This is a genomic window from Mycolicibacillus koreensis (genome assembly GCF_002104795.1).
Lineage (GTDB): Bacteria > Actinomycetota > Actinomycetes > Mycobacteriales > Mycobacteriaceae > Mycobacterium > Mycobacterium koreense.
In genome coordinates this window covers 1-57,671 of record NZ_NCXO01000014.1, presented here as the reverse complement: position 1 = coordinate 57,671, position 57,671 = coordinate 1, and the positions used below count along the sequence as shown (strand labels likewise).

Genomic DNA, 57,671 nt, shown 5'->3' with positions numbered 1-57,671 from the left:
CCTTCGGTTGCTTGCGGGCAGTCGCCCAGTGCTCCACACGGATCCTGGTGCCCAAAAACGGGTTTCGTGCGGCAGCGATATCACCGACGGCGTAGACGTCACGATCGCTGGTCTGCATGCCGGCGTCGACGAGCACTCCCCCGCCGCCGACGGACAGCCCGGCGCTGCGGGCCAGCGAAATCTCGGGATCGGCGCCCACCGCCACCAACAGCGTGTCGGCGGCCACCGCAGTCCCGTCGGACAGGAGCAACCCGGTCGGGGTGATCTCGGTGACCGTGACTCCCATGCGCAGTTGCACGCCGTTGACCCGGTGGGTCTCGGCGAAGAACGCTCCGAGTTCCGGGCCGATGCTGCGCGCCAGCGGAAGTGGCGACCGGCCGATCACGGTGACGTCCAATCCGCGATGACGGGCCGCGGCGGCCACCTCCAACCCGATCCATCCCGCCCCGATGATCGCCACCGAACTGCCGGGGGTCAGCGCGGCATCAAGGCGCACCGCGTCACGGTAGCTGCGCAGCGAGTGCACCCGGCGGCCCGCCATATCGATGTTCGGGAGAGATCGGGAACGAGATCCGGTGGCCAACAAAAGTTTGTCGTAGCCGACGATGTCCCCACCGGCGGTCACGGTATGCGCGGCGGGATGGATCGCGGTGACGCGGGTCCCCGTCTGTAACTCAATATCGTTGTGCCGGTACCAATCAAGGTCGTGGAGAGTGAAATCCGCCAACCCCAGACGCTGATCGGCCTCGCCGTAGGCGTGGGCGATCCGCGACGTCTTGGGAGCGAGGAATTCCAACGACAGCGGGATCCGATCGTAGGGCAAGACGTCCTCGTCGCCGAACAGCACGACCCGTCCATCGAAATCGGCGTCGCGCAACGCCTCCGCAGCACGCACCCCCGCGATTCCCGCGCCGACGATGACGATGGTCTCCGGATTCACCATGGCCACCTCGCTACTCGCCGCACCCTTACCGTAACCGACCCCGATCCCCATGGGCGTGATCTTGCTCACGCAGCGGATAAAAAGCGTCTTCGCTGCGGTTTCACAGCGCGAATTAACCTTGGTAACAAAAGGATTCCCTAGCGTTGCGGTAATCGTCAAAACAACGGGAGAGTCCATGGCACACCGACCGCGTCTGACCGACTGGGATCCCGAGGATCCGGTTGCCTGGGAGGCCGGAAACAAGGCGATCGCACGCCGCAACCTGATCTGCACCGTCGCCGGCGACCACGCCGGGTTCTCGATCTGGACATTGTGGTCGGTGATGGCGCTGTTCATGCCCCCGGAGGTCTACGGTCTGTCCGCCGGCGACAAGCTGCTTCTGGGTGCGGTGGCCACCGTCGTCGGCGGATGCGCCCGGATCCCCTACACCCTGGGGCTGGCCCGCTTCGGGGGACGCACCTGGACGGTGTTCTCCGCGGTGGTGCTGCTGGTTCCGACCGTGGCCACGCTGGTGCTGCTCGCCCACCCCGGGCTGCCGTTGTGGCCGTATGTGCTCTGCGCGGCACTGACCGGTCTGGGCGGGGGCAACTACTCGGCGTCGCTGGCCAACGTCAACGCCTTCTACCCGCAGCGACTCAAGGGCGTGGCACTGGGGGTCAACGCCGGTTTAGGCAACCTGGGGGTGGCCGGTGTCCAGGTGGTGGCGCTGCTGGTGTTGGCGACCGCGGGCAACCGCCAGCCGTACTGGGTGTGCGGGTTCTACCTGGTGGTGTTGGCGGTGGTGGCGATCTCGGCGGCACTGTTCATGGACAACCTCGACCACACCATCGAACTCGGGCACATCCGTTCTGTGTTGGCCGTGCCCGACACCTGGGTGGTCACCGTGCTCTACAGCGCGGCGTTCGGCTCCTGGATCGGGTTGGTGTTCGCGTTCAGCCAGGTGCTGCACGTCAATTTCGTCGCCGCCGGTCAATCTCCGGCAGAGGCGTCGTTGCACACCGCTCAGATCGCGTTCGTGGGACCGCTGCTCGGGTCGCTTTCCCGGTTGGCCGGTGGACGCCTCGCCGACCGAATCGGCGGTGCGCGAGTGACGCTGCGGGCTTTTGTCGCCATGGGCGGCGCAGCGGCTGTCCTGGTGGCGCTCGGCACCCATGACGACCATCTGCGCGGGTCCGGCCATGCTCACGGCGACGCACACACCATGACGATGATCGGCTACATCGTGGGATTCGTCGCGCTGTTCATCCTCGCCGGGCTGGCCAACGGGTCGGTGTTCAAGATGATCCCGTCGGTGTTCGATGTCCGCAGCCGGGCCCTGCCGCTCGCCGATGCCGAGCGGCGTCGGTGGGCCAGCACCCACGCCGGCGCGCTGATCGGGTTCGCCTCGGCCATCGGGGCGATCGGCGGGGCGGGCATCGACCTGACGCTGCGGCAGTCCTATGCGGTGACGGGGTCCGAGACCGTCGCCTACTGGCTGTTTCTGCTCGCCTACGGGGTGGCCGCGCTGATCACCTGGCAGCGTTACGTGCGGCCGGGTCGTCCCGCACGGCCCCACGACGTTGCGCAGCCCACCGAGCCGGCTCCGGCGCTGGTGTGAGGAGTATCGCGGCGCCGCAACGCGGCGCAACCGGGCGGCAATGGTGCGGTAACGCCACCGCAACGGGCCCGGACTACACCGGGGGCATGGCTGGACGCAGCGTGCCGCGCACGACCGGGGTGAACCGGGTGCTGGTGGCTCACGGCACCCGTAAACCCGGCGGGGTCGCGATGATCGGCGAACTGGCCGAGCGTGTTTCCGCCCTGCTGGGCCAGCGGGTGCAGGTGGCGTTCGTCGACGTGGTCGGTCCCGGGCCGGCCGAGGTGCTGCGCGCCGATCCGGCACCGGCGGTGGTGGTACCGGCGTTCGTGGCGCGGGGATTCCACGTGCGCCGCGATCTGCCCACCCAACTGCTCGCCAGCGGCCACCCGGAGATCACCGTGACCCCCGCGCTGGGGCCGAGCCCCGCACTGGTGGGCCTGCTCGCCGCGCAGCTCCGCAGCGCGCGGCGCCGGCGCGGCGACGCGGTGATCCTCGCCGTCGCGGGCAGCGCGGATCCGCTGGCGCGCACCGACCTGGCCGATCTGGCCGGGCAGTTGGCCGCGACCACCGGGTGCGCCGTCACCCTGGCGTGTGCGGCGACCGGGTCGCCCACGGTGGCCGACGCGGTGGTGCGGGCCCGCCGCGACGGTGCCGAGCGGGTCGTGGTGGTCTCCGGACTGCTCGCCGACGGACTCTTCCAGGACAGGCTGCGTCGTTGCGGCGCCGATGTGGTGACCGCACCGCTGGGCGCCCAACCGATGCTCGCCCGCATCGTCGCCGAGCATTTCCGGCGGGCGTCGCCGGCGGTGGCCGCCTGACCGGTCCATCCCTACAGTGGAAGGCATGAGTGGCTCCGACTGCGCCGCGCTGTACCGGTTGACCGGCGCGGTGGCGGGCCTGCCGAACGCGGCCGACGACCTGCGGCGGCGCACGGTCTTCGGCGTCGGTCACGTTCGGCTGGGCACCGTGAGCGCGGCACTCGTCGACGAGCCGGAGCGTCGGCCACGGTTCGTGGTGGTCGGCTCCGGCGGGGTGGCCGGGATCGGCCGGCGCCACCGCGCGGTGCCCGTCGACCGGATCATCGGCACGACGGTCGCCGACGTCTTTCTCGACGTCACCGGTGACCAGCTCGCCGACGGCCCCGCCTACGCTCCGGACCGGATCACCGACCGGGACTACCTCGAGGGGATCTACCGCTACTACGACCGCACCCCGTGCTGGGCTTCGGGGTACGTGTTCCCCGACTTCAACCGCTGAGCACGGGCGGCCACGAGAACGGTCACGCCTGCTCGGCCAGCGCCCGCCAGCTTCGCACCACCGCCTCGGCCGCCTCGGCCGGCGCCACCGCGGTGTCGAGCACCTGCGCCTGCGGCCACCGGCGCGCGTCCATCTCGAGGTGCTGGGCGATCTCGCCGGTGGCGTCCGAGACGTGATCGGCGGGCCGCGCGGTCACCCGACGCACGGCGGTGTCGACGTCGGTGCGGCACATGATCTCCAGCATCGGTGCGTGCAGTGCGGCGGCGAGCTCACGGACGTGGGCACGCCGTTGGGGATCACGCCAGGTCCCGTCGAGGATCACCGACTCCCCCTCGGCGAGAAGGCGGCGAGCCCGGGCGAACACCTCCCGGTAGACGGCCTCCACGTGCTGCGGGGCGTAGAGACCGGAATCCGGGGCGCCGGGGTCGCCGGTGATGACGTTGCGCTCGCGCAATTCGTGGCGGACCCGGTCGGTGGAGATCACCTCGGCGCCAACCTGTTGGGCGACCCGGTGGGAGACGGTCGTCTTTCCGGTACCCGGACCGCCGCCGATCACCGCGAGGCGCACCGTCGCCGACCTCAGGTGATCGGTGGCGATCTGCAGATGTTCCTGCGCGCTGCCCTGTGATCCGCTGTGGCCCTGCCCGAACCGCACGCAGTCGGTTTTGGCCCGCACCAGGGCGCGATAGGCGATGTAGAAGTCGACCAGCGATGTTGGCGCGGAATCACCGCTGGCCCGGCGGTATTCGTCGATGAACAGCTCGCCGAGGTCGGTTCGTCCGAGGAATTCGAGGTCCATCGCCAGGAATGCGGCATCGTCGACGGTGTCGACGTGGCGCAGGGCGTCGTCGAATTCCAGGCAGTCGAGGATCTGCACACCGTCGGGCAGACAGAAGATGTCGTCGGCCAACAGATCACCGTGCCCGTCGACGATGCGCCCCTCGGCGATGCGCCGGTCGAACAGTGCTGCACGCCCCGCCAGATAGCGCAGCGCGAGCCGCTCGATGACCGCCACGGTGTCCGCGGGCACCACCCCGGCGGCCAGCGTGGCCATCTCGGTGATGTTGGCGCTCCACCGGCCGCGCACCGCCTCGAGGCGTCCCTGCTCATCGATGTGTCCACCACGCTCGGCGGTGTCGTGGAAGCGGGCCAACGTATCGGCGACCGTGCGCAGCGCGTCGGCACCGCGCTCGCTGTGGGCCTCACCGACCACGGTGGCCAGCCGGGCCGCGTCGGGGTAGCGCCGCATGACGATCACCGGTTCGGCCGCGCCGTGCGGGTCGGCGAAGTGACCGATGCCCAGGTAGGTGTCCGCGGCGAGCCGGCTGTTGAGCTCCACCTCGCGGGCACAGACCCGCTCACGGCGCTCGACGGTGGAGAAGTCCAGAAAATCGGTGACCACCGGCTTTTTGGCCTTGTAAGCCCGGTCACCGACGAGAACAACGATACCGGAATGGGTTTCATGAATCGCGACCGGAAGGATGGGCCGGCCCGGGTCGCCCGTTGCGCGCATCGGCTCCACCCCGGGTCAGTATCGCCGCGCCACGATCACCGGGACCTCGGCGGCGTGCATGACCGACCGGCTGACCGATCCGAGCAGCATCCCGGTGAAACCGCCGCGACCGTGGCTGCCGACGACCACCAGTTGCGCGGCCCCGGCGTGCTCGAGCAGATGGCGCGCGGGCTGACCCCACACCACCAAGCGCTGCACGGTCACGTCCGGATACTGCTCGCGGTAGCCGGCCAGCCGCTCGGCGAGCACCTCCTCGCCGCGGGTGACCAGGTCTGACCATTGCTGGCCCTGAACGCCCATCAGATCGCCGTCGTGCCAGGCATGCAACGCGATCAGGTCGACCTCGCGGGCCGCCGCCTCGGCGAAAGCGACTTCGGTGGCCAACTCCGATGCGCGGGAGCCGTCGATGCCGACCAGCACCGGGCGCCGGGCGGCCTCGGCGGCCTGTTCCGGCGACAACGGCATGCCGTGGATCACCGCCACCGGGCAACGCGCGTGCTGCACCAGTCCGGCGCTGACCGAGCCCATCACGGCGCGACGCAGCGATCCCTGGCCGCGGGAGCCGACCACCACCATCCCGCTGTCACGCGACATCGCGACCAGGGTCGGCACCGGCTGTGCCCAGATGATGTCGGTGTCGACATCGGGACGGCGCCGCGAACCCACCTCGTCGTCGACGATGTCGAGGGCCTCGCCGATGATGCGCCGGGCATGCTGCTCATAGGGGACCCGCAGCGAGGCCGGTCCGGCGTCGACCTCCCAGGCGACGGCCTGCGCTTCGATCTCGGGGACGGCCACGACGTAGACGACCGTCAGCGCCCGGTGGTGCAGCATGGCGGTGCGGATCGCCCAGCGCAGCGCCGCCTGCGCTGAACCGGAGCCGTCGAACCCGACGACGATATCCCGTGCCCTGGCCGCCATTCCGCTGTCCTTCCGCATTCGCCGCCGCTCGTCGGCGGCCTGCCCGCAGTCTAGGTGCTCGGCGGCGCCGGTTTCAGAATTCGCAGGCGCGGTGGATGCAGCCGCCGCTGTAGGCCACGTCGGCCTGCGGCAACACCGCAGGGTCGGCGAAGGTCAGCACCTGCCCGCGACGGCTGCCGTAGCGGTAGACGGTGATTCCTTTGACTTTCGCTTTCCATGCCGCCAGATAGATCTCCTGCACGTCGGCGACGGTCGCCTCCGCCGGCAGGTTGATCGTCTTGGACACCGCGGCGTCGACGTGGCGCTGCACCGCGGCCTGCATGCGCAGGTGCCATTGCGGGGCGATCTCGGCGGCGGTGGGGTAGGCGGTGCGCACCGCTTCGGGAACCGCGGTGCACCCACGGACCCCGCCGCGGCGGGCGATCTCGGTGATCAGCGCCTCGGTGTAGAAACCCCCGGCGCGGGCGAGCCGTTCGAACTGCGCGTTGAGCTCCACCAGGCGACGGCCCATGACGTTGCGCGCGTAGGCGATGGCGAACATCGGCTCGATGCCGGCGGTGGTGCCGGCGATCAGCGAGATGGTTCCGGTGGGGGCGACCGAGGTGACCTGGGCGTGCCGGCGCGGCGGACCGTCGGCGTAGCGGCTCTGCGCGAATTCCGGGAAGGCGCCGCGCTCTGCGGCCAGGCGCACGGACTCGGCGTGAGCGGCGGTGTCGATGTGGGCGGCGAGACGGCCGGCCAGGCGCACCGCCCGCTGGCTGTCGTAGGCGATGCCCAACCCGGCGAAGAGTTCGGCCAGCCCCATCATGCCCAGGCCGATCTTGCGGGTCGCCCGGGCGGCCGTGGCCAGTTCGGGCACCGGGTAGTCGCTGACGTCGATCACGTCGTCGAGGAACCGCACGCCGAGCGCCGCGGTGGCAGCCAGCCGCTCCCAGTCGATCCGGCCGCCATCGACCATGCGCGCCAGGTTGATCGACCCGAGGTTGCAGGACTCGTACGGCAACAGCGGCACCTCGCCGCACGGATTGGTCGCCGTGATGCGACCAAGGCCCGGAACCGGGTTGGCGCGGTTGATCGTGTCGAGGAACAGCAGCCCCGGATCCCCGCCGGCATGGGCGGCCTCGCAGATCGCGGTGAACAGGTCGGCGGCCGCCACGGTGGCCACGGTCCGCCCGGTGCGCGGGTTGATCAGGCGGTGGCGTCCACCACGGTGCACGGCTCGCAGGAACGCGTCACTGACCCCCACCGAGAGGTTGAACTGGGCCAGTTCGCCGTCGAGGGCGGTTTTGGCGCTGAGGAATTCGTAGATGTCGGGATGGGAGACATCGAGCACCGCCATGCAGGCCCCGCGGCGCCGACCGCCCATCCCGACCACCCCTGCGGCGGCATCGAACAGCCGCAGGAACGACACCGGACCGCTGGCGCGTCCCCCGGTGCCGGTGACCGGGTCCCCGGCCGGCCGCAGCGCGCTGAACGAGAATCCGGTGCCGCCTCCGGCGCGGTGCACCTCGGCGGTCTGACCGAGCGTTGTGAAGATCGCCCGCAACGAATCCGGCAGGGGCAGTACGACACAGCCCGACAACAACCCCACGGTGGTGCCGGCGTTCATCAACGTCGGTGAGTTCGGCAGGAACTCGCGGCTGCGCAACGTCGCGGCGAACCGCTCGGCCCACCGCGTCGACGCGCCGCGGCGATAACCGTCCTCCGCGGCGGCGACCACGGTGGCGACCCGGTCCATCATCTCCCCGGTGGATTCGGCCGGTCGGCCGGCCGCGTCGCGCAGGAGATAGCGTTCGGCGAGCACGGTGACCGCCGCCAGGCTCAGTTTCAGGTCGTCGCGCACCCCGACGAGCTCCTTGGCCGAGCGTTCCTCGGTGCGGCGCTGCCGGTAGACGATGTAGGCGCGCGCGACCGCGGGGGCGCCGAGGGCGGTCAACTGCCGCTCCACCCGGTCGCCGATCTCCTCGACGGTGGGTGGACGCCGCGACGCCCCGAGGTCGGCTACGACCTTCTCGGCCACCCGGGCGGGCAGCGTCGGATCCCGGTGGCCGGCCTCGGCGGCCGCGGCGGCCACCGCGGCCTCGATGCGCACCGGGTCGAAGGCGACCAATCGGCCGTCGCGGCGGCGCACCTGCGCCGGCCCCGGCATCCGCCTACTCCGTTTTTTTGGCGACCGTCAGCAGGATCGCCGAATCCTCCAGCGCTTCCAGGGCGTGCACGGCGTCGGGGATCACCAACAGGTCACCGACCCAGCCGATCCACTCGTCGCGGCCCGCGCTGAGCCGCACCCGGCCGGTGAGCACCTGCAAGGTCGCGTCGTCGAGGGTCTGGTGGTCATCGAGGGTGCGCCCCTTGACCAGGGCGATGACGGTCTGGCGCAGCGTGTGATCGTGGCCGCCGAACACCGTGGCGGCCCGGCGTCCACTGGCTTCGGTCCGTGCCCGTTCCAACTGGTCGCGGGCCATCGCGGTCAACGAAAACTTGTTCATCTGCGACTTCGATCCGTCGTCGGGAGAGGGCTATGCCGAGGTTACCGCTGCCGGCCCTGCCTCGTGGCCGGGTTGGGTGATTGGGCGACGGCCCCGTTCGCGGTGGGCGAACGCCCAGTGGAACTTAAGCGTGGTCGACTCAGGTTGAACGGGGTGACGGGCGGATTTCCCGGCCGAGCACCGATCGGACGAGAACAACGATCCGGATCAGATCAACAATGAGGAGACAGCGATGAGCACCCTGACCCTGTGGTCGCGTCCCGCCTGGGATGTGGACCGTTTCGTGACCGACTTCTTCGGGCCGACCTTCCCCGAAGGCTGGTTCAAGCCCCTGCCGCAGGCCGCGGCGTTCCACCCGGCCGCCGAGACCCGCCGCGACGGCGAGGACGCGGTGGTGCGCCTGGAGCTGCCCGGCGTCGACGTCGACAACGACGTCACCGTCGAGGTGGACCACGGCGAGCTGGTGATCCGCGGCGAGCGTCGCGACGAGCACACCGAGCACACTGGCGACACCGGGGACACCGGGGCCGGCAGCCTGCGCGAGGTGCGCTACGGGGCCTTCCGCCGGTCGTTCCGCCTGCCCGAGCACGTCACCGGCGACGCGATCTCGGCGTCCTATGACGCCGGGGTGCTGACCATCCGTGTGGCGGGGGCCTACACCGAAGCCGAGGCCGAGCGGATCGCGATCACCAAGTAAGAAACCCTTCCCCCAACGATCGCGACACCGGAATCCGGTGGGGCATCACGCCCCACCGGATTCTCTCGCATCGGTAACCTCGGTGCCGTACTGTGATCTGTGACACTCTCGGTCACCCGGCTGCAAGGAGCTTCCGTTGTCTCGCCCAACCGAATTCCTCGAACTGTACGACCTCGTCGGTGGGCTGCAGCGCTGCCTGGCGGCGATCCGGGGTCGCTACGCCGATGTTCCGGGCCTGCAGCGCATCATCGCCGACGTCGACCGGATCGTCGCCGACGTGGAGTTACTCGACGCCGACGCCGACGCGCTGGACCTGAGCCGCTGGTCCAATCCGGTCTCCGCGGAACAGAAGGTGATCATCCCCGACACCGAGTACGACTACGAGTTCTGGCGCGACGTCGACGACGAAGGGGTCGGCGGCTCCCGGTTCTGATCCCCGCGCAGTGATCCTCGCGCTGATCGGCGCTCAAACGCCACGGGGCGGATGTGATTTGAGTATCCTCCGAGAAGCCCACGTGAAGAGGATCACCATTTATGAGCGCACCCGCCGTAAACCGTCCCACCACCGGCGTCTTCTCCTCCCGCCGCGCCGACATCGACGCGCGCACCCTGCGGACCGACCGGTGGTGGCTGCAGCCGTTGATGGTCAACCTGGGCCTGGCCGCGTTCATCGTCTACGCCACCGTCCGGGCGTTCTGGGGCCGTGACTACTGGGTGGCCGACTACCACTACCTGACCCCGTTCTACTCGCCGTGCATCAGCTCGAAATGCGTCGAGGGGGCCAGCCACCTGGGGGTGTGGTTCGGCGCCTTCCCGCCGTGGATCCCGATGGGGATGCTGGTGTTGCCGATTCTGCTGCTGTTCCGGTTGACCTGCTACTACTACCGCAAGGCCTACTACCGGTCGGTGTGGCAGTCCCCGACCGGGTGCGCGGTGCCCGAACCGCGCGGCCGCTACACCGGGGAGACGCGGTTCCCGCTGATCGTGCAGAACGGCCATCGCTATTTCTTCTACCTGGCGTCGGCGATCCTGCTGCTCAACACCTACGACGCGATCGTGGCGTTCCACTCCCCGACCGGGTTCGGGTTCGGGTTGGGCAACGTGATCCTGGTCGCCAACGTGACGCTGCTGTGGGCCTACACCGGCGGCTGCCACTCCTGCCGGCACGTGATGGGCGGACGGCTGAAGCATTTCTCCAAACATCCGGTGCGCTACTGGCTGTGGACGAAGATCTCCTGGTTCAACGAGCGGCACATGACGTTCGCCTGGATCACCCTGGGAACCCTGGCGTTCACCGATTTCTACATCTGGATGGTGTCCAGCGGAACGATCAGCGATCTACGGTTCATCGGCTGAGCCGCCACGATCCGATCCCCTTTCCCTTCCGGTGACGACTAAACGACGAGCGAGGTTTCATGGTTGAGGTCGAACGGCACTCCTACGACGTGGTCGTGATCGGTGCCGGCGGCGCAGGGTTGCGCGCGGTCATCGAGGCACGTGAACGCGGCCTGAGGGTGGCGGTGGTCTGCAAATCGCTGTTCGGCAAGGCGCACACGGTGATGGCCGAGGGCGGCTGCGCGGCCTCGATGGGCAACGTCAACGACAAGGACAACTGGCAGGTCCACTTCGGCGACACCATGCGCGGCGGGAAGTTCCTCAACAACTGGCGGATGGCCGAGCTGCACGCCAAAGAGGCCCCCGACCGGGTGTGGGAGCTGGAGACCTACGGCGCGCTGTTCGACCGCACCCCCGATGGGCGGATCAGCCAGCGCAACTTCGGCGGGCACACCTACCCGCGGCTGGCCCACGTCGGTGACCGCACCGGCCTGGAGTTGATCCGCACGATGCAGCAGAAGATCGTTTCGCTGCAGCAGCAGGACAAAGCGGAGTTCGGCGACTACGAAGCCCGCATCAAGGTGTTCATGGAGTGCACCGTCACCGAGTTGCTCAAAGACGGCGACCGCATCGCCGGGGCGTTCGGTTACTGGCGCGAGACCGGCCGGTTCGTCGTGTTCGAAGCGCCCGCGGTGGTGTTGGCCACCGGCGGGATCGGCAAATCGTTCAAGGTCACCTCGAACTCCTGGGAGTACACCGGCGATGGCCACGCACTAGCGCTGCGCGCCGGGGCGTCGCTGATCAACATGGAGTTCATCCAGTTCCACCCGACCGGCATGGTGTGGCCGCCGAGCGTCAAGGGCATCCTGGTCACCGAGGGGGTGCGCGGCGACGGTGGGGTGCTCAAGAACTCCGAGGGCTCCCGGTTCATGTTCGACTACATCCCCCCGGTGTTCAAAGGCCAGTACGCCGAGAGCGAGGACGAGGCCGACCAGTGGCTCAAGGACAACGACTCGGCGCGGCGCACGCCGGACCTGCTGCCCCGTGACGAGGTGGCCCGCGCGATCAACGCCGAGGTCAAGGCCGGGCGCGGCTCCCCGCACGGCGGGGTGTACCTCGACATCGCCTCCCGGCTTCCCACCGAGACCATCAAACGTCGGCTGCCGTCGATGTATCACCAGTTCATGGAGCTCGCCGAGGTCGACATCACCAAGGACCCGATGGAGGTCGGACCGACCTGCCACTACGTGATGGGCGGCATCGAGGTCGACCCGGACACCGGGGCGGCCACCACCGCAGGCCTGTTCGCCGCCGGGGAGTGCTCCGGGGGCATGCACGGCTCCAACCGGCTGGGCGGCAACTCACTGTCCGACCTGCTGGTGTTCGGCCGCCGCGCGGGGCTGGGAGCGGCCGACTACGTCGAGAAGCTGACCGAACGTCCGGCCGTCGACCCGGAGGCGGTGCAGGCCGCGGCCGCGGTGGCGGTGGCCCCGTTCAACGGACCGCCGGCGGGCTCCGACGCGGCGCCGGAGAACCCCTACACGCTGCACACCGAGTTGCAGGAGTCGATGAACGAGTTGGTCGGCATCATCCGCAACGCCGACGAGATGCGCCGCGCGATGGGCAAACTCGAGGAACTCAAAGCTCGGTTCGCCAACGTCGCCGTCGAGGGCCACCGCCAGTTCAACCCGGGCTGGCACCTGGCGATCGACTTGCGCAACATGCTGCTGGTCAGCGAGTGCGTCGCCCAGGCTGCGCTGGAGCGCACCGAGAGCCGCGGCGGGCACACCCGCGACGACCACCCGGCGATGGACCCACAGTGGCGTCGCACCCTGCTGGTCTGCCGCAGCGACAACGACGACCCGGTGGTGCCGCACATCAGCGTCACCCCGGAGTTGCAGCCCGCGGTGCGCGAGGACCTGCTGGAGCTGTTCGAGATCGACGAGTTGGAGAAGTACTTCACCGACGAAGAGTTGGCGGAGCATCCGGGACGCCGGGCATAGATGCCACACCAGGCGATGCACGACGGGCGATGCAGCACAGGCGACCACGAGGCGGGAAGGGGCAGTGCCCATGACCTATGAAGCACACATGCGGGTGTGGCGCGGCGACGAGAACGGCGGCGAACTCCAGGATTTCACCGTTGAGGCCAACGAGGGCGAGGTGGTGCTCGACGTCATCCACCGACTGCAGGCCACCCAGGCTCCCGACCTGGCGGTGCGGTGGAACTGCAAGGCCGGCAAATGCGGGTCGTGCTCGGCGGAGATCAACGGCCGGCCGAAGCTGACCTGCATGACCCGCATGTCCAGCTTCGACCCGGATGAGACCGTGACCGTCACCCCGATGCGCACCTTCCCGGTCATCCGCGATCTGGTCACCGACGTCTCCTACAACTACGAGAAGGCCCGCGAGATCCCGTCGTTCACCCCGCCGAAGGACCTCAAGCCCGGCGAGTACCGAATGGACCAGCGCGATGTGGAACGCTCCCAGGAGTTCCGCAAATGCATCGAGTGTTTCTTGTGCCAGGACGTCTGCCACGTCATCCGCGACCACGAGGGCAACAAGAAGAACTACGCCGGGCCGCGGTTTTTCATCCGGATCGCCGAGTTGGAGATGCATCCCCTCGATGAGGGTGACCGCCGCGACCTGGCCCAGGACCAGGCCGGACTGGGACTGTGCAACATCACCAAATGCTGCACCGAGGTCTGCCCGGAGGGCATCAAGATCACCGACAACGCGATCATCCCGATGAAGGAACGCGTCGCCGGGCACCGCTACGACCCGATCGTCTGGCTGGGCAACAAACTGTTCCGCCGCTAGCGCGGCGCTGCGGGGCCGGCCACCGGTGGGTTGAGCCGGCTAAACCCCCAGCCGCCGGAAAGTGCTGCGGTGGAACACGATCGGCGCGGCCGCGTCGTCGTGGACGGTGATGTCGGCGACCCGCAGGATGACCACCGTGTGATCGCCGGCGGGCACGAGCTGTTCGATCCCGCTCTCCAGCCAGACGCAGGTGCCCTTGATGAACACCGCCCCGGACGGCGACGACTCGGTCTCCAGCCCGGCGAACCGATCGCCGGTTTTGGCGGCCAGCGTGCGGGCGGCGGCGTCGTGCGCCTCGCCGAGGACGCTGATCCCCAGGCTGGGGCGGTCCTTGAGCCGCGGCCACGTCGACGACGAGTTCTGCACACAGAACGACACCAGCGGCGGGTCCAGCGAGACCGGGACGAATGTGCTCGCGGCCAGCCCGACCCGGGTGCCGTCGACCTCGGCGGCGATGGCGATGACCCCGGACGGGAAATGCCCGAACGCCTCGCGCAGCGCCTCCGGGCTCAACTTTTCGGGGGGACTCACCAGACTTCTTCCACAGCGATCAACAGCGCGCACACAACTCCCATACCGGCGCCCAGCCTACCCGGCCGCCCCCCGGCGCCGGGCCCGGCCGGCCCCCCGGTTCGCAACGAGCGAGCCGTCCACGAGTCATCCACGAGCAGTCCACGAGTCGTCCCCGGGCAGTCCCCGGGCAGTCCACGCCACAGCGACCATCGACGCAGGTCACACCGACTATCCCCGGCGCAGCCAACCGGTTGGTTAATTAGTGGGCAAAATTTTGCTCACATTTGCGTCCATCGGCTTGCACAGCGGTTATCGAGGGGTTACCTTAGGCGCTGTTACTGGTGGGTAACTTAATCCGAAGTACCCAACCACAGTGGCGTTCTCATCGAGGAGGAGATTCGTGAGCCACTATAAGAGCAATGTTCGTGACCAGGTGTTCAACCTGTTCGAGGTCTTCGGTGTGGACCGGGCGCTCGGCGAGGGGGAGTACAGCGACCTCGACGTCGACACCGCCAAGGAGATGCTCACCGAGATGAGCCGGCTGGCCGAGGGGCCGATCGCCGACTCGTTCGTCGAGGGTGACCGCAACCCGCCGGTCTTCGACCCCGAGACCCACAGCGTGACCCTGCCCGAGGCGTTCAAGAACTCGGTGCGCGCCACCATCGAGGCCGGCTGGGACAAGGCGGGGCTCGACGAGGCGCTCGGCGGGCTGCCGATGCCCAAGTCGCTGATGTGGTCGCTGCACGAGCACATCCTGGGCGCCAACCCCGCGGTGTGGATGTACGCCGGTGGGGCCGGGTTCGCCAACATCCTCTACCACCTGGGCACCGAGGAGCAGAAGCAGTGGGCGATCACCGCCGCCGAGCGCGGCTGGGGCTCGACCATGGTGCTCACCGAGCCCGACGCCGGTTCCGATGTCGGCGCCGGGCGCACCAAGGCGGTCCAGCAGGACGACGGCTCCTGGCACATCGACGGGGTGAAGCGGTTCATCACCTCGGCGGACTCCGATGACCTGTTCGAGAACATCTTCCACCTGGTGCTGGCCCGCCCCGAGGGCGCCGGTCCGGGCACCAAGGGGCTGTCGCTGTTCTTCGTGCCGAAGATCCTGTTCGACTTCGAAACCGGCGAGCTCGGTGAGCGCAACGGGGTGTTCGTCACCAACATCGAGCACAAGATGGGCCTGAAGGTCTCCACGACCTGCGAGTTGACCTTCGGTCAGCACGGGGTACCCGCCAAGGGCTGGCTGGTCGGCGAGGTCCACAGCGGCATTGCGCAGATGTTCGACGTCATCGAGCAGGCCCGCATGATGGTCGGCACCAAGGCCATCGCGACGCTGTCCACCGGTTACCTCAACGCGTTGGACTACGCCAAGGAGCGGGTGCAGGGCGCGGACCTGACCCAGATGACCGACAAGACCGCCCCGCGGGTCACCATCACCCACCACCCGGACGTCCGGCGGTCGCTGATGACCCAGAAGGCCTACGCCGAGGGGTTGCGTGCGCTCTACGTGTTCACCGCGACCTACCAGGACGCGGCCGTGGCCAAGACCGTGCACGATGTCGACGCCGACCTCGCGGTCAAGGTCAACGACCTGATGCTGCCGATCGTCAAGGGCGTGGGCTCCGAGCAGGCCTACGCCAAGCTCACCGAGAGCCTGCAGACCCTCGGCGGGTCCGGCTTCCTGCAGGACTACCCGATCGAGCAGTACATCCGCGACGCCAAGATCGACTCGCTGTATGAGGGCACCACCGCGATCCAGGCCCAGGACTTCTTCTTCCGGAAGATCATCCGGGACAAGGGTGTGGCGCTGGGCCACGTGGCCGGCCAGATCGAGTCGTTCGTCAAGAGCGAGTCGGGCAACGGGCGGCTCAAGACCGAGCGGGAACTGCTCGGCACCGCCCTGGAGGACGTGCAGGGCATGGCCGCTGCGCTCACCGGGTACCTGATGGCCGCCCAGGAGGAAGTGTCCTCCGTCTACAAGGTGGGTCTGGGATCGGTGCGGTTCCTGATGGCCGTCGGTGACCTGGTCATCGGCTGGCTGCTGCTCAAGCAGGCCGCGGTGGCGCTGGAGGCGCTCGATGCCGGGGCCAGCGGCGACGACAAGGCGTTCTACGAGGGCAAGGTCGGCGTGGCGTCGTTCTTCGCCAAGAACTTCCTGCCGTTGCTGTCGTCCACCCGTACGGTCATCGAGACCCTCGACAACGACATCATGGAACTCGACGAGGCGGCCTTCTGATCGGCTGCCGCAGACCGTGAGGTGGCCCCGGGGGAAACCCCGGGGCCACCTCACGTTTCCGGCCTCACCACGGCGGCCGGTCGGGCGATACGCCCCCTGACGACCCCTGGACCACGCCCCCGGAACGCCGTCACTGCTGAGATCGACTCCCCAGCGGACAGACAGGCTTCCCTGCGCGGGTGTATGTCCGCTGGGGAGTCGATCTCAGTCACGTGTCCCGCCGGGCCGCCCGCCGCACCCCCCGAATCTGTCCTAAAAGGTGGGATCTGGGGCGTAGACGCCATACCGGCGGTCGGCAAAACTGACAGATGTGGCAGATGCGGTCCGCACCATCGCGATCCTCGGTTATCCGGGTGTTCAGGCGCTCGATGTTGTCGGCCCGGCGGAGGTGTTCGCCTCGGCCTCGCTGGCCGCCGGCGACGCGGGCGGCTACCGGGTCGCGGTGACCAGCGTCGAGGGCCGGCCGGTCGCCGCGACCAGCGGCCTGGAGTTGGCGGCAATCCCGCTACCGGACCACAGCACCCCGGTGGACACCCTGGTGGTGCCCGGCGGCGGCGGGGTGAGCGCGGCCCGCCGCGACCGGCAACTCATCGCCTGGCTCCGCGATGCCGCGCCCCGCGCGCGCCGCGTGGTCAGCGTCTGCACCGGCGCATTCCTCGCCGCGCAGGCCGGCCTGCTGGACGGCTGCCGCGCCACCACCCACTGGGCGTTCGCCGACCAGCTCGCCCGCGAATTCCCCTCGGTCACCGTCGATGCCGAGCCGATCTTCGTGCGCAGCACCCGGTCGGTGTGGACCGCGGCCGGGGTGACCGCCGGCATCGACCTGGCCCTCGCGCTGGTCGAGGACGACCACGGCACCGAGGTCGCACAGACGGTCGCCCGCTGGCTGGTTCTCTACTTGCGCCGCCCCGGCGGCCAGACCCAGTTCGCAGCCCCGGTCTGGGTGCCCCGAGCGCGGGTCGCCCCGCTGCGCGCGGTGCAGGAGTCGATCGAGGCGCAGCCCGGTGGCGCGCACCGGATCCCCGACCTGGCATCCCGCGCGGCGATGAGCCCGCGGCATTTCACCCGGAGGTTCACCGCCGAGGTCGGCATGCCCCCGGGGGCCTACGTCGAGCGGATCCGCGTGGAAGCCGCCCGCCGGCAACTGGAGCAGACCGATGACACCGTCACAGCGATCGCCGCACGGTGCGGCTTCGGCACCGCGGAGACGCTGCGGCGCACCTTCATCCGCCGGCTCGGGGTCTCCCCCGACCACTACCGCAAGACGTTCGCCTGACCCGGAAGGACCCGCCATGCAGATCGCGATCGTGCTCTACCCGTCGTTCACCGCCCTGGACGCCATCGGCCCCTACGAGGTGCTGCGCATGGTGCCCGGCGCCGAGGTGCGGTTCGTGGCGCACGAGACCGGCCCGGTCACCGCGGACTCCGGTGTGCTGATGATCGGGGCCACCCACACGCTGGCCGAGACCGGCAGCCCGGATGTGGTGCTGGTGCCGGGCGGCCCCGGGTCGATGGCCGCCGCCCGCGATGCCGCGCTGCTGGACTGGCTGCGTCGGGTCCAGCCGGGCGCCCGTTGGACCACCTCGGTGTGCACCGGTTCGGTGGTCCTGGCGGCGGCCGGTCTGCTGACCGGGAAACGGGCCACGTCGCACTGGTCGGCGCTGGCGGCCCTCACCGCGTGGGGGGTCAGCGCGGTCGGCGACGAACGCATCGTGCACGACGGCGCCCTGGCCACCGCCGCCGGGGTGTCCGCCGGCATCGACCTGGGGTTGTGGCTGGCCGGACGGCTCGCCTCGCCGGGCCGGGCCGAAGCGATCCAGCTGGTGATCGAGTACGACCCGCAGCCGCCGTTCGACTCCGGGCACATCAGCAAGGCCTCGGCGACGACCCGGGCGGCCGCGGGTGCGTTGCTGGCGAAAGACGTGCTCAAACCCGCGCCGCTGACGGCCGCCGCACGCCTGCTGTGGGATCGGGCGGTGCAGGTGGCCCGGACGCGGGGCCGGGGCAGCCCGGTGTGAACGCCCCGCGGCTCAGCCGTCGAGCCGGCGCAGCAACGCCCGGGTCCGGGCGCGACCCTCGGGATCACCGTCGAAGACCACCCCGACGAATTCATCGACCCCGCCCGCGGCGAGGTCGAGGATCCGGTCGGCAACGCTTGCCTCGTCACCGATGATCGCCACATCGGCGGGGCCGGTGTATCCCTCCCGCTCCAGCATCGCCCGGTAAGACGGCAGATGCCCGTAGACGGCGAACTGCTCGGCGGCGCGGGCGCGGGCCGCATCGACATCGTCGCTGACGCTCACCGGCAGGCAGGCCACCACCCGCACCGCCCCGGCCGGGCGGCCGACGTCGGCGGCGGCGGCCCGCAGGGTCGGGCCGATGTGGTCGGCGAGGGTTGTCGGACCGGTCATCCAGGTGATGGTGCCGTCGGTGCGGGCGCCGGCCAGCCGCAGCAGCTGCGGACCGAGTGCGGCGACGAACAGTTCCGGGGCCGCGGCGCCGGGCACCTGCACCGCGCCGCGGGTGGTGACGGTCTGCCCGACCGCCTCGACGTGCTGGCCGGCCAGCAGCGGCTGCAGGCCGTCGAGGTATTCGCGCAGCCGGCGCACCGGACGGTCCCACGGGATGCCCCACATGCCCTCGGTGACCGCCTGATGGGTCATGCCCAGGCCGAGGCGGAACCGGCCCTGCCCGATCAGGCTCAGCGTCAACGCCCGCTGCGCCAGCAGCATCGGGTGCTGGTTTTGGATCGGGATGACCCCGGTACCCACCTGCAGCCCGTCGACCTCCCGCAGCACCACCGCCAGGACCGTGAGCACATCGGGTTCGTGGGGCAGTTGCGGCAGCCACACCCGCCGGAATCCGTCCGCCTGCAACTGGGCGAGGTGTTCGACGGTGGCGTCGATCGCCGACTCACCGGCACTGACCCCGGCGAAAACACTGATCTGCATGACCGCCACCTTAGGAGGCGGTCGGGCGATGAGGGCGGGTTCGGGAGGGTGGGGGCGTCTCTTTGATCACGCGCGGCCGGCTTAAACCCCGGTGATGCCGACCCTTCGGAACTACCACTCCCGAACCCGTCGTGCTGTTGAGGTTACGCCCGTCCACCCGCGCCGGTCTACCCGTGCCGACCAGCCCCGGAAAAAGCCCCGGAAATGAGATGGACCGCCACCGAATCCCCTCCGTCCGGTGGCGGTCCACTCTGCGCGACACAGAATTGACGCTCCGTGCTGCCACCGGGTCGGGGTTTGGTGAACAACACGGAGCATCCGGTGTATCGGTGTACCCCCCGGACTCGTTACAGAAACCGTGTCCGCGCCGCTCAGGCCTCCAAGATCGCGGCGACGCCCTGGCCGCCGGCCGCACAGATCGAGATCAGCGCGCGGATCGGGGTGTTCTTGGCCGCACCCTTTTTGGCCGAGCCCTTCCTGGCCGCCTTGGCCTCGGCGAGCTGTTTGGCCGTCTGGGCGAGGATGCGCCCGCCGGTGGCCGCGAACGGGTGCCCGGCGGCCAGCGACGAGCCGTTGACGTTGAGTTTGGACCGGTCGATGGCACCCAACGCCGCATCCAGACCGAGCCGCTCGGTGCAGTACTGCTCGGATTCCCAGGCCTGCAGGTGGCAGAGCACCGTCGAGGCGAACGCCTCGTGGATCTCGTAGAAGTCGAAGTCCTGCAACGCCAGACCGTTGCGCGCCAACAGCCGCGGCACCGCGTAGGTGGGGGCCATCAGCAGCCCGTCGACGCCGTTGACGTAGTCCACCGCGGCGGTCTCGGCGTCGACGAAGTAGGCCAGCGGGGTCAGCTTGTGGGCCTTGGCCCAGTCCTCGCTGGCCAGCAGCGCCACCGACGCGCCGTCGGTGAGCGGGGTGGAGTTGCCGGCGGTCATGGTGGCGTCACCGGATTTCACCCCGAACACCGGGCGCAGCTTCGCCAGCTTCTCCGCGCTGGAGTCGGCGCGCAGGTTGTTGTCGCGGTACAGGCCCAAAAACGGGCTGACCAGGTCGTCGAAGAAACCGCGGTCGTAGGCGGCCGCCATGTTGCGGTGGCTGGCGGCAGCCAGTTCGTCCTGGTCGACGCGGGTGATCCCCATCTGCTTGGTGGTGATCGCCTGGTGCTCCCCCATCGACAGCCCGGTGCGCACCTCCTGGTTGGCCGGGATCTCCACCCCGAGGGTGGCGGGCAGCTTGGCCACCAGCTTGAGCCGCGCCAGGTTGGTCTTGGCCCGGCGCAGCGCCAGCAGCGTGCGGCGCAGCTCGTTGCCGACCTCCAGCGGCGCATCCGAGGTGGTGTCCACCCCGCCGGCGGCGGCCACCTCGTAGCGCCCGGCCGCGATGCCGTCGGCGGCGCAGATCGCGGCCTGCAACCCGGTGCCGCAGGCCTGCTGGATGTCGAAGGCGGGGGTGTAGGACGACAGGGTCGAGCCCAGCACCGACTCGCGCATCAGGTTGAAGTCGCGGCTGTGTTTGAGCACCGCCCCGCCGACGACCGCGTCGAGCCGCTCACCGGCCAGGTTGAACCGGTCGGCCAGGCCGTTGAGCACGGCGGTGAACATGTCCTGGTTGGAGGCCTCGGCGTAGGCGCCGTCGGACCGGGCGAATGGGATGCGGTTGCCGCCGAGGACGGCGACGCGCCGACGTGCGGTGTTGGCGGAATCAGATGCGTCAGATGCGTTTGCAGAAGCCACGGTGTCTCCGAAAGGTCGCTGGAAAGGGGCAGGATGGTCCGGTTGTGAGATGACCGACCGTCAGGCCATACTACCCACTGTTCTTACTCTGGAGTAAGTTCGTAGTCGATACCCGGTTCGTCCGCAACGGAAGGCAGTCCAGTGGCGCCCAAGCTCCCCTCCGATCTGTTGTCGCAGATCGTCAACTCCGGTCCCGGCTCGTTTCTGGCCAAGCAACTCGGCGTACCGCAACCGGAGACGCTGCGCCGGTACCGGCCCGGGGAGCGCCCGCTGGCGGGCTCGCTGCTGATCGGCGGGTCCGGCCGGGTCGTGGAGCCGCTGCGGATTGCGCTCGCCGACGACTACGACCTGGTGGCGGCCAATCTCGGTGGCCGGTGGGCCGACTCGTTCGGCGGGTTGGTCTACGACGCCACCGCCATCACCACCCCGGCCGGGCTCAAAGGTCTGCACGAGTTCTTCACCCCGCTGCTGCGCAACCTCGGCCCGTCGGGCCGGGTGGTGGTCGTCGGCACCACCCCCGCCGAGATCAGCGACGTCGACGAGCACATCGCCCAGCGCGCCCTGGAGGGTTTCACCCGTTCGCTGGGCAAGGAGCTGCGCCGCGGCGCGACGGTGTCGCTGGTGTACCTGTCACCGAAGGCCAAGGCCGGCATCAGCGGCGCGGAGTCCACGCTGCGGTTCATCCTGTCGGCCAAGTCGGCCTACGTCGACGGTCAGGTGTTCTACGTCGGCGCCGGTGAGGCCAGCGCCCCCGCCGATTGGGATCGCCCACTGGAGGGCAAGGTCGCGATCGTCACCGGCGCCGCCCGCGGCATCGGCGCGGTGATCGCCGAGGTGTTCGCCCGCGACGGCGCCAAGGTGGTGGCCATCGACGTGGAGCCGGCCGCCGAGGCCCTGGCGCGCACCGCGGCGAAGGTGGGCGGCACGGCGCTGACCCTCGACGTCACCGCCGGCGACGCGGTGGACACGATCACCGCGCATCTGCGCGAGCACTACGGCGACCACAACGGCGGCACGGCCGACGTTCTGGTCAACAATGCCGGGATCACCCGCGACAAGCTGCTGGCCAACATGGACGACGCCCGCTGGGACGCGGTCGTGGCGGTGAACCTGCTGGCCCCGCAGCGGCTCACCGAGGGCCTGGTCGACGCCGGGGCGCTGAACGACGGCGGCCGGGTCATCGGGCTGTCGTCGATGGCCGGGATCGCCGGCAACCGCGGCCAGACCAACTACGCGGCGACCAAGGCCGGGATGATCGGGCTGACCGAGGCGCTGGCGCCGAAGCTGGCGAAGAAGAACATCACGATCAACGCCGTCGCCCCGGGCTTCATCGAGACCGAGATGACCGCCGCGATCCCGCTGGCCACCCGCGAGGTGGGTCGCCGGCTCAACTCGCTGTTCCAGGGTGGTGAACCGGTCGACGTCGCCGAGTTGATCGCCTACTTCGCCAGCCCCGCGTCCAGCGCGGTCACCGGCAACACGGTGCGGGTCTGCGGCCAAGCGATGCTGGGTGCCTGAGATGACCGAACAACCCAGCGGATTGACCAACATGCTGCGCGCCGCGGTCGGGGCGCTGCCGATGGTGCCACGTCCCGACACGCTGCCCGAGCGCACGCTGCGGGTGAAGGACCTGCGGCTGGACCCGGCCACCGTGGCGGCTTACGCCAACGTCACCGGGCTGCGGTTCGGTGACACGGTGCCGCTGACCTACCCGTTCGCGCTGAGCTTCCCGACGGTGATGGCGCTGGTGACCGAGTTCGACTTCCCGTTCGCCGCGATGGGGTCGGTGCACACCGAGAACCACATCACCTCCTACCGGCCGATCGCGGTGAGCGACACCGTCGACCTCGCCGTGCATGCGACCAATTTGCGCGAGCACCGCAAGGGGTTGCTGGTCGACATCGTCACCGACGTGCACGTCGGCAACGACCTGGCCTGGCATCAGGTGACGACGTTTCTGCATCAACAGCGCACCAGCCTCTCCGACGAACCGAAGCCGCCGCCGGCCAAGCAGGCCAAACTGCCGCCGGCGACCGCGCTGCTGCGGATCACCCCCCGCCAGATCCGCCGCTACGCCGAGGTGGGCGGGGACCACAACCCGATCCACACCAGCAAACTGGGTGCGAAGCTGTTCGGGTTCCCCACCGTGATCGCCCACGGCATGTATTCGGCGGCGGCGGTGCTGGCCAACATCGAGTCCGAGCTGCCCGAGGCGGTCCGCTACTCGGTGCGCTTCGGCAAACCGGTGCTGCTGCCGGCGACGGTGGGCCTCTACACCGATCGGACCGCCGACGGCTGGGCGTTGGCCCTGCGCAACCTCACCAAGGGCTACCCGCACCTGACCGCGACGCTGTCGGCGGTCTGACCGGGGGCAACCGCCGGGGACGGCACGCCGGTGGTGGCCCTCGCCACACACCGCGCCCGTCCCCGCGCCCACACCCTGGTGTTTTGTGGGTGTTTTGTGGGTGTTTCGTGGGTGTTCGTGCCTGCCACCAGGTGCTTGGAAGTCGCCTTCCAGGTTGTCCGCAGCATCCTCGGTTTTCATTCTCGATAAGGGCAGCGAGTCTCTACGGCAGAGCGGGTGCTGTGTGTGACGTCGAGATGAGGACCGCCCATGTCGTGGAGCACCGAGATGGCAGAGACAGCACCCCACCGCGTCGACCACGGTGGGTCGACCGCGTCCCGCACCGCCGGCTAGACGGGCGGTGCGGTGATGGTCATCGACTTCGGTGCGCTCGCCCCCGAGATCAACGCCACCCGGCTCTACGCCGGGCCGGGCTCAGCACCGATGCAGGCGGCCGCCGCCGCCTGGCAACGGTTGGCCGCTGAGCTGAGCGCGGCGGCGGCGAGCTGCGAACAGCAGATCACCGGTCTGGCGGCCGCGTGGCAGGGCGCGGCCGGTCACCGGATGGCCGTGGCGGCCGCCCGCCACATCCAGTGGCTCGCCACCACCGCCGCGCAGGCCGCGCAGGCCGGCGCGGCGGCCACCGCGCAGGCACTGGCCTACGAGACCGCCCGCGCGGCCACCACACCGCCACCGGTGATCGCGGCCAACCGCAGCCTGCAGGCCACGCTGATCGCCACCAACGTGCTCGGCCAGAACACCGGCGCCATCATGAGCACCGAGGCGCAGTACCTCGCGATGTGGGCCCAGTGCGCCGCGGCGATGTACGGCTATGCCACCGCCACCGAACAGTCCAGCGCCCTGCCGGACCACCCCACGCCGCAACCGGCCACCGGCGCCGCCGCCACCCCGGTCGGCGAACTGGTGAACGCCGTGTCGCCCTCGTCGCTGGCCGACGCGCCGCATCAGCTCGCCACCGGCCTCAGCGACACGTTGCAGCCGCTGTACTACGGGGCGGGCGCCATCTCGTCGGGCGCGGGCTTCATCAAGACCCTCGCACCCGGCACCGGGGCGCTGGGGTCACCGGCGATCACCGGCGCGGGCACCGCCGTGGTGCCCCCGGGCACGGCGGCCTCGGTGCTGCGGGCCGCCACGCCCGGCGCGCCGTCGCTGCCCGCAGCACGACCGGTCACCGCCCACCTGGCCGGCGCCACCCGCATCGGCGGGCTCACGGTGCCGTCCGGTTGGGCCACCGCGAACGCCACTGCCGCCGCCGCGACGGGGCCGACCACCCCGACCGTCGGCGTCCGCCCCCAGGTGGGCGCGGCCGGCAACATGCTCGGCGGGGTGCCGCTGTCGGGGGCCGCGGCGGCCTCCCGCGGCCCCGGCGACGGGGTGCTGCGGGTGGGGCCGCGCGCGTTCGTGATGCCCCGGCCGCTATCGGCGGGCTGACCTGCCCACCCGACAAACCGCCAGGTGAACAGGTGGTTTCTAGCTGGCATCCAGGTTCTGTGAAGGTTCAGCGACTATTCACGTCATATGGCTGGGCGACGGCGTGATCTCTGCGTGCGCGCAGTCGTGCGCCCCTCGGCGGGCGACCGGCCGCGACGGGACCGGTCCGGGTAGGGCACGGCGACACCGGTCATGCTCGTCGACTTCGGCGCCCTGCCCCCCGAGATCAACGCCACCCGGCTCTACGCCGGGCCGGGTTCGGGGCCGATGTGGGCTGCCGCCACCGCCTGGCAGACGCTGGCCAACGAACTGGGCACGGCGGCGGCGAAATACCAGGCGCAGATCGCCGGGCTGGCCAACACCTGGCACGGGGTGGCCGGCCAACAGATGGCGGCGGCCGCGGCCTCCCACATCCGGTGGCTGACCACCACCGCCGGCAGCGCCGAACAGACCGGCGCCCACGCCACCGCGCAGGCGCTGGCCTATGAGACCGCCCGCGCGGCCACCACCCCGCCGCCGGTGATCGCCGCCAACCGCAGCCTGCAGGCCTCGTTGATCGCCACCAACGTGCTGGGCCAGAACACCGCCGCGATCATGGCCACCGAAACCCTCTACCTGGAGATGTGGGCCCAGTGCGCGGCGGCGATGTACGGCTACGCCGCCGCCACCGAACAGTCCAGCGCCCTGCCGCACCCCACCCCGGCCCGGCAGACCACCAATCCGGCCGGGGCGGCGCACCAGACGGCCGCGCTCCTCAACACGGCCGACACCACCGCGGTGAACTCCCCGGTCGACCTCACCGGCACCGGCGCGGACAGCGCGAAGCTGCTCAGCGAGTCGCTGCGCGGGCCGTTCTTCGCGATGGGCACCGTCGCCTCCGGCGCCGGCTTTCTGCGGACGTTCGGCAACACCGGCGCGCTCAGCTCCTCGGCGATCAGCGGCGCCAACGGGATGATGCTGGCCCCGGCGACGGCGGCGTTCACCGCCGGCCCCGGGTTGAGCGCCGCGATGGGGGCCACCCCCGCCACCAGCGCCCCGATCACGGCCAGCCTGACCAGCGCCACCCGCCTCGGTGGGCTGTCCGTGCCGGCGAGCTGGGCCGGCTCGACGCCCACCACCAACGCCACGCTGGGCGCGCTGTCCGGCGGAAACGCGGCATCCGGGCTGGCCGGCGCCGCGAAGGCGCCCGCCGACACCGTCGGCGGGGTGCCGCTGTCGGGAGCCGGGGCCGCCGGCCGCGGGATCGGCGACGGTGTGGTGCGCACCGGCCCCCGCGCGTTCACGATGCCGCGCCCGATGTCCGCCGGCTAGCCCGGCCCGCGCGCCGTGCGGGTAGCCGGTCAGGTGGGCGCGCCGTCGCGCTCCGGCGGGGTGCCCTTCAGCCCGCGCCAGAACAGCTGCGTCAGCAGCGCCGACGCCTCCTTGACCTCGGCGTCGCCGGTGCTCACCCGGGTCGCCACCGCCTCGCCGGCACCGACCAGCGCCACCGCCATCATCTCGAAGTCGTCGTCGGGTTCGGGATGCCGCGTGCCCGCCTGCAGCAGCCGGGTCACCAGTTCGATGATGCGGTCGCGGCCCTCACGGACGGTGTGGGCGAAGGTCTGGGAGCTGGTGGCCTGGGTGTAGAGCACGATCCACGAGGCCCGGTTGGCGTCGATGTAGTGCAGGAACGTGTCGATGGTGTTGGCCAGCAAATCGTGGGCGCCCTGCTCGAGGTCGATGTCGGCGCGCACCGCGTCGATGAACCGGTGCAGTTCCCGATCCAGGCAGGCGCCGAAGAGTTCCTCTTTGGACCCGTAATAGAGGTAGAGCATCGGCTTGGAGATCTCGGCCTTCGCCGCGATGACGTCCATCGAGGTCTCGTGGTAGCCGTTGATGGAGAACATCTCCACCGCGGCGTCGAGCATCTGCTGCTCCCGGACGGCGCGGGGCAGCCGTTTGGTTCGCGCCATGCTGCCCCTTCCCGTACCGGCCCGTGCTCACCCGGGATGCCCACCGGGGATTCTCGCCCCGGGTGGGCCCTGCTCAGCCCGTGCAGGCCGGCCCCGGTCCCTTCGCCGCCACGACACGGCCGGCCGCGGCGTCGACGGCCTGCATCGACAGTGTGCCCTCATCCATCGCCTGCTCGAGGTGGTCGAGCACCGCCGGGACCTCGTCGGTGGTGACCCACAGGGCCACGTCGACACCGGCCTGCAGGGCGCGCAGCACGGCCTCGCCGACGCCGAAGCGGGAACTGATCGCCGCCATCGACGACAGGTCGTCGGTGTAGATCACCCCGCCGAAGCCGGGGCCGCCGTAGCCGCCGCTGCGCAGCAGGTTCACCGCCGCGGGACTGAGGCTGGCCGGATCGTCGCCGGTCAACCCGGGCACCTGCATGTGGCCGATCATCACCGCCGCGCCCGGCTGGGTGACCAGGCTCTGATAGGGCACCAGGTCGTCGGCTTTGAGCTGCTCCAGCGGCGGGGTGCTCACCCCGCCGGTGTGGGAGTCCCCGGAGGCGTGACCGTGGCCGGGGAAGTGTTTGAACACCGGGGTCACCCCGGCATCGTGCAGCCCGCGCGCGTACGCCCCGGCGAACTCGGCGACCGTGGCCGGGTCGGTGCCGAACGACCGGTCGCCGATCACGGTGTCGTCGGCGGCGTCGCTGAGGTCGACGTCCGGGGCGAAGTCCACCGTGATCCCCAGGTTGCGCATCTTCTGGCCGCGGTCCCGGGCGATGCCGTACACCTCGTCGGGGGTTTTGGTCTGGGCCAGCACCCGCGCCGACGGCGACGATCCGATCAGCGACGACAGTCGCGACACCCGGCCGCCCTCCTCGTCGACGCTGACCGCCAGCGCCCACGGGCCCGCCGCGCCGGTGATGTCGGTGAGCGAGCCGTCGTTGAGCATCGACAGGTCGGTCCAGCTGCCGACGAAGATCCCGCCGACGTGGTGATCGGTGACCACCGCGCGGGCGTCGGCGGCGTCGCGCACCCCCACCATCAGCAGCTGCGCCAGCTTGTCGCGGCGCGGCAGCTGGGTCACGTCACCGCAGACCGCGGGGGCCGAATCCTGCGGCGCGGCCGGTGGGGCCGCCGGGGCCTCCGGTGTGTTCGGCTGCGCGGAGGCGGGGTGCTCCCCGGAGTGCGAGCAGGCCAACAACAACGCGGAGAGCGTCGCGAGCGTGACCAGGACACGCGCGAGGCGGGATCGTCGGATCATCGGTCCATGGTGTCATGGCCGCCCCGGCAGCGGCGGGGACCCCGACACCTCCCTCGTTTCCGCCGAACCCCGTGCTACTTTGGCGAACGGGGTTCACCCCGACCGGTCGATGTGTAGGAGCCTGATCAATGCAGCGGTTTGTGGTGCCCGCCGCGGCCAGCGTGGTCGTCGGCCTGCTGCTCGGTGCGGCCGCGATCTTCGGGATCACCTTGATGGTGCAGCAGGACACCAAACCGCAGATCGCCGGCGGTGACCCGCAGTCGTCGCTGCTCAACCGGGTTGAGTACGGCGACCGCAGCTGAGCTGCGCACACCCGCCCCGTCCACCGCAGTGCGTGACCCGGTGTCGCGCCGGTGGCTCTGGCTGGTCGGCGCCGTCGCGCTGGTCGGCACGTTCCTGCAGGCACCCGGCGAGATCTCGCCGGACACCAAACTGGACCTGACCGCCAATCCGCTGCGGTTTTTAGCCCGCGCCACCAACCTGTGGAGCAGTGACCTGCCGTTCGGGCAGGCCCAGAACCAGGCCTACGGCTATCTGTTCCCGCACGGCACGTTCTTCCTCGCCGGAGATCTGATCGGGCTGCCCGGCTGGGTCACCCAGCGGCTGTGGTGGGCGCTGCTGCTCACCGTCGGGTTCTGGGGGCTGCTGCGGGTGGCCGAGGCGCTGCGGATCGGCAGCCCCACCTCGCGGGTGCTGGCCGCCGCGGCGTTCGCGTTGTCGCCGCGGGTGTTGACCACCGTGGGGTCGATCTCCTCGGAGACCCTGCCGATGATGCTGGCGCCGTGGGTGCTGCTGCCGGTGATCGTGGCGCTGCGCGACGATCCGCCGCCGCGGCCGCTGCGCATGCTGGCCGGCCAGGCGGGGCTGGCGATGGCGCTGATGGGTGCGGTCAACGCGGTGGCCACCCTGGCCGGATGCCTTCCGGCGGTGATCTGGTGGGCCGCCCACCGCCCGGATCGGCGCTGGTGGCGGTTCACCGGGTGGGCCGCGCTGGCCGCGGCCCTGGCCAGCCTGTGGTGGCTCACCGCGCTGCTGGCGTTGGGCCGGATCAGCCCCCCGTTTCTCGATTTCATCGAATCGTCCGGGGTGACCACCCAGTGGACGTCGCTGACCGAGATGCTGCGCGGCACCGCCGGGTGGACCCCGTTCGTCGCCCCCGACGCCACCGCCGGCACCGTCCTGGTGACCGGCCCGCTCTACGTCCTGGCGACCGGGCTGGTCGCCGCCGCCGGACTGGCCGGGCTGGCGCTGCTGGCGACCGGGCGGGCCGCGGACCGTCACCCCGCGGCGGGCCGGCTGGTGACGATGCTGCTGGTCGGGGTGGTGCTGCTGGGGCTGGGCTACGCCGGGGGGCTGGGCTCCCCGCTGGCGCACCCGGTGCAGGAGTTCCTCGACGCGGCCGGGGCGCCGCTGCGCAACGTGCACAAGCTGGAGTCGGTGATCCGGATCCCGCTGGCACTGGGGCTGGCCGCGCTGCTGGGCCGGATCCCGCTGCCCGGCAGCGCCCCCCGCTCCCAGTGGCGCACCGCGTTCGCCCACCCGGAGCGCGACAAGCGGGTGGCGGTCGGCATCGTGGTGCTCTGCGCGCTGCTGACGGCCACGTCGCTGGCGTGGACCGGCCGGCTCACCCCGCCGGGCACGTTCCGGGCGATCCCGGACTACTGGCAGCAGGCCGCCGACTGGTTGACCACCCACAACACCGGCACCCCCACCCCGGGGCGGGTGCTGGTGGTGCCGGGCGCCCCGTTCGCTACCCAGGTGTGGGGATCCACCCACGATGAGCCGCTGCAGGTGCTCGGCGACAGCCCGTGGGGGGTGCGCGACTCCATTCCGCTGACCCCCCCGCAGGCCATCCGAGCGTTCGACTCGGTGCAGCGGATGCTGGCCGGTGGCCGGCCCTCGGCGGGGCTGGCCGACACCCTGGTCCGCCAGGGCATCGCCTACCTGGTGGTCCGCAACGACCTGGATCCCGACACGTCACGCTCGGCGCGCCCGATCCTGGTGCACCAGGCGATCGAGGGCTCCCCGGGGCTGAGCAAGGTCGCCGAGTTCGGCGACCCGGTCGGGCCCGGCACCCTCAACGGATTCGTCATCGACTCCGGCCTGCGCCCCACCTATCCGCCGGTGCAGATCTACCGGGTGGACACCGCCACCAACCCGGCCGCGCCCTACCTGGCCGATGCCGCCGCACTGCCGCGCATCGACGGCGGACCGGAGGTGCTGGCCCGCCTCGACGAGCGTCAGCGCCTGCTGGGGGACCCGCCGCTGGGCCCGGCGCTGCTCACCGCCGACGCCCGCCGCGCCGGGCTGCCCGCCCCGACCGTCACCGTCACCGACACCCCGGTAGCCCGCGAAACCGACTACGGCCGGGTGGATCACCACTCGTCGGCGGCGCGCAGCCTCGACGACCCGCGCCACACCCACAACCGGGTGCCCGACTACCCGGTGCCCGGGGCACCGCTGACGGTCAGCGCGTGGACCGGCGGCCGGCTCACCGCGTCGAGTTCGGCCGGCGACGCCACCGCGCTGCCCAACGTCAGCCCGGCCACCTCCCCGGCCGCGGCGATCGACGGCGACTCGGCCACCGCGTGGGTCTCCAACTCGCTGCAGGCGGCGATCGGCCAATGGCTGCAGATCGACTTCGACCACCCGGTCACCAGCGGCAGCATCACCGTGACACCGAGCGCCACCGCGGTCGGTGCGCAGGTGCGCCGCATCCAGGTCGAAACCCCCAACGGCACCACGACACTGAAGTTCGACGAGGCGGGCCGTCCGCTGAGCACCGCGCTGCCCTACGGGGAGACCCCGTGGGTGCGGCTCACCGCGACCGGCACCGACGACGGTTCGCCCGGGGTTCAGTTCGGCATCACCGATCTGGCGGTCACCGCCTACGACGCCTCCGGGTTCGCCCACCCGGTGGAGTTGCGCCACACCCTGGCGGTGCCGGGCCCGCCACCGGGATCGACGGTGACCGCGTGGGATCTGGGTGCCGAACTCGCCGGTCGGCCGGGCTGCGCCGCCGGCCCCGACGGGGTGCGCTGCGCCGCGTCGATGAGCCTGCCCCCGGAGGAAGAAGAGGTGTTCAGCCGCACCCTGACCGTGGTGCGCCCCATCGCGGTGCGCCCGACGGTGTGGCTGCGGCCCCGGCAGAGCCCGCAGTTGGCCGACCTGCTCGCCGCGCCGGGGGCCACCCGTGGTTTCGGCGACTCCGACCTGATCGACGTGCTCGGCTCGTCCTACGCCGCCACCGACGGCGACCCCGACACCGCCTGGAGTGCCCCGCAGCGCGTGGTGCAGCACAAGAGCCCGCCGACGTTGACGCTGCGGCTGCCGGCCGCCACCCGGGTGACCGGGCTGACGGTCACCCCGAGCCGCTCGGAGGTCCCCACCGACCCGAGCGTGCTGGCCGTCGACCTCGGTGACGGCCCGCAGGTGCGCACCGTCGCCGGCCGCGGCGGGCCGACGACCCTGCCGCTGCACCCGCGGGTCACCGACACCGTCACCGTCAGCCTGCTGGACTGGGAGTCGGTCATCGACCGCACCGCGCTCGGCTTCGATCAGCTCAAACCGCCCGGGCTGGCCGAGGTCACCGTGCTGGGGCCCGGCGGGGACCCGGTGGCCGCGGCCGACCCGGTCGCCAACCGGTCGCGGCCGGTCACCCTCGACTGCGCGCACGGGCCGGTGATCGGTGTGGCCGGGCGGTTCGTGCACACCACGATCGACACCACCGTCGGAGCCCTTCTCGACGGCGGCCCGGTCGCCGCGCACCCCTGCGACGACACCCCGATCGCCCTGCCGTTGGGCCACCAGGAACTGCTGGTCAGCCCCGGCTCGGCGTTCGTCGTCGACGGGGTCCGGCTCACCGGCCCGCACCCCGACCCGCCGGCGCCGCCGGCCACCCCGGCGCGCACCGGGGTGTGGCGCGCCGATCACCGCGAGATCACGGTGCCCGGCGCCGAGGTCACCCGGGTGCTGGTGGTGCCCGAGAGCGTCAACCCGGGCTGGCAGGCCCACACCGGCGACGGGAATCGCCTCACCGCGGTGACCGTCAACGGCTGGCAGCAGGGCTGGGTGCTGCCCGCCGGCACGTCCGGACCGGTCACGTTGACCTTCCCGTCCAACGCCGGGTACCGGCTGGGGCTGTTCGGGGGTCTGGCGTTGCTGCCGCTGCTGGCGCTGCTCGCCCTGGTGGGCCGGCGCACCCGCGGTGACCGCTCGTCGCCCCCCACCCGCAGTTGGGCGCCGGGTCCGCTGGCAGCGACGGTGGCCGCGCTGAGCGCCGGCACCCTGCTCGCCGGGCCGGCGGGCACCGCCGTGTTCGCCGCCGTGTTGGCGCTGCGGCGGCTGCGCCGCGGCGCTGCCGTGCTGGTCGGGCTCTCCGCAGCGGGCCTGGGGCTGGCCGCCGCGGCGCTGGCCCGCTACCCGTGGCGCTCGGTGGACGGCTACATCGGCCACTCCCCGGGGGTGCAGCTGGCGGCGCTGGTGTCGGTGGCGGCGGTGACCGCCACGGTCCTGCCGTGGCCGGGCGGCGACCGTGACAGACCGTGACGCGACCGCGCGCCCACCCCTAATCTGGAGACAGCAGGAGGGGCCCTATCGGAGGAGCCGCGGGGCATGGACTGGTTCGGCGCGCCGGAGTACCAGCTGGGCCGGCTGGTGCTGGAACGCGGCATCGCCGCGGTCTACCTGATCGCGTTCCTCACCGCCGCCCAGCAGTTTCGGGCGCTGCTCGGCGCACACGGCATGCTGCCGATCCCGCGCTATCTGGCCACCCGAACGTTTCGGCAGGCACCGAGCATTTTCTACTGGCACTACTCCGACCGGTTCTTCGCGGCGGTCGCCTGGGCCGGAGCGGCGCTGGCCACCGCCATCGTCGCCGGCGCGACGTCGGTGGTGCCGCTGTGGGCGACGATGGTCGCCTGGCTGCTGCTGTGGGTGGCCTATCTGTCGATCGTCAACGTCGGGCAGCAGTGGTACGCCTTCGGGTGGGAGTCGCTGCTGTGCGAGGCCGGGTTCCTGGCGATATTTTTAGGCAACGACCGGGTCGCCCCGCCGCTGTTGGTGCTGTGGCTGGCCCGCTGGCTGTTGTTCCGCGTCGAGTTCGGGGCGGGTCTGATCAAACTGCGCGGCGACCGCTGCTGGCGCGACCTGACCTGCCTGGACTACCACCACGAGACCCAGCCGATGCCGGGACCGGCCAGCTGGTTCTTCCACCACCTGCCGGCCCCGCTGCACCGGGTGGAGGTGGCGGGCAACCACTTCACCCAGCTGGTGGTGCCGTTCGGCCTGTTCGCCCCGCAGCCGGTGGCCGCGATCGCGGCGACGATCATGATCCTCACCCAGCTGTGGCTGGTGGCCTCCGGCAACTTCGCGTGGCTGAACTGGTTGACGATCGTGCTCGCCGGCTCGGTGCTGGTCTGGCCGGGCCCCGCCGGACCGGTGGCCTCGGCCGACCCGGGGCCGCCGTGGTTCGTGGCCGCGGTGGTGGCGGCCACCGCGGTGGTGGCGGTGCTCAGCATCTGGCCGGTGGCCAACATGGTCTCGCCGCGTCAGCGGATGAACGCCTCGTTCAACTCGCTGCGGCTGGTCAACAGCTACGGGGCGTTCGGCAGCGTGGGCCGCACCCGCGACGAGGTGATCGTCGAGGGCACCGCGGAGGCCACCCTCACCGAGCACACCGTGTGGCACGAATACGAGTTCAAAGGCAAGCCCGGTGCGCCGGGTCGGCTCCCGCGGCAATGGGCCCCGTATCACCTGAGGCTGGACTGGCTGATGTGGTTCGCCGCGCTCTCGCCGTCCTACGCGCAGGGCTGGTTCGAACCGTTTCTGACGCGCCTTTTGACCAATGATCCGGCGACGTTGCGGCTGCTGCGCCACAACCCGTTTCCGCACACCCCGCCCCGGTACGTGCGCGCCCAGCTGTACCGGTATCGCTTCACCACAGCGGCCGAACTGCGTCGCGACCACGCCTGGTGGCACAGGACACTGATCAGTCCGTATGTGGCACCGGTTACGCTGCGCGGTGAGGGCCGTTCCCCGTTTACCGCACCCGAGTAGGAGGTCGCTGTGTCCGCAGCGTCGATAGCCACGATCAATCCCGCCACCGGCGAGACGGTCAAAACGTTCACCCCGGCGACGGACGCCGAGATCGAAGCGACGATTGAGCGCGCGCATGAGCGTTTCCGTGCCTACCGCACAACCAGTTTCACCGAGCGTGCCGCGTGGGCGCACGCCACCGCAGACCTGATCGAAGCGGAAGCCGACGAGGTCGCGGCGATGATGACCCTGGAGATGGGCAAGACACTGGCCTCCGCCAAGGCCGAGGCACTCAAATGCGCCAAGGGATTCCGGTTCTACGCCGACAACACCGAGGCGCTGCTGGCCGACGTGCCCGCCGATGCCGCCGCCGTGGGCGCGTCAACAGCGTTCATCCGGTACCAGCCGCTGGGGGTGGTGCTGGCGGTGATGCCGTGGAACTTCCCACTGTGGCAGGCCGTCCGGTTCGCCGCGCCGGCGTTGATGGCCGGCAACGTCGGCATCCTCAAACACGCCTCCAACGTGCCGCAGACGGCGCTGTATCTCGCGGATGTGATCTCTCGGGGCGGCTTCCCGGACGGATGTTTCCAGACGCTGCTGATCGGCGCGGGCGCGGTGGAGGGGATCCTGCGTGACCCGCGGGTTGCCGCGGCGACCCTGACCGGCAGCGAGCCGGCGGGCCGGGCGGTGGCCGCGGTCGCCGGCGACGAGATCAAGCCGACCGTGCTCGAACTCGGCGGCTCCGACCCGTTCATCGTGATGCCCTCGGCGGATCTGGACGCCGCGGCGCGCACCGCCGTGACCGCCCGGGTGCAGAACAACGGCCAGTCCTGCATCGCGGCGAAACGGTTCATCGTCCACACCGACGTCTACGACGCGTTCGCCGCGAAGTTCGTGGCCGGGATGCAGGCGTTGACCGTCGGCGACCCCACCGACCCGGACACCGATGTGGGTCCGCTGGCCACCGAATCCGGCCGCGACGAGGTCGCCGGACAGGTCGACGACGCGGTGGCCGCCGGCGCCCGGATCGCCTGCGGGGGGCAGCGTCCGGACCGCCCGGGCTGGTTCTACCCGCCGACGGTGGTCACCGACATCACCGCGGACATGGCGCTGTACACCGAGGAGGTGTTCGGCCCGGTCGCCGGGCTCTACCGGGTCGACGGCATCGAGGAGGCCATCGCGATCGCCAACGCCACCCCGTTCGGGCTGGGCTCCAACGCCTGGACCGCCGACGAGGCCGAGCAGCGGCAGTTCATCGACGGCATCGACGCCGGGCAGGTGTTCATCAACGGGATGACCGTGTCCTACCCGGAGTTGCCGTTCGGCGGCATCAAACGCTCCGGCTACGGCCGGGAACTCTCCGGCAACGGCATCCGGGAGTTCTGCAACGCCAAAACCGTCTGGGTGGGGTGAGCCACCTCCGGTTCAACTGAGGGCGGCCAGCTCCCGGCGATCCTCGTCGGCGAAGGTGTCCTCCAGGTGCAGCGGGGAGTAGTCCAGGTCGATCTCCTCCAACGGGCGGCCCCGCGCGCTGGAGATCGTGCCGAACCGGCGCATCCCCTTGTCGCCGGCGTAGGTGGTGAACTCCTCCACCGACAGCCCGAACGGGATGTCGTCGCCGTAGATCGCGAACGCGGCCTCGGTGACCTGCAGGGCCAGCGGGATGAGCTCGTTCATCCGGTTCTCGAACACCGTCCAGTTGGCGTCGTCGGCGGCGACGTGGCGCCGGCAGGTGAAGGTGCCCCACGCCATGTGGCGGCGTTCGTCGTCGCCGATGCGGCGCACCAGCTCCTGCATGCCCGGCAGGATGCCGCGCTCGGTGCAGATCTTCTGCCAGGCGTAGTAGCCGGTGAGTGCCAGCGTGCCCTCGACGACGTGGTTGTAGGTCGCCGAGGCCCGCACCTGCGCGGCCGGGGACGGATCGGTGAGCAACGCGCCGAGCGCCTCGGGCAGCTCCTCGTTGAAGATCCGCCGGTAGGCGGGCAGCTCCTCGAGGTAGCCGTGCAGGTCCTCGGTGACCCCGACCGCGTCCAGCCACAGCCGGAACACCTGCACGTGTTTGGCTTCCTCGAACGCGAACTGGGTCAGATACATCTCGTCGCCGAGTCGGCCCTCGGCGCGCATCGCGGCCATGAACGGCTGGATGTCGCTGGTGACCGCCTCCTCGCCGGCGATGAACTGCGCACACAGCCGGGTGGCGATGTCGCGCTGCGGTTCGGTCAGCGCCTCCCAGTCGGCCCGGTCCCGGGAGAAGTCGATGTCGGCCGGGTTCCAGAATTTGGCGTTGCCGCCGGCGAACAGCTTCAGCGGCATGCTCGCCCAGTTCAGTCCGCCCGCGCTCAGCGAGCCGTAGTGAGTGCGTGTCATGAGCCACCTCCTACCCCACCGTAACGTGATCTGGCTCACTGTGCGGCGGTGTTGCGGGGCGGGATGTTGCGGTAGTGGTGTGACCGGTAGCCCTGGGTCTATCGCGGCGGCGGGTTGCCGCGCGGTTTGAGTCGCCCGTTCGGCAGCGGCGGCGCCGGTAGCCGCGGGCGCGGCCCGCGGTAGCCCGCCACCGCGCCGAAGCGCTCGCCCTGCTGCTGCCAGGCGGCGCGGTAGGCGACGATCTCCTCGTGGCTGCGGCCGACGAAGTTCCACCACATGACGATCTGCTCGCCGAACGGCGGCCCGCCGAGCAGCAGGGCCCGGGCCGGCCGGTCGGTCGGGTTGGTCACGGTCAGCTCGCCCGGGCCGGCACCGCGATAGCCCAGCTCGCCGCGCGCCACCGCGGTCGTCTCCCACTGCAGCACACCCCGGTCGACCAGCAGGCCGTGCTCGAAGTCGTCGGCCACCGTCAACCGCAGCCGCGCCCCGGGATCCACCCGCAGTTCGGCGCCGATCAGCGGGGTGAACGTCGACACCGGTGAGCTCGCCCCGGCCAGCGTGCCCAGAAACACCCGTGCACTGCCGCCGTCGAGGTCGACCGGGTCGGGGGCATAGTGCTGGAAGTCGCGGGGGGCGTCGCGCGCGGCGTCGGGCAGCGCCACCCACAGTTGCGCGCCGTGCAGCACGGTGGTGTCCGGGGTGGAGACCTCCGAGTGGCATATGCCGTGCCCGCCGGTCATCAGGTTCACCTCGCCGGGGCGGACATGGGCGTGCACTCCGGCGCTGTCGCGGTGTTCGATCTCACCGTCGAACAGCCAGCTCACCGTCTGCAGGCCGGTGTGCGGATGGGGGGCCACATCCATCCCGCCGGTGACCGAGACGTCGTCGGGCCCGTAATGGTCGGCGAAGCACCACGCCCCGATCAGCGAGCGGTTCCGCTGCGGCAGGGTGCGGCGCACGGTCATCGCCCGTGGACCGCCCAGCGGCACGGCGCGCGAGGTGAGCACCTCGACCAGCGGGCGACCGGCCTCGTCGCGCGGGCAGGCCGCCGGAGCGCAATGCACCTCGGCGGGGTCGGTTTCGGTGTTGCTCATCGGCTCAGACCCGTTCCAGCACCGCCGACGCGCCGTGGCCGCCGGCCGCGCAGATCCCCAGCAGCACGGTCTCGGCGTCGGTGCGGGCCAGTTCGTTGGCCATCGTGGCGACCATGCGCGCGCCGGTGGCGCCGAACGGATGTCCCAGCGCCACCGAGCCGCCGTGGACGTTGAGCCGCTCCGGGTCGACGTCGCCGACCGGTTCGTCGCGGTCGAGGCGGTCGCGGGCCCACCGGGGGCTGCCCAGCGCGGCCAGCACCGACAGGGTCTGGGCGGCAAACGCCTCATGGATGTCGACGCGGTCGGCGTCGGCGAGGCTCATCGAGGCCTTGGCCAGCGCCCGCGGCATCGAGACGGCCGGGCCGATCAGCACCTGATCGGTGGGGTCGACGCTGACATAGCTCCACGACCGGAACGCCGCCAGCGGCGTCAGGCCCAGCGCGCGGGCCTTGGATTCACTCATCAGCAGCACCGCGGCGGCACCGTCGGTCAGTGGGCTGGCGTTGCCGGCGGTGACGGTGCCGCCCTCGGAGGCCGGGGCGAATACCGGACGCAGCCGGGCCAGCTGCTCGACGCTGGTGTCGGCGCGCACCAGCCCGTCGGTGTCCACGCGGGTGCCCTCCGGCGTGGTCACCGCGACGATCTCGTCGTCGAAGCGTCCGGCGCGGATCGCGGCGCCCGCCCGGTGATGGGACCGCACGGCGAACTCGTCCTGCGCGGCGCGGGTGATGCCGTGGATGCGGGCCATCTTCTCCGCCGACTCGCCCATCACCTCACCGGTGGTGCGTTCGGCGATCTTGGGTTGCCGCGGCAGGATGTCGGTGAACGGCGCCAGCTGGGCCACCACCGACAGGTAGTCGCGCCACGACGGCCGGCCCAGCGCGACCGGGGCGGCCGCGTGCACCACCTTCTGCGGCAACGCGATCTGCGCGTTGGAGGTCGAGTCGCTGCCGCCGGCGATCATCACGTCGTATTCGCCGCGCTCGATGGTGGCCGCCGCCGCGGTGATCGCCTGCAGACCCGACGCGCACGCCCGGGTGACCGTGTAGCCCTCGCAGCCGGCGCCGAGACGAAGATCCAGCGCGATCTCGCGGGCGAGGTTCGGTGCCGTCGACGGCAGGATCACCCCGCCCCACACCATCGCCTCGATCTCGGCGGCGCCGACCCCGGTGCGTTCCAGCAGACCGGCGACCGCGGCGGCGCCCAGCGCGATGCTGTCCATCCGGGTGAAGTCGGTGAACGCCCGCCGGAACGGGGTGCGCACCCCGGCGACGATGACAGCGCGGTCGGCTCCGGTCATGGCGAACTCCCTGTCGTTGATGTCGGCACCGCCGCGGCCGGCGGATCGGTCTCGGCACCCGGGATGGGGGCCGGGTCGTCGCTGATCGCGCTGGCCAGCGGGGCCACCCGGTGGGTGCGGCGGAACTCCCAGTTGCGCAACGCCAACCGGCAGGGTTCCTCGATCAGCGCGAAACTCACCGCGGCCATCGCGAACCCGAACAGCAGCGTCAACGCCAGCACCACCGGCATGTCACCGGCGAACGCGAACTTGCCGATCATCGGGAAGGCCATCGCCAACGCCGCCAGATGCCAGATGAACAGCCCGTAGGACCAGCGCCCCAACGTCACCATCAGCTCACTGCCCAGGATCCGGTGGGAGGTGTCCGGACGGTCGAGGACCAGCGGCGCCAGCAACGCTGCCGCCAGGATCGCGCCGAGGGCCGTGCGGATCACGAACTGTTCGACGGTGGCCGGGGTCATGCCCTCCGGTCCGGCGATCGGCGAGGCCGACAGCAAAAACGCCGTCACCGCGATCAGACCCATCACCACGCGCCGCCGCGCCAGCCGGTGCACCCAGCCGGGCCGGCTGACGGTCAGCTCCGCCAGCAGCATGCCCGCGCCGAACCAGCTGCCGTAGGCCGGTGGCCAGTTCAGCGGGTTGAGCCCCTCCGCGGCGTGGATAGGCAGATACCCCCAGGCGAGGCTGCCCGCCGACATCGCCAGGACCGCCGGGATACGGCCGCGCACCGGCAGTTGCCGCACCGCCCACGCCAGCAGCGGCAGCACCAGGTAGAAGGTGACCTCCACCGACAGGCTCCACATCTGGGTGAGCCCGGCGGTCAGCGTCAACGGCACATACACCTGGGTCAACGTCAGGTTCGCCCACCAGACGGTGGCGTCGGCACCGGCGGCATCCGGCAACAGCAGCAAGATCACCACCACCGCCACCAGATAGGCCGGCATGATGCGCACCACCCGGGACCGCAGGTAGTGGGCGGTGGCCGGACGGTGCCGCAGCCCGCGGGCCGCGGCCGCGTGGCCGCGCCACAGCAGAAAGCCGCTGAGCGCGAAGAACACCGCCACCGCCAGGTCGAACCGTCCCCACAGCCGGCCGCCGACCCCGGTGGAATGCCCGGTCTGAAACGCCACGTGGGTGATGACCACCCCCATCGCGGCGCAGGCGCGCATGCCCTCGACGTGCGGCAGGAAACTGCGGGTCCCGCCGACCGGGGTGGTCTCGGCCATGACCGACAGTCTGCCTGCCGCCCGCCGCGAGCGGTGAGCACGGTGGGCCCCGGCGGGTGGATGTGGCCCCGGTACTGCGACAGGGCTTAAATTCTGCTGTTAGGGTCGAAACGGTTTGCCTGGCTGCTTTCCCGTCAGCGGGGGGTACCCACAGGTTGGATGCGGTCGGTAAGGAGGGCACGGCAACGTGAACCGAGCAGTCATGTTGCGTATCTCGGTGTACGGTGCGCTGGGGTTGGGCGCCGCGCTGCTGATCGCCGCCCTACTGCTGCCGACCTACACCGTCGGCCAGATCACCAAAATCCCGCTGAACCTGGACACCACCCTGGTCAGTGAGGGCACCGGTACCGCCCTGGATCCCGCCTCGCTGGCGAAGGAGACCTTCGCGATCGACGCCGATGTGCCGCTGGCCCAGCAGCAGCAGATCAGCGTGGAGTCCCCCGCCAACGCCGACGTGGTCACCCTGCAGGCGGGCAGCACGGTGCGTCGCACCGACCGGCAGAAGGACACCGGGCTGCTGTTGGCGATCGTCGACACCGTCACGCTCAACCGGACCACCGCCGAGGCGGTCTCCGACGACGCCCACCCGGGTGGCACCGTGCAGCAGCCGCGCAGCATCGAGGACGACAACCCGCCCAAACCGCTGCCGCTGGCCCACGAGGGGCTGTCCTACCGGTTCCCGTTCCACACCGAGAAGATCACCTACCAGTACTTCGACCCGATCGCGCAGGAGGCGTTCGACGCCAACTTCGAGTCCGAGGACGACGTCAACGGGCTGACCACCTACCGCTTCACCCAGAACGTCGGCTACAACTCCGACGACAAGCTGGTGAAGCCGCTGAAGTACCCGTCGCTCTACAGCGACAACGAGGACGGTGAGGTCACCACCTCGGCGCGCCAGTGGGGCGTGGAGGCCGAGGACCCCGACGAACCGATCACCATGACCCGCTACTACGCGGCGCAGCGCACCCTGTGGGTGGATCCGGTGTCGGGCACGATCGTCAAATCGACCGAGCACGCCAACCACTACTATGCGCGGGACCCGCTGAAGCCGGAGGCCACGCTGGCCGACTACACGGTCACCTCCACCGAGCAGACCATCGAGGAGCAGGTCCGCGCCGCCCGCGACGAGCGGGACTTCCTGGCGCTGTGGTCGCGGATCCTGCCGATCACCCTGGCCGCCGCGGGCCTGGTAGCCCTGGTCGGCGGGGTGTTGTTGGCGACGTTCGGGGTGCGCACCGAGACCGCGCTGCTCGACCCCGGCGCCGACACCTCCGAGCAGGGCTTCTTCGAGGGTCTGTTCGAGAACCTGCGGCACCGCAAAGCCAAGGGTGACGAGCCGATGCCGGCTGCGGAGGCGCAGACCGAGAAACTGCCGTCGCAGCGCCGCGATGCGCCGCGCGACCCGGGTGATCCCCCGGCCCGCAGCTAGGTGCGGGTGAGCCCGCATCGAGCCGCGGGCCACCGCGTCGCGGCCCTGGCCGCCCCGGGGTACGCCCTGGCTCTGACGCTGCTGGTGACCGGCCCGCTGTGGCGGCCGGGATATCTGTTGCTGCGCGACGCGGTGGCCACCCCGCGCTCCTATCTGACCGACGCCGCCCTCGGGTTGGGTCCGGCCGCCCCGCGTGCGGTGCCGCAGGATTTTCTGGTGGCGGTGGCCTCCCGGGTGCTCGACGGCGGCGTGGTGGTCACCGCGCTGCTGGTCGCGGGGGTGTGGCTGGCCGGCGCCGGAGCGGCCCGTCTCGTGCACCAGGTGCTGCCGCAGACCGGTCTGGGGGGCCAGTGTGTGGCGGTGACGGTGGCGATCTGGAATCCCTACGTCGCCGAGCGGCTGCTGCAGGGGCATTGGAGCCTGCTGGTCGGCTACGGCGCGCTGGGATGGGTGGCCGCGGCGGCGGTGCGGGCGCGCACCGACCCGACCGCGGGCGCGACGACGTTGGCTGCGCTGATGTTCTGGGTGGTTGTCGCGGGGCTGACGCCGACCGGCGTGATCCTGGCGGCGCTGGTGGCGGTGGTGATCGCCGTCGGCGCCGGCCCACCGGGGCCGCGCTGGCCGACGCTGTGCGCCGGCCTCGGCGCCGCGTTGGCGGCGGCCGGGCCGTGGCTGGCGGCGGTGGTGGTCAACCCGGAGCCGTTGGCGCCGGTGGGCTCGGCCGCGCCCGGGGTGGCGGCCTTCGCCGCGCGCGCCGAACCGGGGCTGGGCACCCTCGGCGCGGTGGCCGGCCTCGGCGGTATCTGGAACGGCGAGGCGGTACCGACCTCACGGACCACCGCGGTGGCGGTGCTGGCCACCGCGGTGCTGCTGGCGGTGGTGGCCGCCGGGATCCCGACGGTGGCGCGCCACCCGGCGGCGCGGTGGCTGCTGGTGGTGGCCGCGGTGGCGGTCGCCGCGCCCGCGGCGGCGGCCACCGGGGCGGGCCAGGCGGTGCTGACGGCCGCCATCGACGCCGCCCCCGGGCTGGGGGTGCTGCGCGACGGGCAGAAATGGGTGGCGTTGGCGCTGCCCGCCTACACACTGGCCGCGGCCGCGGCGGTGCCGGTGCTGGCCCGCTGGCTGCGCCCGGCGCTGGCCGCGGCGGTGTGCTGCGCGGCGCTGCTGGCGGTGCTGCCGGATCTGGCGTGGGGCGTGTGCGGGGCGGTGCGCGCGGTGCACTACCCGCCGGGGTGGGCGGCGGTGGCCGCGGCCGTCAACGCCGATCCCCGCCCGGTGGCGGTGCTGCCGGCCGGTTCGATGCGCCGGTTCGGGTGGGCCGGGCCCGCCCCGGTGCTCGACCCGCTGCCCCGCTGGGTGCGCGCCGAGGTGCTGGCCCCCGGCGACCTGGTGATCTCCGGGCGGGTGGTGCCCGGCGAGGGTGTCCACAACCACGCGGTGCAGCAGGTGCTGCTCGACGGCGCCGACCCGGCCGCTCTGGCCGCCGCCGGGGTCGGCTGGGTGGTCATCGACGACGGCGGCGCCCACGTCGACCCGGATGTGGCGGCGACCCTGCAGCAGCTGCCGCTGCAGTACGGGGATGCCGACCTGGCGGCATACCGGGTCGGCGGCCAGGCGCCCGGTGCCTCCGCCGGTGCCCGCCGGATCGTGATCGGCGCGCACCTGCTGTGGTTGGCGGTGGGCGCCGGCGCGGCCGCGGTGGCGCTCACCGCACGCCGCCGCGGTGCGCCCTCGACGACCGAGGGTGCCGGACAAGTGCTGTAGTGCGGGGAACCGCTGTCCGCCGACGACGAAGGCGCCGAAAGTTCATGGCCGCCGCGGACAAGCCCCGCCTGCCCGCGGTTTCCTACCGTTTGGGGTGTCAGAAGAAATCACGGGCAACCGCCCACGGTAAAGGAGCACATCATGGCAAACCCCAGCGTTTTCAACCTCGTGTCGAAGCTGCTCGACAGCACCAAGGACTTCGTCGACGAGGTGCTCGACAACGCGGAGACCCTGGAGACCGACCTCACCGACATCACCAAGGACACCAAGGATTCCAGCGTCGAGGCGCTGCGGGCCCGGGCCAAGAGCCTCAACGAGCAGATCGAGAAGCTGGCCAAGGTCGAGAACCAGAAGAAGGCCAAGAAGGTCGCCGCCAAATAGTCCGATCGTGCGGCGCCGAGCACCGGCCCCACTGACCAGCACTCGTGCCGTCGGTGGGGCCGTATGCTTCGGTGCACACCCACCACGCAAGCGAGGGCCCCATGGATGGCCAGGACAGGGACCGGCCGACCGCACATCGGTCACCTGAGCCCGCCGGCGACCCGGACCTGCTTGCCCATCTGCGTGACACCGCCGCCGCGCTCGCCCGGATCGTCGACGACGGCAACCGGGCCGCCCGCAATCTCTCCGGCGTCCTCGACCAGCTGGGCGGGGCCGCGGCCGCCCCATCGTCGTCTAGGGCCGCGCGGCCCGGCTCGACCGTCGACGCATTCACCGCGCTCACCGACATCGTCGGCACCGTGGTCGACGCGGCCGCGCTGCCCAGCGCCGGGCTGCAGTCGGCGGCGGCCCTGGCCTCCGAGGTGCCCGGAGGGGCCGCGGTGGGCGACATCGTCGACCAGGTCGTCACGACGTTGCGCGGCAGCGACGCGCGCGACAGTGCCCAGGCGCTGCGGCGCCGCGGCACCGCGCTGATCGCAATCTCCTACCGTCCCGACTGTCAGCGCCGCGACCTGCACCCGGCGTTCGCCCGAATCCTCGACGAACTGGTCCCCGACGAGGCGCGAATTCTGCGGTTCCTCGCCGTCGCCGGTGTGCAACCGATGCTCGACGTGCGGACCAAGACGTTGTTTCAGATCGGGTCGGAACTGTTGGTCGACGGTGTCAGCATGGTCGCACCGATGGCCGGATGCCGGTGGCCCGACCGCGATCAGCACTACTTCGCGAATCTGGGCCGACTCGGCCTGATCGACCTCTCCCCCGAACCGGTGGCCGACTACCGTAAATACGCGCTGCTGGAGGTGCAGCCCCGCGCGTTGGAGGCCACCGAGACCACGAAGTCGCTGACGATCTACCGCAGCGTGGGGCTCACCGCGTTCGGACGGCAGTTCGTCGACGTGTGTTTCGACACCGACGGCTACGACGCCGGCGGTTGGGACACCGACGGCCGACAGGACAGGATCCGCGGCCGGCGCCGGCGGTGATCACCACCCGAACAGCAGCAGGTGCACCGCGCCGACGACCATGCCGAGCAGCCCGCCGTGCACGTACAGCAGCCACGCGTCCTGCTCGATCGCGGTGTAGAGCATCTCGCCGAAATCAGCCGGGGGCAGTTCCCGGAACTTGGTGGTGGCGAACCGGCGGATCTTGGTGGCCTTCTCGTCGTTGAACTCGGGGGTGCAGAACACTTCCGGGGCGAAGTCGATGAACTGTTGGCCGGCGCTGCGCTGCAGGGCGTCGCGGTCGACCAGCCCCAGCGTGTCGGCCATGGTGCTGACCACCGGGGTCAGGATCGCGGTGATCTCCTCGGCCACCACGTCCTCGATGAACGCCGCGGTCTTGTCGGCACGGGTGCCGTGGAGGAGTTCGTGGGTGAAGTTGGTGGTGGTGAGCACCTCGGTCGACAGCATCGTGGCGAACTGTTCGGCGGCCTCGTGTTGCCGTTTGGGCAGCAGGCCCTGCCGCCACAGATACCGGTAACGAGGTTGCGGCGTGCCGGGTTCGAACACGATCTTGACGGCCAAGATGTTGACCACGACCCCGATCATCGCCGCACCGGCCAACACGATCAGCCACGACGGGACCGCTGACAGCACCGGCGGCTGCTGGTCGCGCACGAAGTTCAGATACAGCGCCAGCGGGAATCCGAACACGAAGCCCAGGGCGCCGATCCGCACCATGAACCGCAGCTCCGGGCCGCCGAAGCCCTTGAAGATGTCGCAGAGCACACCGGGGTTGCGCCGCAGGTAATTGACCGTCATCAACTTGACGTCGAGCAGTTCGTCGATGTGGTCGCCGATCGTGGCGAAGGCGCGCTGGGAGATCTGCGGAAGCCGCCGTTCGATCGTCGCCAGCACCCCCTGCTTCAGCGGTGACGGCAGCACCTGCCACAGCAGGCTGTGCTGGTTCTCCAGCACGTCGGTGGCCAGACGGCGGACGCTGGGCCGTGCGGCGTCGGCCAACTGCTCGGCCAGGACCTCCGGCTCGAGTTCCTGGTAGAAGTCGGCGATCCCGCCGATCCGCAGGATCGACTTGTCCACGATGAGGCTGGCCATCTTCTCTGCGCGGCACGGGATGAACCCCTGGAAGCCGAGCACACCGCCGGGAGCGAAGATCGGCAGGATCTGGGCCTTGCGGGGCAGGAACCGGAACACCGGCTGCAGGCCGCGCAGGTGAAACCCGGTGAAATGCACCGGGGCGAACAGCATCAGGACCCCGGTCCAGTTGGTGATCAACCCGGCGATGGCGCTGAAGATCGGAATGCTGACCAAGTCGACCACCAGGTGGGACTGGCCGGTCAGCTCCTCCCAGTCAATCATGTTCTCTCCGAACGGCCGAAACGGTGGGCACCGCGGTCTGCCGGCGCACCGCCCCGGACCGCCTCATCGACGGATCCGGGCCGGCTTTGGAAGAAACCCTAGGCAGGCGTGCGGACCGCATCTACGTCATCACGAGATCAACTCGGCGCCCGTCGCTGTCTTCCGGGGACATATCCGGCGGTGACGGACTACGGTGTGGCGGATGACCCGTCCGCCGTCGACCGCCGACGCGGCGGTGGTCGACGCCACGGCGGCGGTGTCCGGGCGACTGGATCAGCGCCTGTCCGAGGCCACCCGGGCGATCCAGGATCTGGTCAGTCGCGAGTCGCCGGATCTGGCCGGGGACGCTCCGCTGGCGCAACTGCTGCGCGAGGTGGTGCTCGCCAACGTCGAGACCTGTTTCGCGGCGATCCGCCACAACATCCCCGTTGCGGAGGTGAAGGCGCCGACGATCGCGTTGGAGCACGCCCGGCGACTCGCCCAGCGCGACGTGGCGGTCAACGAACTGGTGCGCGGCTACCGCGTCGCGCACGCGGTGGCGCTGAACCTGGTCCTCGACGAGATCCGCGCTGCCCGCCTCGATCCCGAGCTCGCCCTGCGGGTCGTCGAACAGATGTCGATGATCTCGTTCGGCTACATCGATCAGATGTCACAGCACGTGGTCACCGCCTACCAGGAGGAGCGGGAGCGGTGGCTGGAGAACCGCAACGCCCGGCGCGCCGCGTTGGTGCGTGACCTGCTCGACGGGGGTGACATTGCCGGTCAGGACATCGACGCGATGACCCTGGCGATCCGTTATCCGCTGCAGCGGTGTCATTTGGCGGCGGTGGTGTGGTCTGCGACGCCAGGCGAGGCGGACCGGTCAGCGGCCCTGCACCGGTTCCTCGGCGACCTCGCCGAGATGTCGCCGTTGCGGGCGGAGCCGCTCGTCATCGCCGTCGACGACGCGACGGTGTGGGTGTGGCTGCCGGTACCGCAATCCGACGCCGCGGAGGTGATGGGCCGCGTCCGGGCGCACGCAGAGGCCGCCGGCGAGCACATCTGGATGGCGATCGGCGCACCGTTGCCGGGCCTCGACGGGTTCCGCCGCTCCCATCAGCAGGCACTGGCGGCACATCGGGTGGCAACCGGATCCGCTGCGCCGCAGCGGGTCAGCGCCGCCGACGACGACGGACTGTCCGCGGCGGCGCTTCTCGGCGCCGACCTCGACGCCGCGCGGGCCTGGGTCAACGAGGTCCTCGGGCCGCTCGCCTGCGCCACCGAGGGCGACGAGCGGCTGCGCGGGACACTGCGGGTGTTCCTGGGCACCGGGTCGAGCTTCAAAGCGGCCGGCGAGAAACTGCACTACCACGTCAACACCATGAAATACCGCGTGCGCCGGGCTGTGGAACGCCGCGGACGACCGATCGACGAGGACCGCCTCGACGTGGAGATCGCCCTGCTGCTCTGCCACTGGTACGGCCCCAGCGTGCTGCGCCCGCCGGACTGACCGTCGGCCCGGACCGCTCAGACCAACCCGCTGATGATCTCCCCGGTGCGGACCGCCTCGAGCACACTGCGCATCGAGTCTGCGCTTTGACGCCACGAGAATTCAGTGCTTCGAGCCTGGGCTTTCTCCCCGAGTTCGGCGCACAGCACTCGGTCGGTCAGCAGCCGCATCAAGGCATCCACCAACCCCGCGCGGTCGTCGACGAGCAGCCCGGTCACCCCGTCGACGATCGAGTCGCACAGTCCCCCGGCCGACCGGTAGCCGACCGTGGGCACCGCGTGCTGGGCCGCCTCGATGACCGCCAGCCCCCACCCCTCTTTGCGGGACGGCAGGGCCTGCACCCAGGCCCGCTGCAGCAGTTGATGTTTGGTGTCGTCGTCGACGTGACCGTGGAAGGTGACCGCCTCGGCGATCCCGATCCTGGTGGCGTGCTCGGTGAGCCGGTCGCGCCACCACCCGTCGCCGATGACGTCGAGGTGCACCTCGGGAAGATCCCGGCGCAGCGCGGCGAGCGCGTCGAGTGCGTCCTCGATCTGCTTGTGCGGCACCAGCCGCGACAACACCACGATGCGCGGGGTCGTCGACCGGCCGCCGGTGAGGCTGGATTCGGGAGCTTCGTCGAGGCCGTTGCGCACCACCGCGATCCGGTCGTGGCCGACGCCGAGGTCGACGAGGTCGCGGGCCGACGGCAGCGACACCGTGACGTACTGGTTGCGCCGGTGCAACCGCGGGGAGAGCCGCGATTCGACGAACCAGCCGACCCGTCCCATCACCGCGCCGGCCACCGGCCACTGGGCGCGGTGGCAGTGATGCACCAGCACCGCGACCCGGCGGCCGTAGAGCAGCCGGGCCATGAACGGCAGCCCGTTTTGGGTGTCGATCACCACGTCGGGACGCACCCGGGCCAGCGGGCCGATCCCGATGCGCGCACCGGCCAGCGCTGCCAACGCCCGCAGATACACCGTGTAGCGCCCGCCGGCGCGGTCGATGGCGACCCCGTCGACGACGTCGTGGCGCCGCACCCCCGGGTAGCGGGCGGTCCGCAGCGTGACCGCCACCCCGTCGGCGGCGAGTTCCGCACCGATGCGCTGCAGGTAGGCCTCGCTGCCCCCGCCTTGCGGGTGACCGGTGTCGCGCCAGCACAACAGCAGCACCGAGGCGACCGCCGACGGCGGTGGCCCCGATCTGCGGCGCAACGCGGTGAACATCAGCTCACAGCCTAACGGGTGCGGAGAGCACCGTAGGGTGGGCCGCGATGGCCGGTCCCGCGTTCACCGCCCGCCTGCGCCGGCGTGCCACCCTGGCCCGCGCGGTGCGCCTGCTCGCCGAGTTCCGCCACGAGCAGTCCGACCCGGACCGGTTCTACGGCGCGCTGGCCGCCGACACCGTCGCGCTGGTCACCGACCTGTGGACCGGGCTGCGGGGCGCGCCCCCGACCGGCGCCACCCTGCTCGACGTGGGCGGCGGACCCGGGTACTTCGCGACCGCGTTCACCGCCGCCGGGGTGCGGTATGTGGGCGTCGAGCCCGATCCTGCCGAGATGCACGCCGCCGGCCCGGGGCCGCGACCCGGCGGGACCGCGGCGTTCGTGCGGGCCTCGGGGATGGCGCTGCCGTTCGCCGACGATTCGGTGGACATCTGTCTGTCGTCGAACGTGGCCGAACACGTGCCGCGGCCCTGGCAGCTCGGCGCCGAGATGCTGCGGGTGACCCGCCCGGGGGGGCTGGTCGTGTTGTCCTACACGGTGTGGCTGGGGCCCTTCGGCGGCCACGAAATGGGCCTGACCCACTATCTCGGTGGGGCGCGGGCGGCGGCCCGCTACACCCGCCGCCACGGCCACCCCCCGAAGAACAACTACGGGTCGTCACTGTTCGCGGTCTCCGCCGCCGCCGGGCTGGACTGGGCGGCGCACACCGGGGCGCTGGTGGCCGCATTCCCGCGCTACCACCCGCGATGGGCCTGGTGGCTGACCTCGGTGCCGGGGCTCCGGGAGTTCACGGTGAGCAACCTGGTGCTGGTGCTGCGCCCCGGCTCGACCGACTGACTGAAACAGGTTCTAATCTGACGTCCGGCTGAGTAGTGTGACAGCCACAACAACGTTGACCCGGTCACCGCCGAGCGCGGTGAGCGACATGAGGAGCGGTAAGGCATGGGTGATGGCACGGTGAGCACGGCGACCGAGTACGACACACTGTTCATCGGCGGCACGTGGACGGCGCCGAGCACCGACGCGGTGATCGAGGTGCACTCCCCGGCGACCGGGCAGTACGTCGGCAAGGTGCCGTTGGCCGCTCCCGCCGACGTCGACGCCGCGGTGGCCGCCGCCCGCGACGCCTTCGACAACGGTCCGTGGCCGTCGACCCTGCCGGCCGAGCGGGCCGCGGTCATCGGCAAGGCCGTCGAGTTAATGCAGGAACGCAAGGAGCTGTTCACCAAGCTGCTCGCCGACGAGACCGGTCAGCCCCCCACCATCGTCGAGACCATGCAGTGGCTGGGTTCGTTGGGGTCGTTGACCTACTTCGCCGGCGCCGCCGACGACGTCACCTGGCGCGAGACCCGCACCGGCTCCTACGGGCAGACCCTGGTGACCCGGGAGCCGATCGGGGTGGTCGGGGCGATCGTCGCCTGGAACGTGCCGCTGTTCTTGGCGGTCAACAAGCTCGGCCCGGCGCTGCTGGCCGGCTGCACCGTGGTGCTCAAGCCCGCGGCGGAGACCCCGCTGAGCGCCAACGCGCTGGCCGAGGTCTTCGCCGACGCCGGGCTGCCCGAAGGGGTGCTGTCGGTGGTGCCCGGCGGCATCGAGACCGGCCAGGCGCTCACCGCCAACCCCGATGTCGACATCTTCACGTTCACCGGTTCCTCCGCGGTCGGCCGTGAGGTCGGCCGACGCGCCGCCGACCTGCTCAAGCCGTGCACCCTGGAGTTGGGCGGCAAGTCCGCGGCGATCATCCTCGAAGACGTCGACCTGGCCACCGCCGTGCCGATGCTGGTGTTCTCCGGGGTGATGAACGCCGGGCAGGGGTGTGTCAACCAAACCCGGATCCTGGCGCCGCGGTCCCGCTACGACGAGGTCGTCGACGCGGTGACCACATTCGTTGCGGCGCTGCCGGTGGGGCTGCCCGACGACCCGGCCGCCCAGGTGGGACCGCTGATCAACGAGAAGCAGCGCACCCGCGTGGAGGGCTACATCCAGAAGGGGATCGACGAGGGGGCGCGACTGGTCTGCGGGGGCAAGCGCCCCGAGGGACTCGACACCGGCTATTTCGTGCAGCCCACCGTCTTCGCCGACGTGGACAACACGATGACCATCGCCCAGGAGGAGATCTTCGGTCCGGTGCTCTGCGTGATCCCCTACCAGGACGAGGCCGAGGCGATCCGGATCGCCAACGACTCCGACTACGGCCTGGCCGGCAGCGTGTGGACCTCCGACGTGCCCCGCGGCATCGAGATCTCCCAGCAGATCCGCACCGGCACCTACGGCATCAACTGGTATGCGTTCGACCCGGGTTCGCCGTTCGGCGGCTACAAGAACTCCGGGATCGGCCGGGAGAACGGACCCGAAGGCGTGGAGCACTTCACGCAGCACAAGAGCGTGCTGATGCCGATGGGCTACACCCTGGAGGACTGAAACCACCCTGGAGTACTGGCCCCCGGCGGACCGGACCCCGGCGAACCGGGCAGACCCCGATCAGCGGGTGATGTGCTCGGTGGGCGCCGCGCAGTCCGTCGCGTCCGTGGCGGGGATGGCTTCGGCCGCGGCCCGGGCGCGGGCGATGTTGTACTGATACCACGGTTGCGGGGCGACCGCGCCGATTTTGCCGCGCAGGCAGTCACGCAGCGGCGCGTCGAGGGCGTCGAGAGCGGGCAGCGCGTCGGCGGAGAGCTGCCCGAGGTAGACGGTGTCGAGCCGACCGTTCTGCTGATAACGCTTGATGTTGTGCTCGGCGATGAAACGGTCCGGGTTGATCATCGCCAACCCGAGTAGCGCCAGCGCCCCGGCGATCATCACCGACCGCGGCAGCCACCGCCCCGACATCGGTATCCCGGCGCCGAGAATAAGCAGAAACACTGCGCCGAGCCAGAATTCAACCGTGATGACCATCAACCGAAGATCGGTGAACCCGTAGGCCTGCTGATAGAGCCACATCCGGTGCGCCGCGGAGATCACGATCACCACCGACAGGGCGCACAGGGTGCCGATCAGCAGTCGGATCAGTCGCCGGTCCGCCACCGTGGCGCGTTGGGCGACCGTCAGGGTGGCTGCGATCACCAGCAGCGTCAGCGCCGAGACCATCAGCAGTTGCCAAAAGCCTTGCCGTGCATAGTCGGCGTAGGTCAATCCGGCGGTCTCGAGGACGTGGCGATGGCCCCCGAAGAGCACACTGGCCTGTACCGCCAGGAACGCCGCGAACAGCACGTCCAGGGCGGCCAACGGCACCGCCCATTCCCAACGGGCCACCGACCACGCCCGGCGCACCCGTAATGCGTCGAGTCGGGGCGGAAACCGAAGCAGATAGGCGCCGGACAGCACGAACATGGCGACTATTGCGAAAACAACGCTGCGCATGATGATTTCATCACCATCGAGGCGCGGAGCTACCCCGCGAAGCAGATGCGCGAAGGCGACGTCGGCGTCGGCGAACAACAGGCCGAACACCGCCAGGAGCCCGACGGTGGCTCCCGCGACGATCACGACCCGACGTAGGTCGGTGCGCCCACCGGACAGTTCGATCTGGCGACCCCCGCGCTGCACCCAGCCGCCCACCCGGACGCCCAGGACCCACGGCAGCCACGGCCCCAACAGCACCGCGGCCCAACTGGACCCACCGACAAAGGTGCACCATCCGACGACCCAGGCGGCCATCACACAGACCACGCTCACCCAGCCTGCGGCCAGCACCGCCGGCACCGTGAGCAATGCCAACGTCACTGCGATGCCGATGGGCTCGGCACCACGGGGAGCGCGCCGGGACGTGCCGTAGACCGCGGCGAAGACCAACACCCCGACGATCGGGTACCCGATGCTGGCGACCGAGATCCGCCAGATCAGCGTGCCGGCCACCCCGGCCACCACCGCAGCCAGCACCACCGCGGCCGGCGCGCCGGCCAGCGGGTTCACCGGCCAGATCCGGCGCGGCCACAGCGTCCATCCCGGCTCCCCCGGTTGAGGCAGCAGCGGCCCGTGCACGGGGCCGACGGGCGTGCTCGACGGTGTCGTCGTCATCGTTCGCCTTCCTGTTGGGGAATCATCACCCGGATGCGCGCACCACAGCCACCAGGTCCAGGCCCGGCCGCAGCCGAGCGGCAATCGCCAGGTCCGGGGTGGGTTCGTCGTCGACCACCAGGATCCGTCTCATGGGATCGACTCTAAGCAGCGGTCGTGGACCTTCTCCGCACAGAATGTGAAGGTTGTGTGCAGATCGGCCAGGTGCCGGGCGTCCGGTTAGAAGGCTTCCTCGGCGAGGTCCATCACCGCCAGGTCGACGTTCTCGGCGGTCGCCCGCTCGGCGGTGAGCCGCGGAAGGACGTTCTTGGCGAAGAAATTGGCAACTGCGACCTTGCCGGCATAGAAGTCGGCGTCGCCGGCCGCCCCGCTGTCGAGGGCGCCGAGGGCGATCTCGGCCTGCCACAGCAGCAGCCATCCGATCAGCAGGTCACCGCAGGCCAGCAGGAACGGCACCGATTTCAGCGCCAACCGGTACAGCTGGCGGGTGTCTTCCTGCGCACCCATCAGATACCCGGTCAATGCCCCGGTCATCGCCTGCACCTCGTCGAGCGCGGTGCCCAGAACCACGCGGCCATCGGCGAGTTCGGGGCGGGCACCCTCCGCGTCGAGGAATCCGCGGATCTGGCCGACCAGGTGGCCCAGGGCCACACCGCGGTCGCGGGCGATCTTGCGGAAGAAGAAGTCCTGCGCCTGGATGGCGGTGGTGCCCTCGTAGAGGGAGTCGATCTTGGCGTCGCGGATGTATTGCTCGATCGGATAGTCCTGCAGGTAGCCCGATCCGCCGAAGGTCTGCAGCGACTCGGTCAACGTCTGGTAGGCGCGCTCGGAGCCGACGCCCTTGACGATCGGCAGCAGCAGATCGTTGACCCGCCCGGCCATCTCGGCATCGGCACCGGAGACGATCTCGGCCACCGCCGGATCGTGGTGTGCGGCGGTGTAGAGGTACAGCGCCCGCAGCCCCTCCGCGTAGGACTTCTGCATCATCAGGGCGCGCCGCACATCGGGGTGATGCATGATCGTCACCCGCGGAGCGGTCTTGTCGGTCATTTGGGTCAGGTCCGCACCTTGCACGCGGGTCTTGGCGTACTCGAGTGCGTTGAGATATCCGGTGGACAGCGCGGAGATCGCCTTGGTACCCACCATCATCCGGGCGTACTCGATGACCTTGAACATCTGCGCGATCCCGCGGTGGGTGTCACCGACCAGGTACCCGACCGCGGGGGTGCCGTGCTGGCCGAAGGTCAGCTCACAGGTGGCCGAGGCATTCAACCCCATCTTGTGTTCCAGGCCGGTGACGAAGGCCCCGTTGCGCTCGCCGGGTTCCCCGGTCTTCGGGTCGGGCAGGAACTTCGGGACCAAAAACAGGCTCAACCCCTTGGTGCCGGGCCCGGCCCCCTCGGGGCGGGCCAACACCATGTGCATGATGTTCTCGAACAAGTCGTCGCTGTCGCCGTTGGTGATGAACCGTTTCACGCCGTCGATGTGCCAGGTGCCGTCGGGCTGCTCGATCGCCTTGGTGCGCCCGGCCCCCACGTCCGATCCGGCGTCCGGTTCGGTGAGAACCATGGTGGCGCCCCAGTCCCGTTCCACCGCCAGGGTCGCCCAGTGCTTCTGCTGCTCGTTGCCCAGGTCGTAGAGGATGTCGGCGAACAACGGTCCGGCCAGGTACATGAACGCCGCCGGGTTGGCGCCGAGGACGAACTCGCTGATCGCCCAGGCGACCATCGCCGGCGCCGGCACCCCGCCGACCGCCTCGGACAGCCCGATCCGGAACCATTCCCCGCCCTGCCAGGCCCGAAACGACTCCTTGAACGGCTCGGGCAGGCTCACCACGTGGGTGTCCGGGTCGAAACTCGGTGGGTGACGATCGGTCTCGGCATAGGACGCGGCGGTCGGCCCCTCGGCCAGTCGCGCCGCCTCGGCGAGCATCTCGCGCACGGTGTCCCCGTCGAGGTCACCAAAAGCACTGTCGGCGAGGGCTTTCTCCAGGCTCAACATCTCGAACAGGTTGAACTCGAGATCGCGGACGTTGCTCTTGTAGTGACTCATCGGGACACCTTTCCGAAGACACCGTCACCCGGGCACCCCGCCGAATCCGGTGAGGTCAGGGCCTGCCGTTGATGTCGAGAGTAGCCGCTTAACGCCGCCGGAGAGGCGTGCTTGGCCACGTTGCCGGTAGCCGAGAAGGCGGCGAAATCACCAGGTCGCCCCCTCGCGATCGGTGATCCAGCTCACAGCGACCGGTGCATCGCAAAATTAAGAGAACTATATGATGGACATCAGTCGCGGTGGGCAGGAGTCACCAGCCCCCTCAAGCGAAGGAGACACGACGATGTGGAACGTCGAGCTCAACATCGCCAGTCATCAGTTCAGTCATCGCCGCATTTCCCGACGCACCCGACGTCCGCTGCTGGCGTTGCGCCGCACCGGACGCGGTCGGCTGTCGGCGCGCCGGGCGCACCTCACCCCGGTGACGTGAGCGGGCCCGGCCCGACCCACGCCACCGGCGGGGGACGGTGTCAGCGCCGCCCCAACATCAACCGCCACACCTCGGGGCCGCGTTCGATGTAGCTGACGACGAGGCCGCCGTTGGAGCGCTGCTCGAGCTGGTGCAGCAGCGGAATCGGGTCATGGTGGGCGATCAGTTCCATCGCCGCCCCCGGCGGCACCGCGTCGAACGCCCCGAACACCGTGGCATGGCGGATGGCGTGCGGGATCGTGCGCACGTCGAGCACCGGAACATCGGAGTCGTCCTCCGCGCAGGCGCACTGATGCCCGCCGTGCTCGTCGGAGCCGTGCCCGACCAGCTCGGTCATCCCGGCGGTCACCTCGGCGACCGAGACCTCGGAGTCGGCGGCCACGATCGGCAGCAGCCGGTCGGCCTCGTCGCCGAGTTGGGCTTCGACCAGCACCCGCAGCGCGTGGGCGTCGGCGATCATCCGCAGCGGCGACCGTTCGTTGCGGATCTGCTCGACGAGCACCCCGATGCCCCGCTGGCGGGCGATCATCGACTCGATCAGCGGACGGGCCCGGTCGGTGCGGGCGGCGGCCGGGTAGAGCCGCTCGGCGGCGACCTCCCCGTGCGGCAGCAGCTCGTTGGTGGCGAACCCGAGCACCGCGGTGCGGTTGGTCTCGATGTCCCCGCCGCGCTCCGCCGCCGACAACAGGGAGTCGGTCAGCATGGCCACCTGGCCGACGAGCTCAGCGTGGTGGGTCCGCACCGCCTCCACCGCCTCGGAATCGGCTGCGGTGGACGCGACAAAAACCTCATTCGCAGACATCAGTCGGCCTCCTCTCCACTGGTTTTCTGGGTGGGATCTCACCCGATGTGGCCGAACACCGTCTGAATTTACTACAGTTATTTCCGTGGAAAATAGTGGGCTGCTCGGACCGGCCCCCGCCCCCGCCGGCACCGCGGAGGTGGCGCTGTCGGCGCAACGCCTCGCGGTACTGCACCACGTCCGCAGCCACGGGCCGGTGTCGGTGGCCGACACCGCCGCCGCCCTGGCCCTGCACCCCAACACCGTGCGCGCCCACCTCGAGGCCCTGACCACACGGGACCTGATCGAGCGCACCACCGTCGCCGACGGTCGCCGCGGCCGCCCGGCTGCGCACTACCGCCCGTCGGCCACCGACCCCACCGCCCAGGTGCGGGCCTTCGCCACCCTGGCCACCGTCCTCGCCGATCAGCTCGCCCGGATCAGCCCCCACCCGGAGCGCGACGCCGAGGAGGCCGGGGTGGCGTGGGGACGCGATCTGGCCCACCAGACCGCCGGGCACCACCGCGGCACCGATGCCCGCGATGTCGTCGTCGACGGCCTGGCCCGGCTGGGCTTCGCCCCGTCCCCGCCGGATCCCGATGCCCCCGGAGGTGGGATCGCGCTGCGGCGCTGTCCGCTGCTCGACGCTGCCCGGCGCAATCCCGACGTCGTCTGCCGCGTCCACCAGGGCATCGTCGTGGGGATGCTCGATCAATTGCAGGCGCCGGTTGCCACCGAGCTGGTGCCGTTCGCCGAGCCCGGCGCGTGCCGGCTGCGGATGCCGTCGCGACGCCGCGACCCGGCGACGAGATCACAGTAGGCTCCAGGCCATGACCACCGAGCCCACCAAATGGGGCCAGCAGACCCTGTTCGACCGAGCCAATGTGGCCGCCTACAGCTTCGGCGTGGAGAACGCCTGGATCGCCCGGCCGTTCGGTCGGCTGGTCTGGGGCACCGACGCCGGCCGGTTCTACGAGGCGACCCGGGTCCTCGCCGAGGTGCCCGACGGCGCGGCGGTCCTCGACGTGCCCTGCGGGGGCGGGGTGGCGCTGCGTGGGCTGCGCCCCGGCCAGCAGGTGCGCTACGTGGGCGCCGACATCTCCCCGGACATGCTCAGCCGGGCCCGCCACCGCGCGGCGCAGCTCGGGGTGGCGGGTGCGGAATTCCATATCGCGGACATCACGAAACTGCCGTTCACCGACGCCGAGTTCGACCTGTGTGTGTCGTTCAACGGTCTGCACTGTCTGCCCGACCCGGCCGCCGCCGTGCGCGAGCTCGCCCGCTGCCTCAAACCGGGCGGTCGGCTGGTGGGCGACAGTTTGGTGCGCGGCGCCGGCTGGCGCTACGACAGGGTGCTCGATGTGTTCGGCCGCGCCGGGGTGTTCGGCCCCGGCGGCACCCTGGGGGAGCTGATGGGCTGGATGGCCGATGCCGGGTTCACCGTCGACACCCTCGAACAGTCCGGCGCGGTGGCGCATTTCAGCGCCCACCGGTGACGCCACCGCACTCGCCCCTCCCCCGCGTCTCGTGGGCGCGCGGGTTCGTGAGTTGGTGTTGGCGGCCTGTAGTTAGGCGGGGCAGTTAGGCGGGGTTGTCTTCGTGGTCGTCTCCGGGTTTCTTCTCGGGGGCGTTCGCGTGGTCTCCGGCGTGGTCTGTGGCGTGGTCGTTGCCGTGGAGCAGTTTTTCTGGGTGGTGGAAGGTGTTGGTGCCGGGTGTGGCGCGGGTGGTGTGGG

The 57,671-nt window shown here is 70.7% G+C and carries 48 protein-coding genes (1 of these 48 running past the window's edge); 29 read left to right on the top strand and 19 right to left on the bottom strand.

Translation table 11 applies throughout. The features are described from left to right. A protein-coding gene (locus B8W67_RS08540; protein WP_085303452.1) for an NAD(P)/FAD-dependent oxidoreductase crosses the window boundary here: on the bottom strand, positions 1-943 show its 5' portion. The gene continues 317 nt to the left of window position 1, outside the view; the window shows 943 of its 1,260 coding nt (coding positions 1-943); it begins with the start codon at positions 941-943; its stop codon lies beyond the left edge, outside the window. A 175-nt stretch (positions 944-1,118) separates the two neighbouring features. Here B8W67_RS08540 and B8W67_RS08535 point away from each other — a divergent pair, with 175 nt between their 5' ends. The 3 genes from B8W67_RS08535 to B8W67_RS08525 all read left to right on the top strand — a co-directional run bounded on the left by B8W67_RS08535 (position 1,119) and on the right by B8W67_RS08525 (position 3,779). Continuing rightward, the gene (locus B8W67_RS08535) at positions 1,119-2,540 is read left to right on the top strand and encodes an MFS transporter (protein ID WP_085303432.1); all 1,422 of its coding nucleotides are present in this window, start codon (positions 1,119-1,121) and stop codon (positions 2,538-2,540) included. Between the two features lie 86 nt (positions 2,541-2,626). Then, positions 2,627-3,340 carry a sirohydrochlorin chelatase gene (locus B8W67_RS08530; protein ID WP_069390731.1) on the top strand — a complete coding sequence of 238 codons (714 nt, stop codon included), beginning with the start codon at positions 2,627-2,629 and terminating at the stop codon, positions 3,338-3,340. Positions 3,341-3,365: 25 nt separating this feature from the next. Beyond that, positions 3,366-3,779, top strand: coding sequence for a PRC-barrel domain-containing protein (locus tag B8W67_RS08525; RefSeq protein WP_069390732.1), 414 nt, complete (start codon positions 3,366-3,368; stop codon positions 3,777-3,779). A 22-nt stretch (positions 3,780-3,801) separates the two neighbouring features. Here the strand turns inward: B8W67_RS08525 and B8W67_RS08520 are convergent, their stop codons facing one another. From B8W67_RS08520 to B8W67_RS08505, 4 genes are all read right to left on the bottom strand, one after another. Then, positions 3,802-5,292 (bottom strand): bifunctional aminoglycoside phosphotransferase/ATP-binding protein, encoded by a 1,491-nt coding sequence (locus B8W67_RS08520; protein WP_069390812.1) that lies wholly within the window; start codon positions 5,290-5,292, stop codon positions 3,802-3,804. A gap of 15 nt (positions 5,293-5,307) precedes the next feature. Continuing rightward, positions 5,308-6,213, bottom strand: coding sequence for a universal stress protein (locus B8W67_RS08515; RefSeq protein WP_085303431.1), 906 nt, complete (start codon positions 6,211-6,213; stop codon positions 5,308-5,310). 73 nt (positions 6,214-6,286) lie between these two features. After that, complete coding sequence (locus tag B8W67_RS08510) at positions 6,287-8,362, bottom strand: adenosylcobalamin-dependent ribonucleoside-diphosphate reductase (protein WP_174254746.1); 2,076 nt, start codon at positions 8,360-8,362, stop codon at positions 6,287-6,289. Between the two features lie 4 nt (positions 8,363-8,366). Further along, positions 8,367-8,702, bottom strand: coding sequence for a cupin domain-containing protein (locus B8W67_RS08505; RefSeq protein WP_069390734.1), 336 nt, complete (start codon positions 8,700-8,702; stop codon positions 8,367-8,369). A 232-nt stretch (positions 8,703-8,934) separates the two neighbouring features. Between B8W67_RS08505 and B8W67_RS08500 the strand changes: the two genes are divergently transcribed. From B8W67_RS08500 to B8W67_RS08480, 5 genes are all read left to right on the top strand, one after another. Beyond that, on the top strand, positions 8,935-9,399 hold the full coding sequence (locus B8W67_RS08500) for an Hsp20/alpha crystallin family protein (protein WP_069390735.1): 465 nt from the start codon (positions 8,935-8,937) through the stop codon (positions 9,397-9,399). Positions 9,400-9,535: 136 nt separating this feature from the next. After that, positions 9,536-9,832, top strand: a complete 297-nt coding sequence (locus B8W67_RS08495) for an Rv0250c family protein (protein WP_069390736.1) — start codon at positions 9,536-9,538, stop codon at positions 9,830-9,832. 101 nt (positions 9,833-9,933) lie between these two features. Further along, on the top strand, positions 9,934-10,755 hold the full coding sequence (locus B8W67_RS08490) for a succinate dehydrogenase subunit SdhC (RefSeq protein WP_069390737.1): 822 nt from the start codon (positions 9,934-9,936) through the stop codon (positions 10,753-10,755). A gap of 59 nt (positions 10,756-10,814) precedes the next feature. Further along, complete coding sequence (locus B8W67_RS08485; RefSeq protein WP_069390738.1) at positions 10,815-12,737, top strand: fumarate reductase/succinate dehydrogenase flavoprotein subunit; 1,923 nt, start codon at positions 10,815-10,817, stop codon at positions 12,735-12,737. Between the two features lie 70 nt (positions 12,738-12,807). Further along, a complete protein-coding gene (locus tag B8W67_RS08480; protein ID WP_069390739.1) occupies positions 12,808-13,554 on the top strand; it encodes a succinate dehydrogenase/fumarate reductase iron-sulfur subunit in 747 nt (248 codons plus the stop codon). Between the two features lie 39 nt (positions 13,555-13,593). Here the strand turns inward: B8W67_RS08480 and B8W67_RS08475 are convergent, their stop codons facing one another. Further along, positions 13,594-14,085 carry a flavin reductase family protein gene (locus tag B8W67_RS08475; RefSeq protein ID WP_109470003.1) on the bottom strand — a complete coding sequence of 164 codons (492 nt, stop codon included), beginning with the start codon at positions 14,083-14,085 and terminating at the stop codon, positions 13,594-13,596. Positions 14,086-14,467: 382 nt separating this feature from the next. Here B8W67_RS08475 and B8W67_RS08470 point away from each other — a divergent pair, with 382 nt between their 5' ends. The 3 genes from B8W67_RS08470 (at position 14,468) to B8W67_RS08460 (ending at position 18,321) form a co-directional block, all read left to right on the top strand. Then, a complete protein-coding gene (locus B8W67_RS08470) occupies positions 14,468-16,303 on the top strand; it encodes an acyl-CoA dehydrogenase (RefSeq protein ID WP_069390740.1) in 1,836 nt (611 codons plus the stop codon). A gap of 301 nt (positions 16,304-16,604) precedes the next feature. Further along, on the top strand, positions 16,605-17,579 hold the full coding sequence (locus tag B8W67_RS08465; RefSeq protein WP_275080460.1) for a GlxA family transcriptional regulator: 975 nt from the start codon (positions 16,605-16,607) through the stop codon (positions 17,577-17,579). Positions 17,580-17,595: 16 nt separating this feature from the next. Then, positions 17,596-18,321, top strand: a complete 726-nt coding sequence (locus tag B8W67_RS08460) for a DJ-1/PfpI family protein (RefSeq protein WP_085303427.1) — start codon at positions 17,596-17,598, stop codon at positions 18,319-18,321. Positions 18,322-18,333: 12 nt separating this feature from the next. Here the strand turns inward: B8W67_RS08460 and B8W67_RS08455 are convergent, their stop codons facing one another. Both B8W67_RS08455 and B8W67_RS08450 read right to left on the bottom strand, forming a co-directional pair. Next, the gene (locus B8W67_RS08455; RefSeq protein ID WP_085303425.1) at positions 18,334-19,254 is read right to left on the bottom strand and encodes a TIGR03564 family F420-dependent LLM class oxidoreductase; all 921 of its coding nucleotides are present in this window, start codon (positions 19,252-19,254) and stop codon (positions 18,334-18,336) included. Between the two features lie 371 nt (positions 19,255-19,625). Next, complete coding sequence (locus B8W67_RS08450) at positions 19,626-20,987, bottom strand: acetyl-CoA C-acetyltransferase (protein WP_069390743.1); 1,362 nt, start codon at positions 20,985-20,987, stop codon at positions 19,626-19,628. Between the two features lie 141 nt (positions 20,988-21,128). Between B8W67_RS08450 and B8W67_RS08445 the strand changes: the two genes are divergently transcribed. The 4 genes from B8W67_RS08445 (at position 21,129) to B8W67_RS08430 (ending at position 26,094) form a co-directional block, all read left to right on the top strand. Then, a complete protein-coding gene (locus tag B8W67_RS08445) occupies positions 21,129-22,505 on the top strand; it encodes a 3-oxoacyl-ACP reductase (protein ID WP_085303423.1) in 1,377 nt (458 codons plus the stop codon). 1 nt (position 22,506) lies between these two features. After that, positions 22,507-23,352, top strand: a complete 846-nt coding sequence (locus B8W67_RS08440; protein WP_085303421.1) for a MaoC/PaaZ C-terminal domain-containing protein — start codon at positions 22,507-22,509, stop codon at positions 23,350-23,352. 348 nt (positions 23,353-23,700) lie between these two features. Then, on the top strand, positions 23,701-24,783 hold the full coding sequence (locus tag B8W67_RS08435; RefSeq protein ID WP_133056081.1) for a PPE family protein: 1,083 nt from the start codon (positions 23,701-23,703) through the stop codon (positions 24,781-24,783). A 192-nt stretch (positions 24,784-24,975) separates the two neighbouring features. Further along, positions 24,976-26,094 (top strand): PPE family protein, encoded by a 1,119-nt coding sequence (locus B8W67_RS08430; RefSeq protein ID WP_069390746.1) that lies wholly within the window; start codon positions 24,976-24,978, stop codon positions 26,092-26,094. 29 nt (positions 26,095-26,123) lie between these two features. On the opposite strand, the gene B8W67_RS08425 is transcribed toward B8W67_RS08430, so the two are convergent. Together B8W67_RS08425 and B8W67_RS08420 are read right to left on the bottom strand one after the other, a co-directional pair. After that, a complete protein-coding gene (locus B8W67_RS08425; RefSeq protein WP_069390747.1) occupies positions 26,124-26,735 on the bottom strand; it encodes a TetR/AcrR family transcriptional regulator in 612 nt (203 codons plus the stop codon). 73 nt (positions 26,736-26,808) lie between these two features. Beyond that, the gene (locus B8W67_RS08420; protein ID WP_069390748.1) at positions 26,809-27,984 is read right to left on the bottom strand and encodes a glycoside hydrolase family 3 N-terminal domain-containing protein; all 1,176 of its coding nucleotides are present in this window, start codon (positions 27,982-27,984) and stop codon (positions 26,809-26,811) included. A 128-nt stretch (positions 27,985-28,112) separates the two neighbouring features. Here B8W67_RS08420 and B8W67_RS08415 point away from each other — a divergent pair, with 128 nt between their 5' ends. From B8W67_RS08415 to B8W67_RS08400, 4 genes are all read left to right on the top strand, one after another. Next, complete coding sequence (locus tag B8W67_RS08415) at positions 28,113-28,286, top strand: DUF2613 domain-containing protein (protein ID WP_069390749.1); 174 nt, start codon at positions 28,113-28,115, stop codon at positions 28,284-28,286. 40 nt (positions 28,287-28,326) lie between these two features. Next, on the top strand, positions 28,327-32,532 hold the full coding sequence (locus tag B8W67_RS08410; RefSeq protein ID WP_085303448.1) for an alpha-(1->3)-arabinofuranosyltransferase: 4,206 nt from the start codon (positions 28,327-28,329) through the stop codon (positions 32,530-32,532). Between the two features lie 66 nt (positions 32,533-32,598). Next, the gene (locus B8W67_RS08405) at positions 32,599-34,041 is read left to right on the top strand and encodes a lipase maturation factor family protein (protein WP_085303418.1); all 1,443 of its coding nucleotides are present in this window, start codon (positions 32,599-32,601) and stop codon (positions 34,039-34,041) included. A gap of 9 nt (positions 34,042-34,050) precedes the next feature. Further along, a complete protein-coding gene (locus tag B8W67_RS08400) occupies positions 34,051-35,433 on the top strand; it encodes an NADP-dependent succinic semialdehyde dehydrogenase (RefSeq protein ID WP_085303416.1) in 1,383 nt (460 codons plus the stop codon). A 12-nt stretch (positions 35,434-35,445) separates the two neighbouring features. On the opposite strand, the gene B8W67_RS08395 is transcribed toward B8W67_RS08400, so the two are convergent. The 4 genes from B8W67_RS08395 to B8W67_RS08380 all read right to left on the bottom strand — a co-directional run bounded on the left by B8W67_RS08395 (position 35,446) and on the right by B8W67_RS08380 (position 40,007). Further along, the gene (locus tag B8W67_RS08395) at positions 35,446-36,387 is read right to left on the bottom strand and encodes a R2-like ligand-binding oxidase (protein ID WP_069390751.1); all 942 of its coding nucleotides are present in this window, start codon (positions 36,385-36,387) and stop codon (positions 35,446-35,448) included. A gap of 98 nt (positions 36,388-36,485) precedes the next feature. Beyond that, positions 36,486-37,481 (bottom strand): pirin family protein, encoded by a 996-nt coding sequence (locus tag B8W67_RS08390; protein ID WP_085303414.1) that lies wholly within the window; start codon positions 37,479-37,481, stop codon positions 36,486-36,488. A 4-nt stretch (positions 37,482-37,485) separates the two neighbouring features. After that, a complete protein-coding gene (locus tag B8W67_RS08385) occupies positions 37,486-38,781 on the bottom strand; it encodes an acetyl-CoA C-acyltransferase (RefSeq protein ID WP_085303412.1) in 1,296 nt (431 codons plus the stop codon). Beyond that, positions 38,778-40,007 carry an acyltransferase family protein gene (locus tag B8W67_RS08380; RefSeq protein WP_069390754.1) on the bottom strand — a complete coding sequence of 410 codons (1,230 nt, stop codon included), beginning with the start codon at positions 40,005-40,007 and terminating at the stop codon, positions 38,778-38,780. The genes B8W67_RS08385 and B8W67_RS08380 overlap by 4 nt, the downstream gene beginning before the upstream one ends. Positions 40,008-40,194: 187 nt before the next feature. On the opposite strand from B8W67_RS08380, the gene pgfA reads away from it, so the two are divergent. The 4 genes from pgfA (at position 40,195) to B8W67_RS08360 (ending at position 44,627) form a co-directional block, all read left to right on the top strand. Continuing rightward, on the top strand, positions 40,195-41,439 hold the full coding sequence (gene pgfA / locus B8W67_RS08375; protein ID WP_163797209.1) for a cell envelope lipid trafficking protein PgfA: 1,245 nt from the start codon (positions 40,195-40,197) through the stop codon (positions 41,437-41,439). 6 nt (positions 41,440-41,445) lie between these two features. Further along, positions 41,446-43,203, top strand: a complete 1,758-nt coding sequence (locus B8W67_RS08370) for an MmpA family trehalose lipid delivery protein (protein ID WP_234806702.1) — start codon at positions 41,446-41,448, stop codon at positions 43,201-43,203. A 141-nt stretch (positions 43,204-43,344) separates the two neighbouring features. Beyond that, entirely contained in the window at positions 43,345-43,584 is a 240-nt protein-coding gene (locus B8W67_RS08365; protein ID WP_069390756.1) for a hypothetical protein, read from the top strand. 101 nt (positions 43,585-43,685) lie between these two features. Further along, a complete protein-coding gene (locus tag B8W67_RS08360) occupies positions 43,686-44,627 on the top strand; it encodes an Abi-alpha family protein (RefSeq protein WP_085303408.1) in 942 nt (313 codons plus the stop codon). Here B8W67_RS08360 and B8W67_RS08355 read toward each other — a convergent pair whose 3' ends face one another. Continuing rightward, entirely contained in the window at positions 44,628-45,962 is a 1,335-nt protein-coding gene (locus B8W67_RS08355; protein ID WP_069390758.1) for a DUF445 domain-containing protein, read from the bottom strand. Between the two features lie 202 nt (positions 45,963-46,164). On the opposite strand from B8W67_RS08355, the gene B8W67_RS08350 reads away from it, so the two are divergent. Beyond that, positions 46,165-47,451 carry a PucR family transcriptional regulator gene (locus tag B8W67_RS08350; protein WP_085303406.1) on the top strand — a complete coding sequence of 429 codons (1,287 nt, stop codon included), beginning with the start codon at positions 46,165-46,167 and terminating at the stop codon, positions 47,449-47,451. Positions 47,452-47,468: 17 nt separating this feature from the next. On the opposite strand, the gene B8W67_RS08345 is transcribed toward B8W67_RS08350, so the two are convergent. Then, entirely contained in the window at positions 47,469-48,659 is a 1,191-nt protein-coding gene (locus B8W67_RS08345; protein WP_085303404.1) for a glycosyltransferase family 4 protein, read from the bottom strand. Positions 48,660-48,706: 47 nt separating this feature from the next. On the opposite strand from B8W67_RS08345, the gene B8W67_RS08340 reads away from it, so the two are divergent. Together B8W67_RS08340 and B8W67_RS08335 are read left to right on the top strand one after the other, a co-directional pair. Beyond that, positions 48,707-49,495, top strand: a complete 789-nt coding sequence (locus tag B8W67_RS08340) for a class I SAM-dependent methyltransferase (protein WP_085303403.1) — start codon at positions 48,707-48,709, stop codon at positions 49,493-49,495. Positions 49,496-49,600: 105 nt separating this feature from the next. Beyond that, complete coding sequence (locus tag B8W67_RS08335; protein ID WP_085303401.1) at positions 49,601-51,079, top strand: aldehyde dehydrogenase; 1,479 nt, start codon at positions 49,601-49,603, stop codon at positions 51,077-51,079. Positions 51,080-51,139: 60 nt separating this feature from the next. Here B8W67_RS08335 and B8W67_RS08330 read toward each other — a convergent pair whose 3' ends face one another. Further along, complete coding sequence (locus B8W67_RS08330) at positions 51,140-52,675, bottom strand: DUF4153 domain-containing protein (protein ID WP_085303399.1); 1,536 nt, start codon at positions 52,673-52,675, stop codon at positions 51,140-51,142. Between the two features lie 219 nt (positions 52,676-52,894). Next, positions 52,895-54,727, bottom strand: coding sequence for an acyl-CoA dehydrogenase (locus B8W67_RS08325; RefSeq protein WP_085303397.1), 1,833 nt, complete (start codon positions 54,725-54,727; stop codon positions 52,895-52,897). 283 nt (positions 54,728-55,010) lie between these two features. Here B8W67_RS08325 and B8W67_RS20820 point away from each other — a divergent pair, with 283 nt between their 5' ends. Beyond that, complete coding sequence (locus B8W67_RS20820) at positions 55,011-55,157, top strand: hypothetical protein (RefSeq protein ID WP_163797212.1); 147 nt, start codon at positions 55,011-55,013, stop codon at positions 55,155-55,157. A gap of 40 nt (positions 55,158-55,197) precedes the next feature. Here the strand turns inward: B8W67_RS20820 and B8W67_RS08320 are convergent, their stop codons facing one another. Beyond that, a complete protein-coding gene (locus B8W67_RS08320) occupies positions 55,198-55,959 on the bottom strand; it encodes a DUF2249 domain-containing protein (protein ID WP_085303395.1) in 762 nt (253 codons plus the stop codon). Between the two features lie 85 nt (positions 55,960-56,044). Between B8W67_RS08320 and B8W67_RS08315 the strand changes: the two genes are divergently transcribed. Next, a complete protein-coding gene (locus B8W67_RS08315; RefSeq protein ID WP_085303393.1) occupies positions 56,045-56,758 on the top strand; it encodes a helix-turn-helix transcriptional regulator in 714 nt (237 codons plus the stop codon). A gap of 10 nt (positions 56,759-56,768) precedes the next feature. Next, a complete protein-coding gene (locus tag B8W67_RS08310; protein ID WP_069390766.1) occupies positions 56,769-57,434 on the top strand; it encodes a class I SAM-dependent methyltransferase in 666 nt (221 codons plus the stop codon). Positions 57,435-57,671 lie beyond the last annotated feature (237 nt).

Bases quoted from the DNA above. Each gene is read 5' to 3' on its own strand.
- B8W67_RS08515 (WP_085303431.1), bottom strand. From the start codon at position 6,213: ATGGCGGCCAGGGCACGGGATATCGTCGTCGGGTTCGACGGCTCCGGT.
- B8W67_RS08500 (WP_069390735.1), top strand. From the start codon at position 8,935: ATGAGCACCCTGACCCTGTGGTCGCGTCCCGCCTGGGATGTGGACCGT.
- B8W67_RS08325 (WP_085303397.1), bottom strand. From the start codon at position 54,727: ATGAGTCACTACAAGAGCAACGTCCGCGATCTCGAGTTCAACCTGTTC.
- B8W67_RS08505 (WP_069390734.1), bottom strand. From the start codon at position 8,702: ATGAACAAGTTTTCGTTGACCGCGATGGCCCGCGACCAGTTGGAACGG.
- B8W67_RS08440 (WP_085303421.1), top strand. From the start codon at position 22,507: ATGACCGAACAACCCAGCGGATTGACCAACATGCTGCGCGCCGCGGTC.
- B8W67_RS08510 (WP_174254746.1), bottom strand. From the start codon at position 8,362: ATGCCGGGGCCGGCGCAGGTGCGCCGCCGCGACGGCCGATTGGTCGCC.
- B8W67_RS08420 (WP_069390748.1), bottom strand. From the start codon at position 27,984: ATGATCCGACGATCCCGCCTCGCGCGTGTCCTGGTCACGCTCGCGACG.
- B8W67_RS08525 (WP_069390732.1), top strand. From the start codon at position 3,366: ATGAGTGGCTCCGACTGCGCCGCGCTGTACCGGTTGACCGGCGCGGTG.
- B8W67_RS08340 (WP_085303403.1), top strand. From the start codon at position 48,707: ATGGCCGGTCCCGCGTTCACCGCCCGCCTGCGCCGGCGTGCCACCCTG.
- B8W67_RS08365 (WP_069390756.1), top strand. From the start codon at position 43,345: ATGGCAAACCCCAGCGTTTTCAACCTCGTGTCGAAGCTGCTCGACAGC.
- B8W67_RS08355 (WP_069390758.1), bottom strand. From the start codon at position 45,962: ATGATTGACTGGGAGGAGCTGACCGGCCAGTCCCACCTGGTGGTCGAC.
- B8W67_RS08390 (WP_085303414.1), bottom strand. From the start codon at position 37,481: ATGAGCAACACCGAAACCGACCCCGCCGAGGTGCATTGCGCTCCGGCG.
- B8W67_RS08395 (WP_069390751.1), bottom strand. From the start codon at position 36,387: ATGACACGCACTCACTACGGCTCGCTGAGCGCGGGCGGACTGAACTGG.
- B8W67_RS08360 (WP_085303408.1), top strand. From the start codon at position 43,686: ATGGATGGCCAGGACAGGGACCGGCCGACCGCACATCGGTCACCTGAG.
- B8W67_RS08480 (WP_069390739.1), top strand. From the start codon at position 12,808: ATGACCTATGAAGCACACATGCGGGTGTGGCGCGGCGACGAGAACGGC.
- B8W67_RS08310 (WP_069390766.1), top strand. From the start codon at position 56,769: ATGACCACCGAGCCCACCAAATGGGGCCAGCAGACCCTGTTCGACCGA.
- B8W67_RS08460 (WP_085303427.1), top strand. From the start codon at position 17,596: ATGCAGATCGCGATCGTGCTCTACCCGTCGTTCACCGCCCTGGACGCC.
- B8W67_RS08535 (WP_085303432.1), top strand. From the start codon at position 1,119: ATGGCACACCGACCGCGTCTGACCGACTGGGATCCCGAGGATCCGGTT.
- B8W67_RS08455 (WP_085303425.1), bottom strand. From the start codon at position 19,254: ATGCAGATCAGTGTTTTCGCCGGGGTCAGTGCCGGTGAGTCGGCGATC.
- B8W67_RS08530 (WP_069390731.1), top strand. From the start codon at position 2,627: ATGGCTGGACGCAGCGTGCCGCGCACGACCGGGGTGAACCGGGTGCTG.
- B8W67_RS08380 (WP_069390754.1), bottom strand. From the start codon at position 40,007: ATGGCCGAGACCACCCCGGTCGGCGGGACCCGCAGTTTCCTGCCGCAC.
- B8W67_RS08485 (WP_069390738.1), top strand. From the start codon at position 10,815: ATGGTTGAGGTCGAACGGCACTCCTACGACGTGGTCGTGATCGGTGCC.
- B8W67_RS08415 (WP_069390749.1), top strand. From the start codon at position 28,113: ATGCAGCGGTTTGTGGTGCCCGCCGCGGCCAGCGTGGTCGTCGGCCTG.
- B8W67_RS08405 (WP_085303418.1), top strand. From the start codon at position 32,599: ATGGACTGGTTCGGCGCGCCGGAGTACCAGCTGGGCCGGCTGGTGCTG.
- B8W67_RS08345 (WP_085303404.1), bottom strand. From the start codon at position 48,659: ATGTTCACCGCGTTGCGCCGCAGATCGGGGCCACCGCCGTCGGCGGTC.
- B8W67_RS08350 (WP_085303406.1), top strand. From the start codon at position 46,165: ATGACCCGTCCGCCGTCGACCGCCGACGCGGCGGTGGTCGACGCCACG.
- B8W67_RS08430 (WP_069390746.1), top strand. From the start codon at position 24,976: ATGCTCGTCGACTTCGGCGCCCTGCCCCCCGAGATCAACGCCACCCGG.
- B8W67_RS08385 (WP_085303412.1), bottom strand. From the start codon at position 38,781: ATGACCGGAGCCGACCGCGCTGTCATCGTCGCCGGGGTGCGCACCCCG.
- B8W67_RS08320 (WP_085303395.1), bottom strand. From the start codon at position 55,959: ATGTCTGCGAATGAGGTTTTTGTCGCGTCCACCGCAGCCGATTCCGAG.
- B8W67_RS08425 (WP_069390747.1), bottom strand. From the start codon at position 26,735: ATGGCGCGAACCAAACGGCTGCCCCGCGCCGTCCGGGAGCAGCAGATG.
- B8W67_RS08520 (WP_069390812.1), bottom strand. From the start codon at position 5,292: ATGCGCGCAACGGGCGACCCGGGCCGGCCCATCCTTCCGGTCGCGATT.
- B8W67_RS08490 (WP_069390737.1), top strand. From the start codon at position 9,934: ATGAGCGCACCCGCCGTAAACCGTCCCACCACCGGCGTCTTCTCCTCC.
- B8W67_RS20820 (WP_163797212.1), top strand. From the start codon at position 55,011: ATGTGGAACGTCGAGCTCAACATCGCCAGTCATCAGTTCAGTCATCGC.
- B8W67_RS08330 (WP_085303399.1), bottom strand. From the start codon at position 52,675: ATGACGACGACACCGTCGAGCACGCCCGTCGGCCCCGTGCACGGGCCG.
- B8W67_RS08335 (WP_085303401.1), top strand. From the start codon at position 49,601: ATGGGTGATGGCACGGTGAGCACGGCGACCGAGTACGACACACTGTTC.
- B8W67_RS08435 (WP_133056081.1), top strand. From the start codon at position 23,701: ATGGTCATCGACTTCGGTGCGCTCGCCCCCGAGATCAACGCCACCCGG.